The organism is Pseudomonas sp. 18.1.10 (assembly GCF_024655625.1).
GTDB lineage: Bacteria > Pseudomonadota > Gammaproteobacteria > Pseudomonadales > Pseudomonadaceae > Aquipseudomonas.
Genome location: NZ_JANLGL010000022.1, coordinates 1 through 48,892, shown reverse-complemented (window position 1 = coordinate 48,892; position 48,892 = coordinate 1). Strand labels below are relative to the sequence as shown.

At 61.9% G+C, this 48,892-nt stretch carries 41 protein-coding genes and 2 pseudogenes; 12 read left to right on the top strand and 31 right to left on the bottom strand.

The features are described 5' to 3' along the window. Positions 1–96 precede the first annotated feature (96 nt). The 12 genes from NUV89_RS06355 to NUV89_RS06300 form a co-directional block, all read right to left on the bottom strand. Positions 97–972 carry a DMT family transporter gene (locus NUV89_RS06355; RefSeq protein ID WP_257780663.1) on the bottom strand — a complete coding sequence of 292 codons (876 nt, stop codon included), beginning with the start codon at positions 970–972 and terminating at the stop codon, positions 97–99. Positions 973–1,088: 116 nt separating this feature from the next. Beyond that, entirely contained in the window at positions 1,089–2,585 is a 1,497-nt protein-coding gene (locus NUV89_RS06350; protein WP_257780662.1) for an aldehyde dehydrogenase, read from the bottom strand. Next, positions 2,585–3,487 carry a dihydrodipicolinate synthase family protein gene (locus tag NUV89_RS06345; RefSeq protein WP_257780661.1) on the bottom strand — a complete coding sequence of 301 codons (903 nt, stop codon included), beginning with the start codon at positions 3,485–3,487 and terminating at the stop codon, positions 2,585–2,587. Before NUV89_RS06345 ends, NUV89_RS06350 begins: the two co-directional genes overlap by 1 nt. A gap of 38 nt (positions 3,488–3,525) precedes the next feature. Then, positions 3,526–4,857: an MFS transporter gene (locus tag NUV89_RS06340; RefSeq protein WP_257780660.1), complete on the bottom strand. Its 1,332-nt coding sequence runs from the start codon at positions 4,855–4,857 to the stop codon at positions 3,526–3,528. Positions 4,858–5,019: 162 nt separating this feature from the next. After that, positions 5,020–6,339, bottom strand: a complete 1,320-nt coding sequence (locus NUV89_RS06335) for an FAD-binding oxidoreductase (protein WP_257780659.1) — start codon at positions 6,337–6,339, stop codon at positions 5,020–5,022. Between the two features lie 83 nt (positions 6,340–6,422). Beyond that, positions 6,423–7,145: a GntR family transcriptional regulator gene (locus tag NUV89_RS06330; RefSeq protein WP_017737452.1), complete on the bottom strand. Its 723-nt coding sequence runs from the start codon at positions 7,143–7,145 to the stop codon at positions 6,423–6,425. Between the two features lie 139 nt (positions 7,146–7,284). Then, positions 7,285–8,298 carry a GlxA family transcriptional regulator gene (locus NUV89_RS06325; protein ID WP_257780658.1) on the bottom strand — a complete coding sequence of 338 codons (1,014 nt, stop codon included), beginning with the start codon at positions 8,296–8,298 and terminating at the stop codon, positions 7,285–7,287. Between the two features lies 1 nt (position 8,299). After that, on the bottom strand, positions 8,300–9,145 hold the full coding sequence (locus NUV89_RS06320; protein ID WP_257780657.1) for a proline/glycine betaine ABC transporter permease: 846 nt from the start codon (positions 9,143–9,145) through the stop codon (positions 8,300–8,302). Further along, the gene (locus NUV89_RS06315) at positions 9,142–9,990 is read right to left on the bottom strand and encodes a proline/glycine betaine ABC transporter permease (RefSeq protein WP_257780656.1); all 849 of its coding nucleotides are present in this window, start codon (positions 9,988–9,990) and stop codon (positions 9,142–9,144) included. The genes NUV89_RS06320 and NUV89_RS06315 overlap by 4 nt, the downstream gene beginning before the upstream one ends. Beyond that, positions 9,987–11,099 (bottom strand): glycine betaine/L-proline ABC transporter ATP-binding protein, encoded by a 1,113-nt coding sequence (locus NUV89_RS06310; RefSeq protein ID WP_257780655.1) that lies wholly within the window; start codon positions 11,097–11,099, stop codon positions 9,987–9,989. The genes NUV89_RS06315 and NUV89_RS06310 overlap by 4 nt, the downstream gene beginning before the upstream one ends. Positions 11,100–11,188: 89 nt before the next feature. Next, positions 11,189–12,037, bottom strand: a complete 849-nt coding sequence (locus NUV89_RS06305) for a glycine betaine ABC transporter substrate-binding protein (protein ID WP_257780654.1) — start codon at positions 12,035–12,037, stop codon at positions 11,189–11,191. Between the two features lie 414 nt (positions 12,038–12,451). Continuing rightward, on the bottom strand, positions 12,452–13,390 hold the full coding sequence (locus NUV89_RS06300; protein ID WP_257780653.1) for an AraC family transcriptional regulator: 939 nt from the start codon (positions 13,388–13,390) through the stop codon (positions 12,452–12,454). Between the two features lie 182 nt (positions 13,391–13,572). On the opposite strand from NUV89_RS06300, the gene NUV89_RS06295 reads away from it, so the two are divergent. Next, entirely contained in the window at positions 13,573–15,609 is a 2,037-nt protein-coding gene (locus NUV89_RS06295) for a TonB-dependent receptor (RefSeq protein ID WP_257780652.1), read from the top strand. Positions 15,610–15,645: 36 nt separating this feature from the next. Here the strand turns inward: NUV89_RS06295 and NUV89_RS06290 are convergent, their stop codons facing one another. Genes NUV89_RS06290 through NUV89_RS06280 form a run of 3 tightly spaced genes read right to left on the bottom strand, consistent with a single transcriptional unit; the run spans position 15,646 to position 21,769 of the window. Further along, positions 15,646–17,787 carry a TonB-dependent receptor gene (locus NUV89_RS06290; protein ID WP_374684459.1) on the bottom strand — a complete coding sequence of 714 codons (2,142 nt, stop codon included), beginning with the start codon at positions 17,785–17,787 and terminating at the stop codon, positions 15,646–15,648. A gap of 32 nt (positions 17,788–17,819) precedes the next feature. Beyond that, positions 17,820–20,888 carry an ABC transporter permease gene (locus NUV89_RS06285; RefSeq protein WP_257780650.1) on the bottom strand — a complete coding sequence of 1,023 codons (3,069 nt, stop codon included), beginning with the start codon at positions 20,886–20,888 and terminating at the stop codon, positions 17,820–17,822. After that, positions 20,885–21,769, bottom strand: a complete 885-nt coding sequence (locus tag NUV89_RS06280; protein ID WP_257780649.1) for an ABC transporter ATP-binding protein — start codon at positions 21,767–21,769, stop codon at positions 20,885–20,887. Before NUV89_RS06280 ends, NUV89_RS06285 begins: the two co-directional genes overlap by 4 nt. Before the next feature lie 233 nt (positions 21,770–22,002). Between NUV89_RS06280 and NUV89_RS06275 the strand changes: the two genes are divergently transcribed. After that, positions 22,003–23,730: an ABC transporter ATP-binding protein gene (locus tag NUV89_RS06275; protein ID WP_257780648.1), complete on the top strand. Its 1,728-nt coding sequence runs from the start codon at positions 22,003–22,005 to the stop codon at positions 23,728–23,730. Beyond that, complete coding sequence (locus NUV89_RS06270) at positions 23,727–25,481, top strand: ABC transporter ATP-binding protein (protein WP_257780647.1); 1,755 nt, start codon at positions 23,727–23,729, stop codon at positions 25,479–25,481. The genes NUV89_RS06275 and NUV89_RS06270 overlap by 4 nt, the downstream gene beginning before the upstream one ends. 5 nt (positions 25,482–25,486) lie before the next feature. Here the strand turns inward: NUV89_RS06270 and NUV89_RS06265 are convergent. Further along, a pseudogene (locus NUV89_RS06265) lies at positions 25,487–25,597 on the bottom strand (SDR family oxidoreductase); the annotation flags it as partial. A 283-nt stretch (positions 25,598–25,880) separates the two neighbouring features. On the opposite strand from NUV89_RS06265, the gene NUV89_RS06260 reads away from it, so the two are divergent. Further along, on the top strand, positions 25,881–26,555 hold the full coding sequence (locus NUV89_RS06260; protein ID WP_257780646.1) for an HAD family phosphatase: 675 nt from the start codon (positions 25,881–25,883) through the stop codon (positions 26,553–26,555). 56 nt (positions 26,556–26,611) lie between these two features. Here the strand turns inward: NUV89_RS06260 and NUV89_RS06255 are convergent, their stop codons facing one another. Continuing rightward, the gene (locus tag NUV89_RS06255; protein WP_257780645.1) at positions 26,612–27,322 is read right to left on the bottom strand and encodes a glycosyltransferase family 2 protein; all 711 of its coding nucleotides are present in this window, start codon (positions 27,320–27,322) and stop codon (positions 26,612–26,614) included. A 319-nt stretch (positions 27,323–27,641) separates the two neighbouring features. On the opposite strand from NUV89_RS06255, the pseudogene NUV89_RS06250 reads away from it, so the two are divergent. Together NUV89_RS06250 and NUV89_RS06245 are read left to right on the top strand one after the other, a co-directional pair. Then, a pseudogene (locus NUV89_RS06250) lies at positions 27,642–28,265 on the top strand (DNA polymerase ligase N-terminal domain-containing protein); the annotation flags it as partial. A gap of 85 nt (positions 28,266–28,350) precedes the next feature. Continuing rightward, complete coding sequence (locus NUV89_RS06245) at positions 28,351–29,043, top strand: DUF421 domain-containing protein (RefSeq protein WP_257780644.1); 693 nt, start codon at positions 28,351–28,353, stop codon at positions 29,041–29,043. 73 nt (positions 29,044–29,116) lie between these two features. Here NUV89_RS06245 and NUV89_RS06240 read toward each other — a convergent pair whose 3' ends face one another. The 9 genes from NUV89_RS06240 to NUV89_RS06200 all read right to left on the bottom strand — a co-directional run bounded on the left by NUV89_RS06240 (position 29,117) and on the right by NUV89_RS06200 (position 37,744). Then, on the bottom strand, positions 29,117–29,821 hold the full coding sequence (locus NUV89_RS06240; RefSeq protein WP_257780643.1) for a GntR family transcriptional regulator: 705 nt from the start codon (positions 29,819–29,821) through the stop codon (positions 29,117–29,119). A gap of 67 nt (positions 29,822–29,888) precedes the next feature. Next, the gene (locus NUV89_RS06235; protein ID WP_257780642.1) at positions 29,889–30,911 is read right to left on the bottom strand and encodes a proline racemase family protein; all 1,023 of its coding nucleotides are present in this window, start codon (positions 30,909–30,911) and stop codon (positions 29,889–29,891) included. A gap of 11 nt (positions 30,912–30,922) precedes the next feature. Continuing rightward, complete coding sequence (locus NUV89_RS06230; protein ID WP_257780641.1) at positions 30,923–32,404, bottom strand: aldehyde dehydrogenase family protein; 1,482 nt, start codon at positions 32,402–32,404, stop codon at positions 30,923–30,925. Positions 32,405–32,412: 8 nt separating this feature from the next. Further along, a complete protein-coding gene (locus tag NUV89_RS06225) occupies positions 32,413–33,687 on the bottom strand; it encodes an FAD-binding oxidoreductase (RefSeq protein WP_257780640.1) in 1,275 nt (424 codons plus the stop codon). A 72-nt stretch (positions 33,688–33,759) separates the two neighbouring features. Then, entirely contained in the window at positions 33,760–34,641 is an 882-nt protein-coding gene (gene dapA, locus NUV89_RS06220) for a 4-hydroxy-tetrahydrodipicolinate synthase (RefSeq protein WP_257780639.1), read from the bottom strand. Between the two features lie 22 nt (positions 34,642–34,663). Continuing rightward, the gene (locus tag NUV89_RS06215) at positions 34,664–35,329 is read right to left on the bottom strand and encodes an amino acid ABC transporter permease (protein WP_257780638.1); all 666 of its coding nucleotides are present in this window, start codon (positions 35,327–35,329) and stop codon (positions 34,664–34,666) included. Between the two features lie 10 nt (positions 35,330–35,339). Next, a complete protein-coding gene (locus tag NUV89_RS06210; RefSeq protein WP_257780637.1) occupies positions 35,340–36,011 on the bottom strand; it encodes an amino acid ABC transporter permease in 672 nt (223 codons plus the stop codon). 11 nt (positions 36,012–36,022) lie between these two features. Then, positions 36,023–36,844 (bottom strand): amino acid ABC transporter ATP-binding protein, encoded by an 822-nt coding sequence (locus tag NUV89_RS06205; RefSeq protein ID WP_257780636.1) that lies wholly within the window; start codon positions 36,842–36,844, stop codon positions 36,023–36,025. A 54-nt stretch (positions 36,845–36,898) separates the two neighbouring features. Continuing rightward, complete coding sequence (locus tag NUV89_RS06200) at positions 36,899–37,744, bottom strand: transporter substrate-binding domain-containing protein (protein ID WP_257780635.1); 846 nt, start codon at positions 37,742–37,744, stop codon at positions 36,899–36,901. A 234-nt stretch (positions 37,745–37,978) separates the two neighbouring features. On the opposite strand from NUV89_RS06200, the gene NUV89_RS06195 reads away from it, so the two are divergent. The 5 genes from NUV89_RS06195 to NUV89_RS06175 all read left to right on the top strand — a co-directional run bounded on the left by NUV89_RS06195 (position 37,979) and on the right by NUV89_RS06175 (position 42,887). Then, the gene (locus NUV89_RS06195) at positions 37,979–38,905 is read left to right on the top strand and encodes a LysR family transcriptional regulator (RefSeq protein ID WP_057432512.1); all 927 of its coding nucleotides are present in this window, start codon (positions 37,979–37,981) and stop codon (positions 38,903–38,905) included. A gap of 124 nt (positions 38,906–39,029) precedes the next feature. After that, the gene (locus NUV89_RS06190; protein WP_257780634.1) at positions 39,030–40,319 is read left to right on the top strand and encodes an NAD(P)/FAD-dependent oxidoreductase; all 1,290 of its coding nucleotides are present in this window, start codon (positions 39,030–39,032) and stop codon (positions 40,317–40,319) included. A gap of 14 nt (positions 40,320–40,333) precedes the next feature. Next, positions 40,334–41,047: an SDR family NAD(P)-dependent oxidoreductase gene (locus NUV89_RS06185; protein ID WP_087694423.1), complete on the top strand. Its 714-nt coding sequence runs from the start codon at positions 40,334–40,336 to the stop codon at positions 41,045–41,047. A gap of 89 nt (positions 41,048–41,136) precedes the next feature. Further along, complete coding sequence (locus tag NUV89_RS06180; protein ID WP_257780633.1) at positions 41,137–42,486, top strand: MFS transporter; 1,350 nt, start codon at positions 41,137–41,139, stop codon at positions 42,484–42,486. Between the two features lie 8 nt (positions 42,487–42,494). Then, positions 42,495–42,887, top strand: coding sequence for a Rid family hydrolase (locus tag NUV89_RS06175; RefSeq protein ID WP_057432519.1), 393 nt, complete (start codon positions 42,495–42,497; stop codon positions 42,885–42,887). A gap of 45 nt (positions 42,888–42,932) precedes the next feature. Here NUV89_RS06175 and NUV89_RS06170 read toward each other — a convergent pair whose 3' ends face one another. From NUV89_RS06170 to NUV89_RS06160, 3 genes are all read right to left on the bottom strand, one after another. After that, positions 42,933–43,814, bottom strand: coding sequence for a helix-turn-helix domain-containing protein (locus tag NUV89_RS06170; RefSeq protein ID WP_257780632.1), 882 nt, complete (start codon positions 43,812–43,814; stop codon positions 42,933–42,935). Continuing rightward, positions 43,811–44,599, bottom strand: coding sequence for an aspartate/glutamate racemase family protein (locus NUV89_RS06165; protein ID WP_257780631.1), 789 nt, complete (start codon positions 44,597–44,599; stop codon positions 43,811–43,813). The genes NUV89_RS06170 and NUV89_RS06165 overlap by 4 nt, the downstream gene beginning before the upstream one ends. A 64-nt stretch (positions 44,600–44,663) precedes the next feature. Continuing rightward, positions 44,664–46,022 (bottom strand): MFS transporter, encoded by a 1,359-nt coding sequence (locus NUV89_RS06160; RefSeq protein ID WP_257780630.1) that lies wholly within the window; start codon positions 46,020–46,022, stop codon positions 44,664–44,666. Between the two features lie 427 nt (positions 46,023–46,449). Between NUV89_RS06160 and NUV89_RS06155 the strand changes: the two genes are divergently transcribed. Further along, positions 46,450–47,277, top strand: a complete 828-nt coding sequence (locus NUV89_RS06155) for an SDR family NAD(P)-dependent oxidoreductase (protein WP_257780629.1) — start codon at positions 46,450–46,452, stop codon at positions 47,275–47,277. Between the two features lie 45 nt (positions 47,278–47,322). Here NUV89_RS06155 and NUV89_RS06150 read toward each other — a convergent pair whose 3' ends face one another. Both NUV89_RS06150 and NUV89_RS06145 read right to left on the bottom strand, forming a co-directional pair. Further along, entirely contained in the window at positions 47,323–48,759 is a 1,437-nt protein-coding gene (locus tag NUV89_RS06150; protein ID WP_257780628.1) for an NAD(P)(+) transhydrogenase (Re/Si-specific) subunit beta, read from the bottom strand. After that, the coding region (locus tag NUV89_RS06145) for an NAD(P) transhydrogenase subunit alpha (protein WP_257780664.1) at positions 48,759–48,892 on the bottom strand (134 nt) is incomplete at its 5' end. The genes NUV89_RS06145 and NUV89_RS06150, both read right to left, overlap by 1 nt.

Below are 48,892 nucleotides of genomic sequence, written 5' to 3'. Positions count from 1 at the left end.
GCGGTGGATCAGTCAGCCTATTTGTGACTGACAGACCGCATTCGCGAGCAAGCCCGCTCCCACATTTTGATCACCTACCCACCTACCACCGGCGCATCACTCGGTCACCGCAACGCGTTTGCCCTCCCCCTGCGCCGACATCAAAATCGCCAGCACAATCAGCGCCGCACCCGCGAGCATCCGCCACGAGGGCGCTTCGTGGAACAACCACCAGGCGCAGGCGATGGCGTACACCGGCTCCAGCGAGATAATCATGCCGGCGCTGCGGGCGTTGAGGCCCTTGAGGCTTTTGACGAACAGGGCCTGAGACACGGCGGTGCACAGCACGCCGAGGATAGCCAGGTTGACCCAGTCGCCAGCGCCGAGGTCCACCAGGTCAAACACCGCAAGCGGGGCCATGATTACCGCCACCGTAGCGTTCTGCCAGAACACCACTTGCACGCCATTGCGCCCGTCAGTGGCGCGGCGGTTGGTCATGGCCAGCAAGGCGAACGACAGCCCCGAGGCCAGGCCCCACAGCAAGCCGACGGTGCCCTGGTTGGCGAGTTCGAACGACGGCGTCACCAACACCAGGCCCAGGGTCACCAGCAGCAGCAACAGCGCCTCGGCCAGGTGCGGCCGGTCACGGAAGACCGCCATGTCGAGCAGGGTGATAAAGGCCGGGAAACTGGCAAAGCCGAGGGTGGCAACCGCTACGCCACCGACCTTGATCGCGATAAAGAACGTGACCCAGTGCGCGGCAAGCATCAGCCCCGAGAGGGCATAAATCGACAGTTTCCTGAGGTTCAGGCCGCGCAGCAACGCACGGTCTTGCAGGTGGGCGAACACCGCCAGGGCCAGCAGCGCAAACGCTGCGCGGCCAAAGGTGATGACACTGGCGCTGGCGTGGATCAGCGCACCAAAAATACCGGTCAAGCCAAACAGCAGTGCAGTGATATGGGCAGAAGTAAGGGCAGTACGATAGGCAGTCATGAAAAGAGCTTCGCGAAAACGAGCTGGGCCGTGGACTTCTTATTGTTGACCCGGTGGAAAGAGAGGCGCCTCAATCGCCGCTTGCGTGGAGCTTTGTAGAGAGGCGCCCGGTTTTTTTAGCCTTCGGACGTGTCGATCCAGATGGTCTTGATTTCGGTGTACTGGTCGTGGGCCCAGATCGACTTGTCACGCCCGCCGAAGCCGGACTGCTTGTAGCCGCCGAACGGCGTTGAAGCATCGCCCTCGCCGAAGCAGTTGACGGTGACGATACCGGCGCGGATCTCGCGGGACAGCTTGATCGCATGGCGCAGGTTGTCGGTGTACACCGACGCGGCCAGGCCGTAGATGGTGTCGTTGGCCAGGGCGATGGCTTCGTCCAGGGTGGTGAACGTGGTCACGGTCAGCACCGGGCCGAAGATTTCTTCCTTGAACAGCAGGCTATCGGCACTGACGCCGTCGACCACGGTGGGCTGCACGTAGATACCGTCTCTGGTCTTGCCACCGAAGACCACGCGCAGGTTTTCGTGGTCGGCCTGCACCAGGTACGAGCTGACTTTGTCGAAGTGCGCCTGGCTGACCATCGAGCCCAGGCGGTTGTCCGGGTCCAGCGGGCTGCCCATCTTCCAGGCCTGCAATTGCACGCCGATGCGCTTGAGCAGCTCATCCTTGACGTCGGCGTGGACGATCAACCGCGACGAGGCCGAACAGTTCTCGCCCATGTTCCAGAACGAACCGTTGACGATATGCCCCGCCACCAAATCGAGGTCGGCAACGTCGTTCATCACCACGGCGGGGTTCTTGCCGCCCAGTTCCAGGACGATGCGCTTGAGGTTGGACTCGGCCGCATAGTGCAGGAACAGGCGACCGGTGTCGGTGGAGCCGGTGAAGCTGACCATGGTCACGTCCATGTGCCGCCCCAACGGCTCGCCCACTTCGCGACCGCCACCGGAGACCACGTTGAACACGCCGTCCGGCACGCCCGCCTGGGAGGCCAGTTCGGCCACGCGCAGGGCGGTCAAGGTGGTTTCCTTGGCCGGCTTGACGATGATCGAGCAACCGGCCGCCAGGGACGGGGCGATTTTCCAGGCCAGCATCAGCAGCGGGAAGTTCCACGGCAGCACCAGACCGACCACGCCGATGGCTTCGCGCACCACCAGGGTCAGGGCGTCGTGGCCCACCGGCGCGGTGTTGTCGTAGATCTTGTCGATCAGCTCGGCGTGCCAGCGGATCATGTGGATGGTTTCCGGCACGTCGGTCAGTTGGCACTCGCGCACCGGCTTGCCGCTGTCCAGGCTTTCGAGCACGGACAGTTCGTGGGAGTGTTGCTCCAGCAGGTCGGCAAAACGCAGCAGGACTTTCTTGCGCGTGCCGGGGCTGAGCTTGTGCCAGCGGCCATCGTCGAAGGCCTGCTTGGCCGAGGCCACGGCGACGTCCACGTCGGTGCTGTTGCACGCGGTGATTTGCGCCAGAACTTCACCGGTGGCCGGGTTGGTGGTGGTGAAGGTGTTGCCCGACACCGAGGTGTAGGGCGCGCCGTTGATAAAGGACGTGGTGGGGAACTGGATGTCCTGGGCGATGGCCGCGTATTCGGCGGCGCTGAGCAGATGGGTCATCATGCACCTCCGACGATTTGTGCGACGTCACGCTTGAGGTTTTGGATGACGGTTTCCAGTGCCTGCTTCTCGTCTTCGAACAGCGGTTGCAGCGGTGCACGCACGCTGCCGGTGCGCAGGCCGTTGAAGGCGCAACCGGCCTTGATCGCCTGGACGAATTTGCCGCCTTCGAGGAAGTCCATCAGCGGCATGAAGGCGCTCATAATCTTGCGGCCTTTATCGAAGTCTTTTTCGATCACGCAGGCTTCGTACAGGGCGATGTGTTCGCGCGGCACGAAGTTGGAACCGGCACACACCCAGCTGCGCGCACCCCAGGCGAAGAATTCCAAGGCCTGGTCATCCCAGCCGCAGGACAGCGCGATGTGCGGGTACTGAGTTGCAAGGCGGTGGACCTGGGCCATATCGCCCGAGCTTTCCTTGATCGCCACGACGTTTTTCGAGGCGCTGACGGCCTTGAAGTAGTCATCGCCCATGCTCACGCTCATGCGGCCCGGGTAGTTGTAAAGCATGATCGGCAGGCCGGCGGCCTGGTCCACGGCCAGGGCGTGGATGGCGTTTTCCTGTTCGGTGGGCAGCGCGTACGGCGGCGAACCAACGAGGATCGCGTCGGCCTTGATGGCGCGGGCAGCCTTGGCGTATTCCACCGAATCTTCGGTACGAATGGCGCCAGTACCGACGATCAGCGCGACACGGTTGCCGATGACTTCCTTGGCGTGGGCCGCCAGGTCGATGCGCTCTTGCGCGGTGTGCGCGTAGTACTCGCCGGTAGAGCCGCCGATGATGATGCCGTGCACCTTGGATTCGATCAGGTATTCGAGCACGTCAGCGAAGGCTGCGTTGTCGATCTGGCCGGTGGCGGTCAATGGGGTGATTGCCGGGGTGTAGATGCCTTCAAATTTCATGGGTGTTTCTCCAACAGTGAAAGGGCTGTGTTTTTTGCTCAGCTGCTCAAGGCCGCTGCGTCCCGCAAGTTCAACGAGCGTGTTTCCGGGGCCATGGCCCAGGCGGCGGCCAGGCCGATAAAGGTCACGCCGGCGGCGACGTACATGGTGTTGCCGATGCCAATCGAGGTCAGCGACAACGGCACCAGGTAGGTGCCCACGGCGGCGCCAACCCGCGACAACGAGGTGCCGATGCCGACGGCAAAGGCGCGGATTTCGGTGGGGAACAATTCATTCGGGTACACCAGTTGCAGCACCTGGGCGCCGCCGATAAACACGGCGTAGGCGCCGAACAGGCACAACACCAGCAGTTCATGGCTGTTGGAGAACGCTGCCAGCAGCAACAGCGCCAGGCCCGACCAGAGGAAGCTGTGGATCAACATGCTGCGCCGGCCGATGGTGTTGATAAGCCGGGTGGCGAGGATGCAGCCGACCACAAACAGCAGCGTGATGAACATCGAGCCGTAGGAGGCCCACTCGCCTTTCAGGTTGAGGGCTTGCAAGACTTTGGGGGCAAAGGCGTAGACGGCGAACACGGGGATGATCGAGCACGACCAGAACACCGAGACAAAGAACAGGCGCTGGCCGTAACCCGAGCGCAGCAGGTCGCGGAAGGTCATCTTGCGTTCGTCCGGCTGCTCCGGCAGGTCGCGCAGCGAATAGTGCGGGCCGTAGACACGCTTGATGACCTGTTCGGCCTCGGCGTCGCGGCCTTTGCTGAGCAACCAGCGCGCCGATTCCGGGGTGCCCAGGCGCAGCACGAACAGCACCAGGCCGATCACCGCCGCACTGGCCAGCGCATAGCGCCAGGCATCGTCGGCGCCGGTGTTGAGGATGGCGTTGCCGACCACATAGGCAAACGCGGCACCGGCAAACCACAGGATGGTCAGCGCGGCGAGCCGTGGCCCGCGTTGTTTCTTCGGCAGGAACTCCACCAACAAGGAAGTGGCCACCGGGTATTCAATGCCCACGGCCAGGCCGATGATGAAACGCAGGGCAAACAAGAGCCACGCCGATTCAACCCAGAACTGCGCCAGGGAACACACAATAAATAACGATGGGCCAATGAAATAGACTTTCTTGCGCCCCAGCTTATCGGTCAACCAACCGCCGATAAAACCGCCAAAGAACACGCCAATCAAGGCCGATGCGGCAATCAAACCCTGCCAGAACTCGGTCAGTTGCAAGGCATCGGTGATCTGCAACATGGCAATGCCGATAATGCTTAAAACATAACCATCAACAAATGAACCCCCACCCGAACGGGCCGTAAGTACACGGTGAAAGTTATTAAGAGGTACATCCTCAACTGAGGCATTCGGACTTGTCATTATTATCTCCTACTTCGCTTCGTTCATTCGCCGGGGTACAACGCACACTTGAAATCCAGGCGAATGAAAGCCGTCTCAATCAGAAACCGCAGTCGCTAAAAACGCCTGCTGTTGTCCAATCAATAGATTAAGTTCGGTATTACGTGTTGATGATGGTGCGAATCAGCTTTCCTGGCCGGCGCGGCTTTGTCCCCATAACAAGTTCATGTTTACACCCGCTGATAACAGCGGCTCCGGTGGGTTTCTGCTGGGGCCCGGGGACGTCAACAGGAAGTCCACCAGGTGATTGCTTTTGCCCGCCAGCCACTCGGCCAGCAAGGTGCCGGTGACGGTGCCGCGAGTCACGCCCAGGCCGTTGCAGCACAGGGCGCCGTAGACGTTTTTGGCCAGCTCGCCGAAGTGCGCCATGTGGTTGCGCGACAGGCTGAGGGAGCCGCCCCAGGTGTAGTCGAAGGTGACGTCGCGGTGCAGCGGGAAGCGCCGGTCGAAGGATTCTTTGTGGCGTTTCACAAAGCGTTGCAGGTATTTGGGGTTGCTGCGCCCGTCGGCGTTGTAGCTGAAGCTGTTGCGCACCAGCAGACGATTGTCGACGGTGCGGCGCAGGGTGGTGCCGAACGGGTCGGCGGGGATCACGCCCCAGAACGGGTCGCCGCCCAGGCGCGCCTGTTCTTCTTCGCTCAGTGGCCGGGTCAGGCTGGCGTAGGTGAAGATCGGCAGCATGCGGCTTTTGAGGAAGCCGAAGCTCATGGCGAAGGCGTTGTTGGTGAGCAGCAGTTTGTCGGCGATGATACGGCCGTGTTTGTGGATCAGTACGGTTTTTTCGCCGTACTCGACGGCGGTGATCGGGGTGTTTTCGTAGAGGGTGACGTTGGCGGGCAAGGTGTCTGCCAGGCCTTTGACCAGCGCCGCCGGTTGCACCAGCGCGGTGCCCGGGGTGAACAGTGCCTTGCGATAGAAATCGGTGCCGATACGGCTGGGCAAGTCAGCGGCGTCGATCACCTGGTAGGCCTGGCCGAGCTTGTCGAGGCCACGGCGGTAGGCGTCCAGCACGGCAATGCCACGGTCTTCGATGGCGGCCTGGTACTTGCCGCAATCGCGCCACTGGCAGTCGATGCTGTGCTGCTCGACCAGCGCGCGCAGCATGGATTGCCCGGCGAGGTTGAGTTCCATGCTGATCCTGGCGGTGGCGATGTCGCCGATATAGTCTTCGGCGCCGATGTCGTGGGGCAAGTCGATGGCAAAGCCTGCGTTGCGCCCGGAGGCGCCGTAGCCGACTTCCTGGGCTTCGATCAACACGATCTCGTCATCCGGGAAATTCAGCGCCAGTTGGCGCGCCGCCGCAAGGCCGGTGAACCCCGCGCCAACCACGGCCCAGCGCGCGGCGCTGATACCGCTATGACGCGGCCGCGCCACGCGCGGCGGGCTCAGGTGGAACCAGCCACAGGTTGAATCGTCTGCCGGGGTGTTTCTGATGAGTGCCATTATTCGCGACCTGGGTTCTTTTATAGTTGTTAGAGCTAACAGCTACCCGTCTGCATCGCGTCACTTCGGCCTGCATCACAAGGTCAAAGCGTAAGCGCTACATCCAGGCCTTCGGGCGCCGCGTACTCGGACATCCGCCGACGGGACAGTTCGAGGTGGGCCTTCACGATTTCCCCGGCCAAGACCGGATCGTGGTGTTCGATTGCGCGGATCATGTCGTCATGCTGCTGGGCGGCCACTTCCAGGTCTTCCTGCATGTCCACCGTGGTCGGGTGGCGGTAGAAGATCTTGCCCAGACGGGCGTGGTCGATCAGCAAGCGCTGCAAGCTCGGCATCAGGTAGGCGTTGTGGGCCATCTTGCCGATCTGCAGGTGGAACTCGTCGTTGTACAACACCCGGTTCTCCACATCCTTTTCCTCGATGGCGGTGCGGAACAGCGCCTGGATGCGCTTCAACTCCACCACTTCGGCCGGGGTTGCGTGGGAACAGGCCAGTTGCGTCGTCGCGATGTAAATCAGCGGCGCCGCGAGGAAAAAACTGCGCAGCGACTGGTAACTCATCGCCGATACCCGCGCGGCGCGGTTAGCTTCCAGGTCGATGTACCCTTCCGCCGCCATTTGCCGCATCAGTTCCCGCACCGGTGGGCGCGACAAACCGAACTCATCACACAGCGCCAACTCGTCCACCACGGCACCCGGTGCCAGTTCCATGCTGAGGATGCGGCGGCGCAGCGCCTCACCCAATACCGCCTTGCGGTCAATGCTGGGCTCGACCGGAGCCGGCGTAGTGAGTTCTTTGGTAGCCATGGTGAAACCTTCCTAAGTAGTAAGTGCACACGGTCTACTACCTGTATTCGCACTATAAAACAACAATATTCTAATTGTCTACAATTAATATACACAGCAAAAACATCGTCGATAGCCCTGTGCCTGTGGGCTTTACCGGCTATTTGACGAGGCGAATTTCCTTGGACGGACGATGCCCGAAATAAGCGCTGTAGCACTTGCTGAAATGGCTGGGCGAGACAAACCCACAGGCCACCGAGACCTCGACGATGGTCAGCGAGGTGTGCTGCAACAAACGTCGCGCCTCTGTAATCCGCAGATCCATGTAATAGCGCTGCGGCGAGGTGCCCAGTTGCTCCTTGAACAGCCGCTCGATCTGCCGTCGCGAGCGGCCGGCATACAGGCACAGGTCTTCCATTTGCAGCGGCTCTTCGAGGTTCACGTCCATCAGGTTGATGACCTCACGCAACGGTCCGCTGACCGAGACGCTCAACAGCGGCTTGACCCGCCGAAAACGCGAGGCTTCGAACGCGAGGATGTCCTCGATGCCATCGGTGAGGGTCTTGCCGTGCAGGCTGCGGATCCACTCCAGCGCCATATAAAAGGCGCCAGTCGGACTCGACGCCGTGAGGCGATTGCGATCCACCACATAGGCTTCACTGGTGACATGACTGAGCCGCGCAATCTCCGCCAGCGCCGGGCGGTGCTCGGGGTGAATCGCGCAGCGATAGCCCTCCAGCACCCCGGCCCGGCCGAGAAACCAGGCACCGTTCCAGATGCCCGCCAAGGCAACGCCCTGCTCCGCCGCTGCGCCCAACAACAGGCTCAGCTCATCGTTGTAGCGCAGCGGCGTGCGGTAACCACCGCAGATCACCAGCACGTCAAGTTGCAGCACCGCATCCAGGTTCAGGCGCGCATCGGGCCGGATCACCAGGCCCAGGTCGCTGACCACTTCATCAAACGCCAGGCCAAAGGTTTGCGTGGCAAACGACTCGGGCCGGATCAGGTTGGCGGTGACGATCGTGTCCAGCGCCTGGGTAAAGGCCGGCAGCGAAAAATGCTCCAGCAGCAAAAACCCGGCGCGCGCCCGGCGCACCTCCTGGCCGGGGTGATCGTTGAGATAACGCAGGTTCTTGCACTGCATGACATCGCTGAATTGGCGTCGCGCTACCACGTCACGTCCGCCGTGCCTGGCGCTGCAAGGCGCCGCGTGACAAGCGATCGAGCAACAGCGCCACCGCGACAATCGCCAGCCCGGCACGCAGGCCCAGGCCCATTTCCATGCGGGTCAGGCCGCGCGTCACTTCGGCGCCCAGGCCACCGGCGCCGACCAAGCCCGCCAGCACCACCATCGCCAGCGACAGCAGGATGCATTGGTTCAGCCCCACCAGCAGCGTCGGAGCGGCCGTAGGCAATTCGATCTTGAACAGGATGTGCCGCGGTGAAGCGCCCATGGCCTGGCCCAACTCCAGCAAGTCCTTGGGCAGTTGCTTGAACGCCAGGGTGGTCAGGCGCAGCATCGGCGGGATGCCATAAACAATGGTGGCGATAATCGCCGGCACGCGGCCCAGGCTGAACAGCATCACCGCCGGGATCAGGTACACCCACGGCGGCACGGTTTGCATGATGTTGAGGATCGGCAACAGCGTCGCATCCACGCGCTTGACCCGCGCCGCCAGGATGCCCAGCGGGAACGCCACGCTGACCGAGATCAACACCGCCACCGAGACCAGTGCGATGGTCTGCATCGACGCCACCCACAGCCCGGCAAACAAGCAGAACGCCAACATCAGCCCGGCAAACACCGCGACGCGCCAGTTGGCCAGTACCCACGCCAACAGCACCACGATGGCAATCAGCACATAGGCGTGGGGCGCGAGCAGCGTGGTCTCGATAGCGCCGAGGGTGGCTTCGATGATCTTGCTAATCAACACGAACACACCGTGCAGGTTGGCATTCAGCCAATCAATGGCCGGCGCCAGGAAGGCACCGGGGGAGAAACGAAAGTCCGTCAGGTTCATTGGCTGGCTCCGGTGCGCGATTCAGCGGCGCTTTGGGCAAGGCGGTCGAGGATCATCGTGAGGATGACGATGGCCAGCGCGGCGTTGATCGACTTGGCAATGTCCAGGGTGCGCACCGCGCCGTAGATGGCTTCACCCAGCCCGCCGGAACCGACGATCCCGGCGATCACCACCATGCCGAACGCCATCATCAGGCTTTGGTTCACCCCCGCCATAATGCTCGGCATGGCGAACGGCAAGCGGATCTTGAAGAACATCTGCAGGCCGGTGACGCCGCTGGCATCGCCCAGTTCGACGAACTCCTTGGGCGTCATGCGGATGCCCAGCGAGGTAAGGCGCAACGCCGGTGGCACGGCGACAATAAAGGTCGCCAGCAACGCCGTCGCCGGGCCGTAGCCGAGCAAGGCGATGGCCGGCAGCAGGTAGATGTACGGCGGCAGGGTTTGCACCAGGTCCAGGCAAGGGTCGACCACGCGGTCGAACGCCGGCGCCAGCCCGGCCAACACGCCCAACGGCACCGCCACCAGCAGGGCCAGCAACGTCGCTGTGAGCACCAGCGCGAGGGTGCTGACGGTCTCGGGCCACAGGCCGATAAAGCTGCACACCAGCAATGCCAGCGCCGCCAACACGGCAAACCGCAGCCCCACCATGCGCCAGCCCAACAGGCCGATCACCAGGGCGATCACATAGAACGGCGGCGCGGCGAGGCACCACAGCACGCCCTTGAACACGCCGTTCAGCGCGGTGTTGACGGCGTCAAAGAAGAACTCGCCGTTGTCCTGCAACCACATCAGGCCCGCGTCCACGGCAGCGTCGAACTGGGCGGAAAAATCCGGGGTCGTCATGGCGTGGTCTCCAGCACCGGCGCCACGGCGTGGGCGTCGTTGGGAATGCCTTGCACGCCACGCAGCAGATCCTTGGCCGTGATAATGCCGACCACCACGCCGTGCTCGACCACCGCCAGCGGTTCCAGGTCGGCGCCGATGGTCAGGCCGATCAAGGCGTCGATATCGGTGTCGGGCGAGGTCTGCGGCAACCGCGAAAAATCACACCGTGGGAAGGCCTGGCGATACGCCGCGATGGGCGTCATCACCGAGTGGGCCTTGACCAGATGCAAGCGCGAGATGCCCGCGACGAATTCGGCGACATAGTCGTCGGCCGGGTTCAGCACGATGTCTTCGGCGGTGCCGACCTGGATAATCACCCCGTCCTTCATGATGGCGATGCGATCACCGATGCGGATCGCCTCTTCCAGGTCGTGGGTGATAAACACGGCGGACTTGCCCAGCTCTTTGGTGAGCTGGCGGAATTCGTCTTGCAACTGGCGACGGATCAACGGGTCGAGCGCGCTGAACGGCTCGTCCATCAGGATAATCTCCGGGTCGGCGGTCAACGCCCGCGCCAGGCCGACACGCTGTTGCATACCGCCCGAGAGTTCGCTGGGGTAGCGCGCGGCCCAGTCGGTCAGCCCGACCTTGGCCAGCGCCCGTTCCGCCACCTTGTAGCGCTCGGCCTTGCCGACGCCCTGCACTTCCAGGCCGAACGCGGTGTTTTCCAGCACGGTACGGTTGGGCAGCAGCGCCACGCTCTGGAACACCATGCCGATGTTCTTGGCGCGCACGTCGCGCAGTTGCGCGGGCGACAACGCGGACAAGTCCTGGCCCTTGACCAGCACCTTGCCGGCGCTGGGGGTGATCAATTTGTTGAGCAAGCGGATCAGGGTCGATTTGCCGCTGCCGGACAACCCCATGATGCAAAAAATCTCACCACGGCGAACCTGCAGGCTCACATCCGCCACCCCGACCACGCAGCTGAAATCCTGCAAGACCTGGGTTTTGCCAAGACCCTTGTGGACGACCGCGTCCATCGCCGCCTTGGCATTCTGACCAAAGATTTTCCAGACCGACTGGCAATCCACAAGCACTTCGTTGGTGTCTATTTTGACCGTTGTCATTGCTAAGCCTATTGAACCAGTCGGGCTGGTTTTTCTAATGGATCAGAACGCGTTGTCCGTACCTGGCAGTGGCAAACATGCAGCGAAGGTTATTGTTTGATATTGGCCCAGCGCTTCATCAGGTCGGCGTGGTTGTCGGCCCAGGCGGTGACGGCCTGGTCCATGGTCTGGCCATCCTTGACCGCACCGTTGATCGCGGTGATGTCGGCCAGGGGCACGTACACGCTGGCGATGACTTCACGGGCATGGGGGTTTTCGGCGGCGAAGCCTTTGTGGCCGATCCAGTAGTAGGCTTGTGGCGGGGCGAAGGAGCCCTTTGGATCCTTGAGGAACTTGAGGTCGAACTTCTGCGCCATCCACGACGGTTCCCAGATGGTCACGGCGACCCACTCTTTACGGTCAACGGCGGACTTGAGGGCAGCGGTCATCGCGGCGGTACTGCCTTCGAGCAGTTGCAGCTTGAAGCCGTAGTCCTTCACCGCTTTGTTGGCATCGCTCATCAAGCCCGAACCCGGCTCGATGCCGATGATCTTGCCGCTGAACTTGTCGGCGTTGTCGTTGAGTTGTTCCAGCGAGTCGATATCGACGTACTTCGGCACGGCGATGGCCTGGTACAGGCCGTAGGAAACCGGCGAGAGTTTTTCCAGGCGATTCTTGTTCTTGTTCCAGTAATCCTGGGTGGCGTAGTCGGTCTGCGACGCCAGGACTTGCACATCGCCCTTGGTCAACGCCGCGTACGCAATGCCGACCTCGGAGAACTCGACCACCTTGACGGTGTAGCCGGCGTTTTCCAGGACCTTCCTGGTAATGCCGGTAATGGGCGTCAGGTCTTCCCAGGACATGGTGCCGACAGTGATGGTTTTTTCTTCGGCCTGCACCGGAAGTGTCACCAGCCCCACTAACGCAACCGCACAAACGGTTTTCCAAAATGTCTTCATGGCATGCCTCGATCTACGTTGTAGTTATAGTTTCAAACCTCCAGGGATGGAGGTCGATGTGATGGGACAACAAGGAAATTCGGCACCGCAAAGGCGGCTGGGTGAAGCCAGACTGGCATGGGCAAAAGGGTCGGTCAATAGGATGTATTTTCTCTGTATACATATAGAATTCAGACAAAACACAATTGATATTATATTTTTTCTTTTAAATTCAAATGCTTAACCATAGGCGTTAAAAAACCGACAGGTCGCTCCCAGGAAAGTCGTGGGTCGTTTTTGGGATGCTGTCTTGCCGGTAAAAGTGGCTGAAAACGCCGCGCCGGTTAACTGATCGTTCCCACGCTCCGCGTGGGAACGATCATCCCAGGCAAAAAAAAGCCACTCGTACGAGTGGCGGTTTTTGCAGCTGACAGGTCAATCGTGACCCGCACCGGCCTTGAAACTCGACGGGTTGATCCCGAACTGCTTGCGAAACGCCGTCGCAAAATGGCTGGCATTCGCATAGCCAAGGTCCGACGCCACCCGCATCACCGACGCCTCACCTTCCATCAAGCGACTGCGCGCCTGGGTCATACGCGCTTGCTGGAACACGCCATAGACGCTGTTGGCAAACAGCTGGCGAAAGCCCCGCGTCAACTTCGGCTGGCTCATCCCGGCCTCACGCGCCAACGCTGGCAGGCTGGGCGCCTTGCCCAGGTCCGCGAGCAAATACTCGCGGGCGCGCAGCAGGCGTTGGCGGTCGAGGGGGCTGAGGCGGCAGGTGCAGGAGAGGTTGCGCCGGGCTTGCAGGAACAGGCTCACCAACGTGACGCTCTGGCCGTACAGCCACAGGCTGCTGCGCGGCTGGGACAGGTCCATGGCGTTGCACAGCAGGTGCGCGGTGGCGCTCATTTCGCCGCTGCGGTAGCCGTCGAGGAAGCAATGGTCACAGGCCAGCGCACTGCCCAGGGTCGGATCGATCTCCACGTCCCATTGGGCCAGCAACTGCGGGTTTATCATCACCGTGATGTTGTCGATCTCACCCTGCTGGTGATACAGGCCCTCGCGGCTGCGACCGAAGCTGATGCTGCCGGCGCCTTCGTTGATCGCATGGCGTGTGTGCCGGCGGCCGTCGTGAAAGCTGCAATGGGCCTTGCCCTTGAGACGGTGGGTGAAGCTGAAGTGGATGCGTTCGCTGTCGTCCTGCAACGGCAGCTCCACCGCCTGGGCAAACGTGCTTTGCCAGCGCACGAGGTCCAGCCCGCCGTGCAAAGTCACGCGGCTGACACGGCAGTGGTTGCCGGGGCCGAATTCGCCGCGATAGCCGTTGGCAATGATCTGCGAGACCGGCGTGGGCGCCTGAACAGCTGACATCGTTGAATCTCCCTGCTGACCGGATACGGCTCGAATCAGACCACATCGGGGTAGAGTCGCGCAATTGATAATCACTAGCATCTTGGCCGTTATCGCGACCCTCAAAATCCCTCAGCCAAGGCCCCATCATGTCGACTCGCCGACTCACGCAAAGTAGTTACACTATAACAATAGCCATCAGTTTGGCACTCTGTCATTACGCCTACGCCGATGCGCTGCAACTACCCGCCTCTACCGTCACCGCCCGCATGACCCAGGAAGACCCCAAGGAAGTGCCCATCAGCCTCAGCGTGGTCAGCGGCGAACAGTTGCGCGTGCAACGCCTGGACACCCTGGAAAGCGCCCTGCGCAACACTTCCGGGGTCAGCGTCAACTCGTCCGGTGGGCCGAATGACTTCAACGTGCTGATCCGTGGCGTGGGTTCGCTGTACCAGATGTCGATGGATGACAGCTCCGTCGCGTTCAACATCGATGGCGTGCCGGTGTCGTCGCGCAGCCTGGGGTTCGAGACGCTGGATGTGGAGCGCATCGAAGTGCTCAAGGGCCCGCAAGGCACGCTGTCCGGGGCCATCGGCCAGGCCGGAGCGGTGAACATCACCACCCGCCAGCCGACCCGCGAACTGCAAGGTTATGTGCGCGGCGAAGTCGGCCAGCAAGGCCAGTTCCTCAGCGAAGGCGCCATCGGCGGCCCGATCAGTGACCAACTCAGCGGGCGCCTGGCCGTGCGCAGCGCGGGCTACGACAGCTGGATCGACAACGACCAGAACAACCACCCCCTGACCAAGCCGCGTAACGAAGCCTTCCGTGGCAGCCTGCTGTGGGACGTCAGCGACGATACCCACGTGCTGTTCAGCGCCGAGCGACAAAAGACCAAACGCGCGACCAACTCCCTGGTGCTGCGCCCCTACGGCGGCGACCCGAGCCTGGACCTCAGCCCCGGCCTGTTCGATGACAACGACAAGACCACCGAGCGTTATGCGATCAAGCTCGATCACGATTTCGCCAACAGTCGCCTGACCTCCACCACCGCCACCAGCACCGCCGATTTCGAAGGCCTGATCGCCTACGATAGCAAGCTGATGGGCGCTCTCTACGGCACCCCGAGCGAGTTCTGGGTAGTGGATAAATCCTTCGAGCGCAGCTGGAGCCAGGACGTACACCTCAGCGCCCTGCCCGACGCCAACGTGTTCTGGGTCACCGGCCTCGCCGCCACGCGCAACGAACGCAGCTACGACACCCCGCGCAATACCTACGGCACCTCCGGGGCGAAGTTTCGCGATTTCACCACGACCACCTATGCGGGCTACGGCGAAGCCACCTTCCCGCTGACCGAGCGCCTGAAATTGACCACCGGCTACCGCCATTCCTGGGACCGCAAGACCTATGACGGGCAGTATTTCGCCGGCAGCGATGCGGTCAACGATTCGCGCAGACTCACCGACCACTACGGCACCGGCCGTGCCGCCCTGAGCTACGCCATCAGCCCGCAGACCAATGTCTATGTGCAGTTGGCGCGGGGCTATAAGTCCGGTGGTTTCAATGACTACGCCTCGCAGGTCAGTGACAGCGCACCCTACAAGGCCGCCGTCAGCAAAACCGCCGAGCTGGGCTTCAAGAGCGAGACCGCCGACCGCCGTGGCAGCCTCAATGGTGCGCTGTTCTTCACCCGCGTCCACGACGACCACCTGCTCGGCTACGACGCCGCCACCTTTGCCACCAACGCGTTCAACGCCGACACGCGCACCCGCGGCGCCGAACTCGAAGGCAGTTGGCACTTCGACCACGGCCTGACCCTGGCCGCCAGCGCCACCTACCTCGACGCCAAGATCACCAGCGCGGTGCTGGGCATCCAGGCCGGCGACGTCAACGCCGGCAACCGCACCCCCGACGTGCCGCGCTGGAGCGGTAACGTCAATGCCAGTTGGAAACACCCGTTGGGTAGCGTCGCCAGCCTGGGCGACACCACCCTGAACACCAGCCTCAACTACCACCTGGTGGGCGAACGCGCGGCCGATCCGCAGAACCATTTCAACCTGGACAACTACGAGAAACTCGACCTGCGCGCCGGCCTCGAAAGCCGCTTCGGCGAGGTGTATGCCTTCGCCGACAACCTGCTGAACCAGACCTACGACACCTACGGTTTCTACAGCGACCCGGTGGCCTATGGCGCCCCGGCACAACGCCGCACCCTGGGCGTCGGCTACACCTATCAGTTCTGAACAAACCGGGGAGCCGGCGCGCCGACTCCCCTCGCCTCAAAACGCGTAACTGTAACCCACCCCCGCCGAACGCCCGCGTGCCGGCATCCCCGTCAGCACCGCGTCGGTCGAGTAGGCGCCGTACAGGTCATACCGCGCATCCAGCAGGTTGTCGCCCCACAGGTAGACTTCCGAGCCGCCGCTTTCCAGCCCCAGGTGCAAATCCAGCTTGGCGTAGCCCTTGAGGTCATAGTGATTTTGCGCGTCGGCCGGGCGGTTTTTCTGCACGCGGTAGTTGAGCAAGGTGTTCAGGCGTGGCGCGGGCAGGCCCAGCAGGTTCGGCAAGTCGCGCGTCCAGGCCAGGCTGAAATTGCCACTCCACAGCGGCACATCCGGGACACGGCTGCCCGCGGCCACATCACCACCGGAGACGCCCGGCGCATCCGAAGTCACCACCGCGTTGGTGTAGCTCACCGCACTGCCCAGGGTCAGCTCATCGTTCACATGCCAGGTCGTGGACAGCTCGGCGCCCTTGCTGCGGGTGTCGGCATTCACTGCGCTGACGGCCAGGCTGGTGAAGTCGTAACCGAGCAAATGGTCATCGGCGACACGGGTGATAAACAACGCGCCTTCCACGCTCAGCGCACCGCCGGCACTTTCATGCTTGAAGCCCAGTTCGGCGGCATTCACTTTGGCTGCTTTGTACGGTTCGCTGTCCTTGACCGAGGTGGCGTAATCGTTGAACCCCGCCGACTTGTAGCCGCGCGACAACACGGCATACAGGTTGGTCTGCGTGGTCAGCGCATAGGCCAAGGCCACGCGACCGGTGCTGTAGTGGTCCTGCAGCTGGCGGCTGTCGCCGGTCACCGCGCCGCCACTGGCGTAACTGGCGCCATAGGTCTTGCGGTCCCAACTGTGGCGCAGGCCGGTGGTGAGCTTCCAGCGCTCGGCAAGCGGCACGGTGATTTCGCCGTAAGCCGCGTAGCTGTTGGTAGTGAAATCGCGCTGTTGCCAGGAGCCGTTGGTGAAGTTGTCCGAATCGAAACTGCGCTCGGAGCGCGCCAGGTTCACCCCGCCGACCCAGAACACCTCGGCGTCCGGCAGTGAGCCCAGGCGCAGGTCCTGGCTCCACACCTGCTCGCGGGCCGTGTCTTCGATCAGGTACTCGAACGGCGCACCGTAAAGGGCGCGGGTGATGTTGCGGTCGTAGCCTTTAACCGCATTGAAATCGGTGCGGGTATAGGCGCTGATCGAGGTGAGTCGCGCCTGCGCCAGGTCGTGGTTGAGTTCGAAGGAGTAGCGCGCGTTGGTCTTCTGGTTGCCATCAAATACGCCGGGGGTGTAGTCCAGGCTCGGGCGGTGGCCGAACGGGCGCAGCATTTCCAGCCCGGCGTAATGCTCGGCGCGTTGACGCTCGGCCACCAGCAGGCCGGTGGTGCCGCTGTCGTTGTCCCACAACAGGCTGCCGCGCAGGGCCAGGTCGCGGGGCCGGGTCAACGGGGCGCCGTCTTGCTGGTCATCGACCCAATTGTCAAAGCCCGAGCGGCGCACGGCAATGCGCCCGGCCAAGGCGTCGGTCAATGGCCCGCCCAGCGCGCCCTCGGTCATGAATTGGCCTTGCTGGCCGACTTCGCCGCGCACATAGCCTTGCCCGTCACGGCTCGGCTTGCGCGTGGTGACGTTGATCGCGCCGGCTTCGCTGTTGCGCCCCAGCAACGTGCCCTGGGGGCCCTTGAGCACTTCCACTTGCTGCACATCCAGGGTGGCCATGGCCGCATTGCGCACCGACATCGGCACGCCGTCCACATTCAGCTGCACCGAGCCGTCATCCATGCTCATCTGGTTCAGCGAACCGACGCCACGGATGCGCACGTTGGCATCGTTGGCGCCGCCCCACGAATTAACGTCCACCCCGGTCGTGGCGCGCAACGCGTCTTCGAGGGTGCGCAGGCGCCGGGTTTCCAGGGCCTGGCCGTCGAGCACCGACAGGCCGAACGGGATGTCCTTGGCGCTCTCCTGATGCAGCCGCGCGCTGACCGTCAGCGGCGCCAGTTCGAGGGTCTCGGGGCTGGGCCGGTAGTCGGCGGCAAACGCGCTGCACATCTGGCTGGACAGGGCCAGGGCCAAGGCCTGGGTGAGTACGTTGGCGCGCCAGCCTGGCGGTCGGCGCAGGGGTTTGAGGGTCACTTGGGCAGGCATGTAGAACTCCAGGGATAAGGGTTTCAGGGCATTCATTCCGGTGTTCCCCAGCGCTGACGCGCCTGGGTCACCACTTGATCCGAAGGCGCGCCGAGCAGGCCCTGGATCGAAACGGGCCATCCCTGGCCGGTGCGCACGGCGGCAGTCATTGCCAGCAGTTGATCGGGGCTTTGGCGGGCGACCCAGTCGAGGCTGACCAACGGCGCATAGAACGCGGCCCAGCCCTGCGCACGGGCGCTGGCCAGGGTGCCGACGGGCTCGCCGTCGCTGCCCAAGGCGCGGGTCAAGTCATCGGCCATCAGCGCGACCAAGGCGGCGCGGGCCTGTGGACCGTCCACCTCGCCCACACAGAGCAAGCCCAAGGCCCCGGCCACGCCCTGGCTGAGCCACACATGCCCCGGTTGCTCGCGCAGGTCGCTGGCACTGAGCAGTTGCTGGCGGGCCAACAGTTCAGCGATGTGCGCGCGCCGCGCCCAGCGCCCGACCCCGCTGGGTGCCACGTCCCAGTCAGGTGCCTGGGCCAGCAGCAGGTGCGCGTTGCTCAGGCGACTGGCGCCCATGCCGCTGGGCCATTGGCTCAGTTCGCTGACGACTGGGCTTGCGCCCAGGCGCCGGGCCACGCACGCGCTCATCGCCGTAAGGTCGTCGCGCACTTCGCGGGCGGTGTGCTGGCGGCTGGCATCGGCGAGCACCTGCACGCCGTCGAGGTGTTGGACCGAGGCCAGTGGCGTCAGGCGGTAAGCGAAGTCCAGGGGCTGCTGGCTGTGGCCGCTGAACGAGTGCCCATCAAGGCTGATCGTCCATTGCCAATCCCCCGCCGGAGCTACGGCTTGCGCCGCCACTGCTGCGCCCATCGGCAGCACCGGCAGCGTCGCGGGTAACCCAGCCTCAATGCGTTGCACTGGCGCGCGCAAGGCGCGCTCCGGGTCCAGGCCCAGGCGCGGCAGCACGCGGCGCGCCTCCAGCCACGTGGCCTGGGGGGTCAGCCACAGGCCGTCACCATCGGCGGGCCAACCGCTGGCGCTAACGGTCCATTGCAACGTCACGCTGCACCCTGCCACCGCACACGTACCCAAGGGGATGCGCAGGTGGTCGCTGGCCTGCTCGACGGCGACCGCTTGGCCCATGACGCTGGCGCCGGTCACGTGCAAACCCGCTGGCAGTTCGGCGTCCAGATGGCCGTTGGCGGCGATCACCCGGTCCAGGCGCCACTTCCCTTCCACCTCGCGACGCCCGCTGTCGATCTGCATCTGCACCTGCCCACCGGCAACCTGCCACGCGCCGGCAGCGGCCAGCCAACGTTGTTCCCAGGCGGCACGTTCGGCCAGTTCATCGGCGCTGGAGCGGTAATCGCCCTGCTCCACCAGGTGGCGATGCAACAACACACCGCTGCCGAGCATGGCCAGCACACCCAGCGCCAGCAGCGCCGCAGGCAAACGCCCCCATCCACGGGGCGCGAGCAACGCCGCCAGCGCGACCATCACCGCACACCCGGCCAGTTTCCAGCCCGCCAACGTCGCCAGGTACGGCCACCACGGCGCCCAGCCGGTCAACGCCGACAACGCCACATGGGCCGGGATCGCCATTTCATAGGGCGGGTAACTCACCAACCCCAGCTCATGGTTGAGCACCAGGAAAAACGTCAGCAGCATCGACGTCGCATAAGCCAGGCCGGCGCGGCGGATCAGCGTGTGCACCAGCAGCGTCAGCAGGGCCAATTCCAGCAACGGTGGTGCGAACACCAGCAGTTGATAGGTCAGCACAAAGCCCGGGGCCAGGCTTTGCGGTGCGACCAGCGCAGTCATCAACAGGCTGGCGGCCCCCGGCACCAGTGCCAGCAGCAACGTCGCCACCGCCACGCACAGCACCCGCCCGAAGAGGCGCACCCACGCCGGGGCCGGCGTGGCATGCAGCATCGCGCCCAGGCCTTCAACATCATCGCGTCGGCACACCAATCCCACCAACGCCGCCAATACAAACGCGAGCACCAGGAACAGCGCGCTGGACAGCAACGGCAAGCTCAAGTCCGCCCTCGGCACCATCGGCCCACGGGCGTGCCACACCCCATGGACAAAACCGCTGAGCACGCCCATCACCATCAGCAGCGCCAGGGCCAGCCACCACACCTTGCGGGCGAAGATTTGGCGTGACTGCCAACGGGCTTCGTACCACAACGCCCGAGGCCAATGGCTGCGCAACACGGGGCCGGGCGCACCGACACTCTCGGTCAATCGCATCGGCGGCTCTGCCAGTACTGCACCGGAACGTCGGCCCATCAGGCCCTCGCGCGTGGTGCGGGCCAATACCCAGGCCAACAGCACCAATGGCAGCGCACACCACAGGCTGCGGTTGAGCCAGAAGCCTGGGGTCAGGGCCAGCAGGGCCTGGGATTTCTGCGCCGCCGTCCAGGTTTCCACCTGGGCCTGGGCAAAGGTAAACAACGACGGATCGAGGCTGGCCGCCAACAACGGGTTGATCTGCCCGCCCTTGAGCACCACCACCGCAAACATCCACAGCAGCATCAGCACACTGGCCAACGCAAACGGCGCCGCCAACCCGCGACTGCGCAACGCCAGCAGGAAATACAGCGCGCCAATGCCGGTGCTTACCGGCAACAGCAAGGCCACCCAGGCGAACCCCAGCGCCGACCATGCGGGCGCGCCGATGCTCGCCGCTGGCACCCAACCCAGCCAGGCAAGGATCGGGCTCAGTAAAAAGCCCACCACCAGGGAGCTGGCAAGCAACCCGCCGACCATTGCCGCGCCGATAAAGCGTCCCCACAACAGCGCCGGCAGCGACACCGGCAACGCCAGCAGCACCTCTTCCAACTGCGCCTTGCGGTCGCGCAGGGCCGGCTGGGCAAACACCCAGGCCCAGGCAAAAAACAGGAAGAACATGCAGCCGCAGGACATCAGGTAGATCAGGCTCGGGGCGTTGCGCGGGATGTCGCTGGCGCCCATTTTCTGCACATAGTCGGCGTTGGTCAGGGACATCAGCAAGTAACCGGCCAAGCCGAGGAACACCAGCAAGGGAATCCCGCCGCGCAGCCCGGCACGCAGTTCTACCCAGGCTTCTCGGCGGATCAAGGCGAAGTGGTTCATGCGTCGGGCGCCTCGCCGGCCTGGGCCAAGGCCAGGTAATAGATATCTTCCAGGCGCGGTGCGTGGGGCGTAAAACGCGGGTCAAGGGGCCGTTCGCCGTGCACGATCACCCGACTGCCTTGCGGGCTGGCCGCCACATGCAACGCGGCCGGCAAGGGTTCGCCACGGCCAAACGGTGCTTGCCACAGGCGCCCCTGCTCGGCCGCCAGCAGGTCCGCGGGGCGCCCTTCGACGATGATCCGCCCAGCGGCCAGGACGGCCAGGCGACTGCACAGGTTCTCGACGTCTTCGACGATATGGGTCGACAGCAGCACAATCGACTCGGCGGCGACGTCCGCCAGCACTCGGTGAAAACGGTTGCGTTCCGCCGGGTCGAGGCCCGCCGTCGGCTCATCGACGATCAACAAACGCGGCGCGCCCACCAGTGCCATGGCAATGCCGAAGCGGCGCAGCATGCCGCCCGAATACGTAGCCAGCGCACGGTGTGCGGCGTCTTGCAGGTTGACCTTGCCCAGCAAGCCTTCAATTTCCTCGCGGCGTTGCCGGGCATCGGTGCGCCCCTTGAGCCAGGCGAAGCGGTCGAGCAGGTCACGCGCGCTCACGCCGGGATAAGCGCCCAGTTGCTGCGGCAGATAACCGAGGCGCTGGCGCAGGTGATCGGCGTCAGCCAGTACGTCCACGCCATCCAGATGAATACTGCCGGCGTCCGCCGGTTGCAGCGTCGCCAAGGTGCGCATCAGGCTGCTTTTGCCGGCGCCATTGGGGCCCAGCAAGCCATACATGCCGGGGCCCACGCTCAGGTCCACGCCGCGCAGCGCTTGGACGCCGTTGTTGTAGCGCTTGCGCAGGCCGCGCACTTGCAAACCTGAATCGACTGACATCTGCAACTCCAAAGGCACCGGTTAGGGGAAATACCTGCCCGCGAAACAGGCAGCCTGGAACGGTAGCCAGGGCCACCGGTGGGCCTCTACCCGATTCAAGTCATTTTCCAACCGTATCGCGCCGCTGGTGGGGTTGGGATGTCGAATGCGGGGCGAATTGGACTCGATGCGGGTAGCCGTCAAATCTGCAGTGACTAGCATCGTTTGCCCCGCAGAAGACCTACGGAACACCGATGACAACTGCCCTGGACACCTTGAAACGCCCGGTCAACCCGCTGATTCGCCTGGGTGTGCTGTTTGCCGCCATTGGTGCGCTGGTCAACCTGGTGCCCTTCATCGGCCTGACCGAATTGGCCCGGCTGCTCCTGGCCGGCAACGCCGCGCGTCACACCTTGTGGTCATGGGCCGCGCTGGTGGTGATCGCCCTGAGCCTGGGCTGGATGGCCAACGGCGCGGCGCTGTGGCTCACCCACGTGGCCGACCATCGCCTGCAAGCCGGCTTGCGCGACGCCATGGTGCGCAAACTCGGGCGCGTGCCCCTCGGCTGGTACAGCGACACCACGTCCGGCGCGGTGCGCAAAGTAGTGCAGGATGACCTCGAAGACCTGCACCACCTCGTCGCCCATCACGCCGTGGAACTCACCGCCGCAGTCGTCACGCCCCTCGCCGGGCTGGCGTGGCTGGCCAGCCTCAACGGCAACCTGGTGGTGCTGGCGGTGCTGACCCTGCCGGTCTATGCGCTGGCCTACGCCCTGATGATGCGCGGCTTCGGCAGCAAGATGCAGCTGCTGGACCAGAGCATGACCCGGGTCAGCGCGGCGATTGTCGAGTTCGTCCACGGGATTGCGGTGGTCAAGGCCTTCGGGCGCGGCGGCCAAGCCCATCGCAGTTATCAGCAGGCAGTCAACCAGTTCAGCCAGCAGTACGCCGGTTGGGTGCGCCCGTTGCTGCGCCTTGAGGCGTTGTCGTCGATGGCCCTGAGCGTGCCGCTGATTCTGCTGGCCAGCCTGGGCGTAGGCAGCCTGCTGTTGGCGCGGGGCTGGGTCACGCCGCTGGAGTTGTTCGCCGAAACCCTGGTGGCGGTGGTGATCCCGCAATCGTTGTTGGTAATCAACCAGAGCCTGACCGCGCAACGCACCGCCCTGGCGGCTGCGGCACGCATCGAAGCCCTGTTGAACATCGACGAACTGCCAAGCCCAACGGCCTGCCAATCGCCCGAGGACGGCGCCATTACCTTCGACAACGTGCAGTTTGGTTATGACCCCGCCCACTTGATCCTCGACGGCATCACGCTGCATTGCCCGGCGGGCACGGTCACCGCGCTGGTGGGGGCGTCGGGCGCAGGCAAGTCGACCCTGGCCAAGTTGGTGCCGCGCTTTCACGACGTCAACGCTGGCCGCGTATTGGTCGGGGGTGTCGATGTGCGTGAGATCGACCCGCACCAGCTGTATCGGCACGTCGGCTTTGTGCTGCAAGACGCGCAACTGGTGCACGGCAGCGTGGCCGACAACCTGCGCCTGGGCCGCCCGCAGGCCAGTGACGAGGATGTGCAGGCAGCCGCACGCGCGGCGCAGATCCACGGGCGTATCGAGGCGCTGCCCCGTGGCTATCAGTCGGTGATTGGCGAGGACGCGATATTCTCCGGCGGCGAAGCCCAGCGACTGTCCATCGCCCGCACGCTGCTGGCCGATACGCCGGTGCTGATCCTCGACGAAGCCACCTCCCACGCCGATCCAGCCTCCGAAGCGCTGATCCAGGACGCGCTGTCGGCGCTGGCCAGAGGGCGCACGGTGCTGGTGATCGCCCATCGCCTGGCAAGTATTCGTGGGGTCGATCAAATCGTCGTCCTCGATCACGGCCGCGTGGTGGAGTGCGGCCGTCACCTTGACCTGCTGCACGCCGATGGCGCCTACGCCCGCTTGTGGCGCGCCACCCACCCCGACCTGGAGATGTCCTTGTGATCCGCAGCCTGCTCACCCTGTTGGGCCCGGCCCATGCCGCGCGCCTCTACCGTTACCTCGCCTGGCTGGTGGCCAGCGCCGTGCTGCAAGGCCTGGCTGTCGCGTTGTTGGTGCCGATCCTGCGCGCGCTGTTCGCCGGCGACCTGGCGACGGCACTCGCCTGGCTGTGTGCCCTGGCGGCCATGGTGGTGCTGACGTGCATCGCCCACTACCAGCAGGCGATGCGCGGTTTTGCCCTGGCACTGCTGGTGCTGACGACCCTGCATAAGCGCCTGGGCCAACACCTGATGCGCCTGCCCCTGGGCTGGTTCAACGCGGAAAAGGTCGGGCGCCTGTCGCGCAGCGCCACCAGCGGTACGTTGATGGTCACCGGGTTGTTTGCCCATTACCTGGGGCCGGTGGTGTGCGGCGTGGTGGTGCCGGCCACGGTTGCCCTGACGCTGTTTGTGTTCGACTGGCGCCTGGGCCTGACCGCCGTGCTCTGTGCACCGCTGATCTATGCTACCCATCACGGGTCGGCCAACGCCATTGCGGCCAATGACCAGCGCGTCGAAGCCGCCGCAACACTGGCCGGCAACCGCGTGGTCGAGTTCGCCCGCTACCAGCCGGTGCTGCGCGCCTTTGGCCAGGCGCGGGACGGCTATGCACCGTTGCACGCGGCCAACCTGGCGCAAAAAAACGCTGGCGGCTCGATGCTGGCGCAGACCTTTCCCAAATTGCTCGCCGGTGGCCTGACGGTGCAACTGGCCTTCGCCCTGCTGGTCGGCGTCGGCATCGCCCTGGCGGCAACCGATGCAATCGACGCCATCCAACTGGTCGCACTGCTGGCCCTGGCCGCGCGCTTCGTCGGCCCCCTGGCCGAAGCTGCCGCACGCAGTGGCCTGCTGCGCATGGCCGGCAACGACCTCGATCAACTGGTGAGTATCCTGCGCGAACCCGGCCTGCCGGAACCGGCAAGCAGCCAGCCCCTGACGGCGCCCGGCAGCCTCGCGTTTGAACGCGTGAGCTTTGCCTATCCCAGTGGCCCCTCGGTGCTCAAGGACCTGAGTTTCAACGTTCCGGCCCATTCCATGACTGCCATCGTCGGCGCCTCGGGTTCGGGTAAAACCACCATCACCCGCCTGCTGATGCGCTTCTTCGATGCCAGCCAGGGCCAGGTCAAGGTGGGTGGCGTGGATGTGCGTGCACTCACCAACTCGCAGCTGATGGCGCAGTTGTCGCTGGTGATGCAGGACGTGTACCTGTTCGACGACAGTCTGGAAGCCAACATCCGCGTCGGCAACCCCGACGCCAACGCGCAGCAGGTAGCCGAAGCGGCGCGCCTGGCCGGGGTCGATGAAATCATCGCGCGCCTGCCCCAAGGCTGGCACACCCCCGTGGGCGAAGGCGGCGCCAGCCTCTCCGGCGGCGAGCGCCAGCGCGTGTCCCTGGCCAGGGCCCTGCTCAAGCGTGCGCCTATCCTGTTGCTGGACGAAGCCACCGCAGCCCTCGACCCGCAAAACGACGCTTACGTGCAAGCTGCTCTGCGCACGCTGATGCACAGCGCCACGGTGCTGGTGATTGCCCATCGCCTGCCGACCATCATGGCGGCCGACCAGATTCTGGTGCTGGACGAAGGGAGTTTGGTGGAGTGCGGCACCCATGCGCAGTTGCTGGGGCAGAACGGACGGTATGCGGGGTTCTGGAAGGAGCGTCAGCGAGCGGGGGGATGGCGGCTGGAACGAGCGGCGCAAGGCGCTGACCGTGGGTAAACCGCTCAACGCATGGTCAAACCACCGTCCACCGCAAATTGGCTGCCAGTCACGTATGACGCATCATCGGACAGCAAAAACAACGCAACTGCCGCAGCTTCGGCCGCAGTACCGACGCGTCGAAGGGGTAATTAGGTGTTCCCGGCTATATCACACCTGCAAGAGCGGACGCAGAGCGTCAAGGGATGCATTCCCACGCAGAGCGAGGGAACGATCAAGACAGTTGCTCCCACATGTCCAACATTTCCCACCGTTTGATGACTTACCGGCACATCAGTTGCCCACCGCAACGCGTTTGCCCTCCCCCCACAATCGCCTAGAAATAGTGAACGTACAGCCCGCTCAAGCCTCAGAACTGTACCCAGTGCGCTCACTCAATTCATCAACGTGGAGAGCTCCATGCGACCAAAAACATCTTTTATCTTTGACCTGGATGGAACACTGACTGACAGCGTGTACCAGAACGTGGCGGCATGGAAAGAAGCGCTCGATTCCGAACATATTCCATTGGCCATGTGGCGCATTCATAGAAAGATCGGCATGAGCGGAGGGTTGATGTTGAAAACCTTATCGCGCGAGACGGGCGTGACGATTACTGAAGAGCAAGGAAAGACGCTAAGTAAAAAGCATGCCGCTGCCTATGAAGCGCTCAAAGGGCAGATACGTGCACTGCCAGGTTCAGTCGAGCTACTCAAGACGCTTACCCACGAAAATATACAGTGGTGTATCGCAACCAGTGGGGGCCTCCCCACCGCCACGATTAATCTGGAGGCGCTTGGCTTAAATATAAATGACATTAATATTGTCACGCGTGACGACGTTAAATATGGCAAACCCGACCCGGATCTGTTCCTTGCCGCAGCGCAAAAGCTCGATGTCCCCATTGAGGACTGCGTCGTCGTTGGCGATGCTATATGGGACATGCTTGCAGCCAGGCGCTGCAAAGCGACAGGCGTGGGCTTGCTCTCTGGTGGCTACGATATCAGCGAGCTAGAAAGGGCGGGCGCTCTGAGGGTGTATGAGGACCCGCAAGACCTATTACTGCATTTGGAGGAAATAGCCTCCCGACCTTGATTTCCGACAGTCACGACCATGGCGGGCCACTTTACTCAATCAATCAAATCCAAAAGTTACCCGACTCCGACACTGGAGCCAGGACCCATGGGCGACTCGACTTCGATGTTCGCATTAGGAAGCACAAGGGAAGCCAGGTACTCGCCAAACCCGCCATGACATTTGTAGTCCCGGCGTGCACTGGTGATCACAGGGTTGGTGGCTGTCCAGATAATGCGTGCGCCAATCCTTTCGAGGTCTGCCACCAGTTGCACATCTTCATGTGCGACTAAATGCTGGAATCCACCGGCATTCAGATAAGCCTGCGCACTCAGCCCAAGATTGGCCCCATGGATATGGCGATGGTTCTCGATGAACTGGTACAGCGCGAGGTACCTGCTACGAGCTACCCCGCCATATCCACTCCAGCTGTCGACCTCAACCGTGCCGCACACTGCGTCGGCGCCAAACTCAATCTGGCGCGCGAGCCAGTCAGGCGGCACAACGGTATCCGCATCAGTGAATGCGAGCCATCGTGCACCTGCCTCAAGTAATTGCTCAGCCCCCACGGCTCTTGCTTTACCCACGTTTCGAAAGCAGACATCTACCGGAACAACGCCCTTTGCTGACACCACCGCGCCCGTATTGTCCGAGCAGTGATCCAACACGACCCGTATCTCGACCGTTTCATCTTTGAGAGAAGGATGCTCAGCGGCGACCAGCACGGAGTCCAGGCATTCGCCGATAAGCCTTTCTTCGTTATGGGCAGGTATCACGACCCCTATCATTGGCGTTCCCTCAACATGGCAGATGTGTCTTCAGCAATCGACACTGCGCACATGCAGAAGGTTTAAAGTATCGGAAATCAGCAATCAATTGAGAGGAGCCGGCTGAGGTAAAACTGCTGACACGCGCCATTTTTCTTCAACTTCGTTTCCCGTTAGCAGATAGATGGAACTCCAGGCGCCCGCGATGGCCGACATCTAGGAGGCGACACGTTGATTGCCTAGGCACAAGGTGGCTCAGATGCCCGATTTGAATGGCAAAGTTCATTACGCAGTGGCAATGATTGCGCGCGATGGCGAACCTCTTCTGATTCATAAAGGCCTGCCTGGGGCCAACGACGACACTCAGTCTCGATACCTCGAAGCGGCTGATCGATACAACCGCAAGCGGCATTTCGCTGCGACCTCAGTGCCGGCGGATAACGCAACAAAGCGCAAGCCCGTCAGGAACAAAACCGTTGAACCGGCTGCGCTGCAGTTTTGCATACAAAAACATGACGCAACTCGCCTGCATTACGACTTCCGACTTGAGCTTGATGGCACCCTCAAAAGCTGGGCAGTGCCCAAGGGGCCGTCGCTCGACCCCAAATCCAAACGCCTGGCCGTGCATGTCGAAGACCACCCTCTCGACTATGCAACATTTGAAGGGACGATACCGGAGGGTCATTACGGCGCCGGCGACGTCATTGTGTGGGATCGTGGTATCTGGAAACCCCTATCTGATCCCGCCGAGGCCTACGCTCAAGGTCGCCTGACATTCGAGTTGCAGGGCGAGAAACTGGGCGGCCTATGGAGCTTGGTCAAGACGCATATTCCTGGAAAGCAGGAGCAGTGGCTTCTGATCAAGCATCAGGATGAGTTCGCTCGATCAGAAAGCGATTACGACGTGGTGAAAGCACAATCTCACAGCGTACTGAGCGAGCGCACTATCGTGAAAAAGAAGCGCTGAGGAAAAATGACTGTGCCACGAGCTGAATCGCTACAGTAGTGCTACATCACTGGCCACTTAAAATAATAATTCAGGGGTAATCATGTCACCTTTTGATATGCAACGAATGCTGCTGGATGAATTCCCACTCTCATTTTTGCTGGAAGTTGGCTTTCGAGCCACCTTTGCTTTTTTAGCGGTTTTTCTTTTTCTGAAATCCAGTGGCAGACGAGGCATTCGACAACTGTCGCTGTTTGAACTTGTTGTGATTCTAACGCTGGGTTCAGCTGCGGGAGACGTAACGTTCTATCATGACGTACCGCTTTTACCGGTCACGGTCGTCTTTCTGACTCTTTTGCTGATTTACCGCCTGATTGTCATGGCGACGACAAAGAGCAGGAAATTTGAAGCCTGGATCGACGGTTTGCCGGTTACCGTTATCAGCCATGGCATGTTCGAAATGAAGGCATTCGATACGTTCAATATGTCAAATAGCGAATTGTTAATGGAACTTAGGCAGCAAGGTGTTGAACACCTGGGACAAGTGAGATTAGGTATCGTCGAAACTGATGGAGATCTCAGTCTTTACTTTCATGACGAGAAAGATCTCTGCCCTGGGCTATCGGTCCTTCCTAAAGAGCATCGGCCTGAATTTCAGAAAGTTCCCGCCTCTGCACTCTACTGCTGCGTGAAGTGCGGTTTCGCGCAATCTATCGATAAGGAGCAGGAAGCCCGCTGTTTACGCTGCAGTCATAACATCTGGTCAACGCCGTTGAGCAATCACCGCTCCAGGTAAGGTTTTCACATGAGAAGCGCACATGACGGGCGGTGCTCGCCCCCTCGCCCAAAGGGAAACTACCTAATAACCGTTATTTCACCGAAACCGCTTTTGTCAGATTCTGCTGCATATAAGCGAGAAAACGACGTTGAAACAGCATCGTATGCTCATGCGCTGCCTGCTCCGCCTCGTCGGCGTTACGCGCTGCGATCGCTTCCACGATGACATCGTGGTCGCGCCCCAGTCGCGTGGTGGTGCTGGCCGTGCTGACAATGTAGTCAAAATGCAGGTGCAGGAGCCGCTGGCCTTCGCCCAACAGTTTCTCGTAGTAACTGATGAAATACGGATTCTTGCCCGCCTCGGCGATGGCGATGTGGAACGCCTTGTTCGTCTCGGACATGGCCTGGAAGTCGCCCGAGGTCACGGCTTCGAGGTAGGCCGCGTCCGCCGCACGTATGCGCTTGAGGTCTTCTTCGTCGTGCTGCGTCGCCGCCAGACGGGTCACGGCGCGCTGGATCAGGTCAAGCGCCGAGACGTAGTTTGGGAAATCCTCGATCTCAAACGGCGTAACCAGCGTGGTTCGGTTGGGCAGGATCGTCACCAAACCCTCGCTGATCAGCCGAGCCAATGCATCCCTGACCGGCGAGCGGGACAGTCCGAATTGCGCGGCGAGCGACACCTCGTCCAGCGGCGACCCTGGTTTGAGCTTGAGCGTGAGGATCTGTTTGCGCAGTTCCTCGTAGATATATCGGCCACCATGGCGCTTGGTACTGGTCTCAGGGGTGTCGTTGCTCATTGGGTCACTCTCAGGGTTCTTACCGGTCGTTTGACCGCACGCAAGATTAACACCGGCGCAGGTTCAGTTAAAAACCTTCGCCCCAGGTGTCGCTCAACATAAACCCGGCCGCCAGTGGATCATCCGGATCGACACCGATCTGGTGCATGCCGTACACCCAGGCCCGCCCGGTGATGCGCGGCAAAACGGCGACGCGATCGCCGACTTCGGTCAACCCCAGTAGCTCCACCTGGAACTCGCCACCAATGGTCGAACGGGAGATCAATTGATCGCCCGGAGCGACTTGCCCACGGGCACTCAACGTCGCCAGGTTGGCCGAGCTGCCGGTGCCGCAGGGCGAGCGGTCGACACGGCCGGGGGGCAAGGTGGTGCAGGTCTGCCAAGTGGAAGCGTCGATCCGGTTGCGAAACATCACATACGCCACCTCGTTCAGGCTCTCGATCAGCGGATGCTGCACGCTGACCTGATCGTTGATAATCGTCCGCAGACGCACACCTGCATCCGCCAGCGCACGGGCATTGCCGGGCGCGATGCTCAAGCCGACTTGCTCCACATCGATCAGGGCGTAGTAGACCCCGCCAAAAGCAATGTCCACATGGATGGCGCCGAAATCCTCGGTCTGTATGCGCACGTCCAGATGCTCGACAAACGCCGGCACCATATCCAGCGAAACGCTCACGCAGCGCCCATCCGCACACTGCGCACGGGCGGTGACCAAGCCCGCCGGCGTATCAAGCACGACCGTGGTGACCGGCTCCTCCATCGCCAGGGTGCCAAGCTCCAGCAGCGCCGTGACCACGCAGATGCAATTACTGCCCGACATCGGATGCGCCTTGTCGGCCTGCAACACGATGAAGCCCGCCTGGGCCTCTGGCCGCGTAGGCGGCAGCAACAGATTGACCGACATCTGCAGGCAGCCACGGGGTTCGAGTACCACCAGCCGACGCAGGCTATCGTCGACCTCGTTGATGTAGTTCATCTTGTCGAGCATGGTCTTGCCGGGGATGTCGAGGACGCCCCCGGTGATGACTTTGCCGACTTCGCCTTCGCAATGCACATCGACCATTTGCAGCGTTTTCTTCCAGCGCATGGCGCTCTCCCTTACTTGATATACCAGCCCCACGGCTGGTCGCTGTCGTAGCGGGTGATCTGTTTGGTTTCAAGGTAGTTATTCAGGCCCCACTCCCCCAACTCCCGGCCGATACCGCTTTGTTTGTAGCCGCCCCACGGCGCTTCGGTAAAGGTTGGTTGGGAGCAATTGACCCAGACGATGCCGGCGCGCAGACGACGTGCCACGCGTTCCGCTCGCACCACATCCTTGGACATCACTGCCGCCGCCAGGCCAAAGCGCGAATCGTTGGCGCTCTTCAGCGCTTCGGCTTCATCGTCGAATGGGCGCACGCAGACCACCGGGCCAAAGATCTCTTCCTTCCAGATCCAGCTGTTGACCGGCACATCGGCGAAAATCGCCGGGGTCAGGAAATAACCGGTATTGCAATCCGTAGGCCGCGTGCCACCGTACAGCAGTGTGGCGCCCTCCTCCTGGCCACGCGCGACGGCTTGCAGAATCTTGTCGTATTGCGTGCGGTTGACCAGAGGCCCGAGTAACACACCCGCCTTCATGCCGTGGCCGATGCTGAGTTTGCGCATCTCTTCTACCAGGCGTTTCAACAGCGGCTCATACAGCCCGCGCTGGACCAGCACGCGTGAGGTGGCGGAGCACACCTCGCCCTGGTTCCAGAAGATCCCGAACATGATCCACTCGACAGCGGCTTCGATGTCGCTGTCGTCGAAAATGATGAAGGGGGATTTGCCGCCTAATTCCAGGCTGATGTTTTTGATGTCGCGGGCGGCCGCCTGCATGATTTTCGCGCCGGTCGGCACGCTGCCGGTGAACGCCAGTTTATCGATGCCCGGATGCTCGCTCAGCGGCGCACCCGCATCAGGTCCCAACCCCGTAACCACGTTCAAAACCCCGGCAGGCAGGCCTGCTTCATGGGCAATATTCGCCAGTTCCAGTGCGGTCAACGGCGTCAGTTCAGACGGTTTAAGCACCATGCAGCAACCTGCGGCCAATGCCGGCGCCACCTTCCAGGCCGCCATCAGCATTGGGAAGTTCCAGGGAATGATCGCCCCGGCCACACCCATCGGCTCCTTGCGTGCGATGCAACTGAAGCGCTCATCGGCAAGCGGTACGGTCTGCTCTTGCCGGGTATCAAGCTGTTCGGCAAGGTCGGCGTAAAAATCAAAGCAGCCAGCCGTGTCGCCGATATCCCATTGGGCTTCGGGGAAGGGCTTGCCGTTGTCCTGCACTTCGAGCGCCGCCAGTGCATCCAGACGCGCGCGGATACCGGCGGCGATGCGACGCAATACAACCGCCCGTTGCGCGCCAGTGGTCTGTGGCCACGGTCCTTCGTCAAAGGCTTTGCGTGCCGCTTTTACGGCCAGGTCGATATCGGCGGCGGTGGCGGCAGCAACGTGCGCCAGCACCGTTTCATTACTCGGGTCGATGGTCGGGAACGTGCCGCCCAACACAGGCTTTACCCAGTGACCGTCGATGTACAGATGCTCGTAGGACTTCATAAAAAACCTCAGGTAAACGCAAAGCGTCGGGCGCTGAATGGCGTCAGGTCTTGTGCAGGTGGGCGTTCGGCGACCAGGTCGGCAATCAGGCGCCCGGTGGTGGCGCCCAGTGTCAGGCCGAGCTGACCGTGGCCAAAGGCGAGGAAGACATTGCTCAGCCGCGCGCTGCGGTCGATCACCGGCTTGGTGTCGGGCAGAAAGGGCCGGTAACCGATGCCGTATTCAACGTCGTCGAGTTGCAATTGCGGAAGAATCTTGCGGGCCTTTTCCAGAATGATGTCGGCCCGCTTGAAATTCGGCTCGGCATCCGGCCCGGAAAACTCGATGGTGCCGCCGATCTGCAAGCCACGGGTCATCGGTGCAAAACAGAAGCCGCCATCGGCATAGATCACCGAGTGACGCACCTCTACCCCCGAATGGGGCAACAGCACCTGGTAGCCGGCGATGCCCGCCAGCGGTACTGAGCCGCCGATCTGCGAAAAAAACTGGCGTGAGCCGGTGCCCGCCGCGATCACCACGTGGTCAGCCGGGTAACGCTCACCGCTGACCAGGGTCACGCCACTGGCGCGGTCAGCATTTTCGTCGATTGCCCGGACCTGCCCACGCACACGCACGCCGCCCTGGTCGATAAAGCTCTGCGTGAGTGCAGCGATAAACCCTTGGGTATCGCTGACCGCACGCCAATCCGGAAACAGCAGGCCGTGGCTGAATTTTCCCGCCAGCGCCGGCTCCAGGTCCGCAATCGCCGCACGGTCCAGCACTTCGGACTTGAAACCCAGGGAGCGCCGCAGCTCCCTATGCGGGCCTTCCTGGGCCAAACCTTGCGGCGTATCAAACACCTCAATAATCGGCCGCTCGCCCATCAGGGTTTTATCAGCGCAACGCTCCAGCAGTGGCGCGTAATCTTCATAGACGTGGTGCGTCAGGGTCGCCATTTCATTGGCGATGTCGACAATGCGCGAATGCCGGGCACAGGCCACAAAGCGCAAAAACCACGGCAGTATCCCGGGCAGCGCGCTGGGACGCAGCGCCAACGGGCCCTTCTGATCCAGCAGCCAGCCCGGGATCTTTTTCAGAATGCCCGGCTTGGACAACGGAATGACCTCACTGACCGCCATCTGCCCGCAGCTCCATTTGGCGGTGCTGTCACCCGGCGCTTGTGGGTCGATCAGCGTTACCCGGTGGCCTTCGCGTTGCAGATACAAGGCACAGCACACCCCGACGATACCGCCGCCGATTACGACAGCCGTTTGGCCGCTGGTGGGCGATTGCGTGTTGATCATAAAGCCCCTCGATTCGCGCAGAACCTGCGTGTATGAATCCGCATCGGCACTGGGCACCGATGCGGGTCGATATCAGCCCTGGAGCTTCTCGAATTCGCGACGGAATTCGGACTTTTCCTCAGGGGTCAGCGGCAGCAACGGCATGCGTGCCACGCCCACATTGAAGCCGGCCAGCTCACAACCATACTTGACCTTCTGGATGAACTTGCCACTTTCCAGGTTATTCATCAGCGGGAACAGCGAGCGTACGATCTGTTGGGCCCCTGCGAGTTGGCCACTGACGTAGTGTTCATAGAACGCCACGATTTGCGGCGCGAGGAAGTTCGCCGGCGCGCAGATCCAGCTGGTCGCGCCCCACAGGAAAAAGTCCAGGGCCTGGTCATCCGAACCGCACGAGAGCTGGATCTTGCCCTTGTAGCGCTCATCAATCTCGATGGCCCGCAGCAGGTTGCCTGCGCTCTCCTTGATGGCGATGACGCGTTCGTGGTCCTTGAGCGCATCCATGACGCTGTAGCCCACCTCCACGTTGGTGCGGATCGGGTAGTTGTACAGCACGATGTTCACATCGGGCACCGCATCGAGAATAGCGTTGTAGTGACCAATCAATTCATCCTGGGTCGGGATGGCGTAGTACGGTGGCGCGATCAGCAAATTGCTGTAGCCGGTGTCCCGCGCCTGTTTGACTTGTTCGATCACTTCGCGGGTACACGAACCATTGGCGCCGGCGATCAGCATGACGCGGCCATTGGCGACTTCGCGCACGGTGGCCATGACCTGGCGGCGCTCTTCATTGGTCAGCGCGTAGTACTCGCCGGTTGAGCCCAGCGGGACCAGGCCGCCAACACCCTGCTTGATCTGGTACTCGACCAGGGAGGCCAGCACGTCGTAGTCGACCGCGCCGTTTTTATCGAATGGGGTAACCAGGGCCGGCATGATGCCGTTGAGTGGTTGCATGAGTGCGTCTCCAGTGTGTGGGTCAGTAGGCGTAGCGTTTGAGCATCCGGGTTTCGACGACCCCGACCAGCCGGGTCAGGGGGAACGCCACCAGGAAATAGATCACCGCCACCGCCGATAAAAACTCCACCGGGCGTGCGGTACTGTTGGAAATGTTTTGCCCGACGAACATCAGGTCAGCGATGCCCACGGATGAAATCAGCGCGCTCTCCTTGAACAGGCTGACGACATTGGAAAGCAGCGGCGGTATGGCCCGCAGCAGTGCCTGCGGGAAGATCACGTAGAGCACCTTGTTCCACTTGGCAACGCCGAGGGCGGTGCAGGCGTCGTGCTGTTCGCTGGGAATGGACTTGAGCGCACCCCGGAAGGTCTCGCTGGTAATGGCGGTCATGTAGAGGGTCAATGCCAGCAACACAGAGACGTAAGGCGGCACATCAAGGCCAAACACCACCGGCAGGCAGAAGAAAATCCAGAACAACTGGATCAACAACGGCGTGCCACGAAACAGCTCGACGTACAGCCCGGTCGGAATGCTGATAAAGCGGTTTTTCGACAGGCGCAGCAGGCTCAGCAAAAAGCCGAAGACACTCCCCAGCAGCGCACAGCTCACGGTGAATGCCAGCGTCAGCGCCAGCCCCTTGGCCAAGACCTGCCAGTAAGAAAACACCACCATAAAATCCAGATGCATGACGATCTCCTCAGCGCGCGAGCGCAGCGTCCTGACGGCGTTCGAGCCACTGCACGCACTGCGCAATGGGCAGGGACAATGCGAAGTAGATCAAGGCGATCAGCGAGTAGGTTTCCAGCGGCCGGTAAGCTTCGGTTGCGATGCTCTTGCCCACGTACATCAGGTCGCCGACAGCCACGATGGCGACCAGCGCACTCTGCTGCAGGATGGAAATGCCATTGGTCATCAGCACCGGCAAGGCCGTGCGCAACGCCTGGGGCAAGACCACGTAGAGCGTGCGCTGCCACGGCCGCAGGCCGAGTGCCACGCAGGCATCCAGATGCTCCCTCGGCACCGCCTGCACACCAGCCCGATACGCTTCGGCATTGAACGCGGTGAGGTTCAGGCCCAGGGCAAGTACCCCCATGGTGATGGGGTCGATAAATACGTTGAACAGCATCGGCACGCAGTAAAAAAACCACACGATCTGCAACAGCGCCGGGGTGCACCGGAAGAACTCGACAAACAGCTGCGCGGGCCAACGGATGAAAAACCAGCGGCTGAGCGTCAGCAGGCACAGGCCAAATCCCAGGACCAAACCGACCACGTTGGAGACCAAGGCCAGCTGCAAGGTGACCTTCAGGCCATCCCACAGCGCGCCCCAATTGCCGGTCAGAAAGTGAAAATCGAATTCATAATTCATGGCGGCGTGCCTCACTCCAGGTGCAGGACTTTTTCCAGGAACTCGCGGGTACGCGGCTCCCTGGGCTTGGTGAAGATCTGCTCCGGCGGGCCCTGCTCGACCACTTTGCCCTGGGCGCAGAACACCACGCGGGTGGCGATGCTGCGGGCAAAATGCATGTCGTGCGTCACGATAATCATGGCCATTTTTTCTTCGGCCAATTGCATCATCACACCTTGCACTTCGGTGACCATTTCCGGGTCGAGGGCCGAAGTCACCTCATCGAATAGCATCAGCTTGGGTTCCAGCATCAAGGCGCGAGCGATCGCCACGCGCTGCTTTTGCCCGCCGGACAGCTGGCTCGGGTACACATTGAGCTTGCTCTCCAGGCCCAGCCGCGCCAGAAACACCCGCGCCTTGTCTGTCGCCTGCGCCTTGGAAAGGCCATGCACTTTCATCGGCGCCAGAATCAGGTTGCCCAGTACCGACAGATGCGGGAACAAGGTGTAGTGCTGGAACACCATGCCCACCTGGGCTTGCAACGTCGCATCCAGCGGTTTGCCGGCGCCACGGCCGCAGCCATTGATGTAGGGCTGGCCCTGGAAGGCGATGGTGCCGCCCTGAATGCTTTCCAGGCCCATCATCACCCGCAGCAACGAACTCTTGCCGCTACCGCTCGGACCAATGATCACCAGCCGGTCATCCGAACGCATGTCGAGGTTCAGGTGGTCCATCACCACCAGGCCTTCACCGTAGGACTTGTAGACATCTCGCAACTGGATGAAATCGCCCTTGGCCGAATCAAGGGTGAGCGAATCCTGTGGCTGGGCAGCCACCAAATAAGGCGCGGTCATAGCACGGTCTCCAGGAGAGCGCTTGTGCCAGCCGCTCTCGGGAAAATCAAAACATCACTGAGGGGTTTTATCGCCGGCGTTGGCGAGCGCAGAAGCCTTGTCCACCAGTGAGGAAATCTCCCCGGTTTCTCGACGTTGCGTGAGGTAGATGTTCAAGACTTGCAGGTCTGAAGGTGCCGCATTGCGTGGCAGGCCGAAGGCGACGCCCTGTTTCGCCAGTGCCGGTACGGGGAGGATTTCCTTGGTCCAATCCGGGTTTGCGATGGCGAAGAGGTGGTTGGTGTCATTGGCGTCGACCAGTATATCGGCGCGCTTGGACATCACTGCCAGACGGGTTTCATCCATGCCCGGCAGGCGCATGATCGTGGCGTTTTTCACCACGCTGGAGATGGCTTTGTCGGCAGCCGTGCCCGACATTACGGCGATGGAAACACCGGGTTTGTCATAGTCGCTGATGGCATTGCCGGCACTGGCAAATTTGGGATTGTCTTTGTTGGTCAACAGCGAGATCTGGTAGTCGGTCGCGGGTACCGAAAAGGTCACCGCCATGGCGCGTTCCGGCGTTTGGTTGAGTGCCATGGCCAGGTCCCACTTACCGCCTTGCAGGCCTGCCACCAGGTTGTCCCAGTTGGTGTCGACGAACTCGACCTTGACCTTCAGCACCTTCTCGCCGAAGTCCCGGCACAGGTCGACAAAGTAGCCGCTGTACTCGCCCGAGCGCGCATCGCGCATCACATAGGGCGCCGCCACAGCCGCCCCGCAACGCAGGACACCGGCCTTCTGGATGCCTTGCCACAACGTGGGATCAGCGGCCTGTGCGGGCGCTTGAACCAGCAGCGCGCCGAGTACAGCGACGCCTGCGAGCAGCTTGCGCAGGGGGGAAGAATGGAGCTGTTTCATGTTGACCTCACCGATATTTAGTTTTTTTTGGGCAGAAAGGTACAAGCGTCGAAGCTGCATACGCTGTCATGTATGCAGCGCTGTATGCAGATTAGATCTGAGCGATTTGATGTGTCAATCGTTCGTAGGATTTTTTATTTTCAGGTGAAGGACGTTTCAGGGATTTGCCCGCGTGCCGCTTCGCGATCCGTCAGAACTGTGCCATTTTGTGCAAAATTGGTGATGGTCAGCCCTATGACACTGCAACAGCTCAACTACTTTCTCGCCGCCATCGAGCACGGCACGTTCTCCAAGGCCGCCGAGAGCCTGCATATTTCCCAGCCGTCGCTGTCGGAGCAGATCCTGCGGCTGGAGGAGCATTTGGGCACGCACGTGTTCATCCGCACCAACCGCCGGCTGATGCTGACCGAGGCCGGCAGGCGGCTGCAGCCGTTTGCGCAAGGCATGGTGACTTCGGCTCGCCAGGGGTATGAAGCCGTGCAGGCGGTGCGCGAACTGTCTGGTGGGGTCGCGAGTTTCGGAACCTTCGGCACCGCGCATCACTACTTCCTCACCGACTTGATCGAAGAGTTCCGCACCCTGCACCCGGATATGCGCATCAAGATCGTTGGCTACAACTCCTCGGAGATCGCCGAACTGGTCAGCCAGGGGGAGATTGAAGCGGGGCTGGTGATGCTGCCCATCAAGCAGCAAAACCTGACGGTGAGCGAGCCCGTGTGGTCAGCCCAAGTCGGGTATATCAGTGCTGACCCCGAACGCCTCAAGGGGCCGAAAACCATCAATGACCTGGCGGTGGCGCCGCTGATTCTTACCGAGGCGCGCTGGCGCTCAGCCGACCCGATCCGCCGCCTGCTGGCGCAACTGGCAGCCAAAGGTGGCGAAGTGTTGGACCCGATCATTGAGGTGGAACACCAGATCACCGGCTTCGAATTGGCTGCGCGCGGCTTGGGCGATGTGATCGCGACCCGGCCGATCCTGCACCACCTGGGCTTCAATGATCGCCTGGGCTGGGCGCCCATCACCCCAGCGATTTTCGAAGTATTTGGCTTCATCCATCGCCACGACACGCCCATCTCGCCGCCCACCCGCGTGCTGCTCAACCTGATGCGCACGCACTTGAGTCGCATCCAGAGCCGCTACGCGCACCTGGAGTCGTTTTAGCTATAGGCGATGCCTATAGGACGCACATGACTTGCCCCATTCATCCGCTTGGTCCTTGACCGGATACTCATTCCACGGACGCCAACAATAGGCGCTTCCAACGTTTGAGTAATGGGGAGTCATAATGTCCAATCAACCACGCTACTGCATTATCGGTGCCGGCGCCGCTGGCCTTGCGGCCTTGAAGACCATGACCGACGCCGGTTTCCAGGTGGACTGTTTCGAAAAGTCCGGGCACATCGGCGGCCACTGGAACACCGACTACGATGCGCTGCACCTGATCACGCCCAAGAGCAGTTCGTTTTTCGATGGGTTCCCCATGCCCGCCGATTACCCGGTGTACCCAAGCCGCGATCAGATCAAGACCTACATGAATGCGTACACCGACCAGTTCGGCCTGCGCGAAAAGATCACCTTCAACACCGCTGTCAGCAGCATCAAGCCGCTGGGCGACAACGGCGAAGCCGGCTGGGATGTGACCCTGGCCGATGGCACCAGCAAGCGCTATGCCGGGGTGCTGGTCGCGAACGGGCATTTGTGGGACTGCAAAGTGCCGGAAGTCGGCAAGCGCTTTACCGGTGTGTCGATCCACTCCGGTGAATACCGCAACGTGCAGCAGATCAAAGGCAAGGTGCTGGTGGTCGGCTTCGGCAACTCCGGGTGCGACCTGGCAGTGGATGCCGCCCAGGCGCGCCTGGACACCACCATCGCCATCCGCCGGGGCCAGTTGTTCCAGCCCAAGACTGTGTTCGGCCTGCCTCGCGGCGAGCTGCCGTTGCTCGGCCAACTGGCGCCGGAACAACAAAACATGATCATGAACATGCTGATCATGGCCAGTGTCGGCACCCACAAGAACTACCCCGGCCTGCCCGCACCGGAAACCTATGACCTGGACGCCCAGCCGCCGGTGGTCAACACCCTGCTGCTGTATTGGATTCAGCACGGCCGCATCAAGGTCGCGCCGGGCATCGAAACCATCGAAGGCAAGACCGTCACGTTCACCGATGGCAGCCAGGCCGATTACGACACCATCCTGTGGGCTACCGGCTTCAATACACGCCTGCCGTTCCTCGACGAAAGCCTGCTGCAATGGCGTGATGGCGCACCACTGCGCACCGCCGCCATGACCCTGCCGACCAACCTTGAAGGCCTGTTCTATATCGGCCTGGGCGCGCCGCGTGGCCCGCAATGGCCGGTGTACTGCGAACAGACCAAGCTGGTGATGCGCTTCCTCAAACTGCGCGCCGCCGGGATGAAAGGCCTCGCCGCCAAGTTCGCCCAGTTGCAAACCGCCGACTCGCGCATCGACATCGTCAAACGGGAATGGCTGGCCAACTACCAGGAAACCCAGAGCCAACTCGACGTCCTCGAACTGGCCCTGCCGACCCCTGCCCCACAACCTCAACTCGCCTGATCGGATACCCAATTATGAGCACTGCACCGAACGCCAGCGTCATCATCACAGGCACCTCTTCCGGCATGGGCCAGGCCGTCGCACAACGCTTTCAGGATGAAGGCTGGCATGTGGTCGCCGTCGATGTGACGCCAAGCAAGCAGCCTGCGAGCGCCCTGTTCTCGCCCGTGGTCGGCGACATCACCCGCGAAGACAGCCTGACCGACGCCATCGACGCGGCCCTCGACGGCAAGGCACCGCTCAAGGCGGTAATCAACGCGGCAGGGATCTTCCCCACCTCGTCCCTGGAAAGCTTCAGCGAAGCGCTGTACCGCAAGATTTTCGATATCAACGTGCTTGGCTCGCTGAACATTGCGCGGATCGGCAGCCGCCATCTCAAGGCCGCAGGCGGTGGCGCGATTGTATTCTTCGCCTCGGTGGATGCGTTTACCGTGTCCAAGAACCAGTTGCTGTACAGCGCTTCGAAGGCCGCCGTGGTGGCGATGACGCGCTCGCTGGCCATTGAGCTGGCGGATGACAACATCGTGGTCAACGCCCTCGCCCCAGGCTGGGTTGACACCGAAGGCACCCGCGCGGGTGGCCGCATTGAAGCGGCGGTGGCGTCGATTCCACTCAAGCGTGCGGCACGGGTTGAAGAGATCGCTGATTGGGTCTGGCAACTGAGCGCCAAACCGGGCTATGTCACCGGTGAATCGCTGTGCATCGCCGGTGGTGTGTTTATGCGCTGATCCGCTGTATCGCAGGCCCCACGCGTTAGACGTGGGCCTGACTCCCTATTGACTGCTGCCTCACTACAATTATTCCAGAGGGCAATATCATGGGCGAAGTTTACGCTTCCTCGATTTCACCTGATTATTCCGCCGAGCGTGCGCCGGCCCAACCTGCTCGCAAACGCCTGACCAAAGCGGTGGTCGGCGTGACGCTGGGCAACATGGTCGAATGGTTCGACTTTGCACTGTACTCCTCCCTTGCCGGGATCATTGGCAAGACGTTTTTCCATGACGATAACCCCACCACGCAATTGCTGGCGATTTACGCCACCTTCGCCGCCGGCTTTCTCATCCGCCCCCTGGGCAGCCTGGTATTCGGGCCGATTGGCGACAAATACGGGCGGCGCACCGCGTTGTCGTTAAGCATCAGCCTGATGGCCATCGCCACGTTCGCCATTGCACTGATCCCCAGCCATGCCAGCATCGGCGTGGCCGCGCCCATCTTGCTGATTCTGATGCGCCTGCTGCAAGGCCTCTCCACCGGTGGCGAATATGGCGGTTCCTGCACTTTTATCGCCGAACACTCGCCCGACAAACGCCGCAGTTTTTTCACCAGTTGGCTGGAGTTCGGCAATATCTCCGGGTTCTTGCTTGGCGGTGCGGTGGTCAGCCTGTTTACCCTCGGTTTGGGTGATGAAGTCATGCAGGACTGGGGCTGGCGCGTGCCCTTCGCAATCGGCGGATTGCTCGGTTTGATCGCGCTGTACCTGCGCCTGGGCCTGGAAGAAACCCCAGTGTTCAAGGAAATCCAGGCCAGCGAAAAACTGCACAAAGCCAACACCCCCAAACAGAGCCTGTTCAGCCTGTTGGTCAATGAGTGGCCAAAGATCCTGCAATGCATGGGCTTGGTGACGGTGTTCAATGTCACCTACTACATCATCCTCGGCTACATCCCCGGCTACCTGGAAAACGTGCTGGGCTACAGCAAATCGTTCGCCATGTCCCTGGGCATGACCGCCACCCTGTTCATGCTGGTGCTGATCCCCGTGTCCGGCCTGCTCGCCGACCGCTTGGGGCGTAATCGCATGATCATCAGTGGCTGCGTGCTGCTGATCGTGATGGCGTTCCCCTGCTTTATGTTGCTGCACACCGGCAACGCGGCGTTCCTGCTCGCGGCCCTGTTGATCCTGACGCTGTCCCAGCTGTTCTTCGAAGGCGCCATGCCGGCGACCATGACGTCGCTGTTCTCCGCCCGCGTACGCTTCAGCGCCCTGGCCCTGAGCTACAACATCGCCGTGTCGCTGTTCGGCGGCACCGCGCCCTTGATCAACACCTGGCTGATTTCTGCCACCGGCAACCAGATGATCCCGGCCTGGTACCTGATTGCCGGCGCCGTGATCGGCCTGGTGTCGATCCTGTTCGTCAAAGATTCCACCGGCCAACCCCTCCCAAAATGAGAACGACCATGACCAGCAAAACCGCACCTCGCCAAAACATCTCCTCCGGCGGCCAGTACGAATCCGTGTTCGGTTATTCCCGCGCCGTGCGCGTCGGCAACCACCTGCATATCTCCGGCACCTGCGCCTCGCCCGACTACGAGCACAGCAATGCCTACGAGCAGGCCCAGGCTATCCTGGTGACCGTGAACAAGGTGCTGGCCGAAGCCGGCATGAGCGCCGCAGACGTGGTTCGCACCGTGGTCTACCTGCGTGACATCAACGATGCAACGCCAGTGGCCAAGGCCCACAGCGAAGTGTTCGACGCCATTCGCCCGGCCAGCAGCCTGATCCAAGTGGATTCGATGCTGCGCCCGTGGCAGAAGGTTGAAATCGAAACCTACGCGATCGTCGCCGAGTAAACCGCTCGGTTAAGCCAAGGGGCCGCGCATCTGTCGCGGCCTTTTTTATGCGCCGCGTTTTTGGCGGAAAGCCTTCGGCGAGATCGCCGCATGGCGTTTGAAAAACCGGGTGAAATACGCCGGGTCGTCAAAGCCCAACTCATCAGCCACCTGGCTGATGGTCAAGGTGGTGTAGATCAGCAAGCGGCGGGCTTCGAGCATCAAGCGGTTATGCAGGATATGCAGCGCACTGCTGCCCGTCAGGCGTTGGCACACCTGATTCAGATAAGTACCGGTAATGCCCAACTCATTGGCCAGGACTTCGATGGCCACGTGTTGCTTAAAGCATTGCTCGACGCGTTTCTGGAAGCGCTGCAAGTGGTGCAGGCCTTTGCTGTCGACACGCGGCGGTGCTCCGCCGCTGCCCGCCAGGCGCCCGATCTGTACCGCCAGCACTTGCACCACGCCTTGCAGCGCAGCATCGCGGCCCATGGCGGAGCCGGTGTACTCGTTATGCAGCAAGCTGAACAAGGCATCGAGCACACCGACCTGGGGATGATCGGCAAGCCGATAGTGCTGGCCCCGGGCAAATGCCTCGCCGGGGGCGATGAGTTCATCGAGAAAGGCCTTCTGGATGGCGACCGAATAACCGTCCGCTCCGGGCTCCAAGTCAAAACCATGGATCGCCATCACCGGCACCACAATCAAGGCTGGCCCGCTCAAGGCATGCCGGGCGGCCTCCAGTTGCACCACCAAAGCACCGCTGCGCAGGTACACAAAGTGCACCAGGTCGGCGTGACGATGATTGGGAATATGCCAGTCCAGACGGCCGCTGCGATCACAGATCAATTCACTGTGCAGCGGCTCTGGCGAGGCCCACGGCAGTATCTCACCGTAGAGTTTGAAGGTCGGCACCGTGCGCTGCAACGCATCGGGCAATGCCCTCATAGCAGGCCCAGGGCCCTGCGTGCCTGGGCGATGGAAACCGCATCGATGCCGGCGAACAGGTTCGCCGTACTCTTCACCACACCGGTGCACTGGGCAATGCCCACCATGGCTTCCAGGTACTTGAGGGCCACGGTGGACGAGTCCACCACCGGCACTTGTGTGCCCGTGACCTGGCGGTAGCCGATGCGCCGCAGCAACGGCCCGTAATAGGCACAGCCCACCAGGATCACGTCCGCACCCTCGGCAATGCACTGCTGCGCCACGGCTTCCAGGCGTGGGATAAAGCTTGTCTGCGGCGAGTGAGTCGCTTCCAGCAATAACTCCAGGTTGGAGAATGGTTTTATCGAACGAACCGGCTGGCGAATACAGCGCTCATTCAGGCCGTACCCGACGATGTCGCGCTCGATGGCCACGGCGGTTTTATCCGACACGGTGATCACCGCAAAGCGCTGGCCCATGGCGAGCGCCGCCAACATCGATTGTTCGCCCACCGAAGCCACCGGAATGTCGAGCATTTCCCGCGCCTCCCATAACGGGTCGTTCCAGCAACCGAGAAACACACCGTCGTAGCCATCGGTCTGGGCCTGGATGGCCGCTTCCACCATCAGCACCGAATTCAGGTGTTCGGCGTAGAGCGAACGGGTGAAGCCGCCGCTGTTATCGAGGAAACGGAAGTCCAGTTGCACACCCGGCGCCACGGCCGCGCCCACACTCTGGTGAATGGTGTTCCACAACGATTCAAGGGCCGCATTGCGGCCCGTGGGGTGTATCCAGCAGAGTTTCATCGCGCGTCTTCCTGTAGACAAAAAAAACCGGCAGCCCTGGCCGCCGGTCAATGAGGAAACAGCTTCAAGGCATCGGTTTACCGGTGCGGTCTTCGGTCTTCAGAATCGCGATCAGCCCCACCACAGCGGCGCCGATCAGGTAGTAAGCCGGGATCATGGTGTTGCCGGTCTGGCCGATCAGCCAGGTATTGACCAACGGCGCAGTGCCGCCGAACAACGACACCGACAGGTTGTAGCTCAGGGCCAAGGCACTGAAACGCACCGGTGCCTTGAACAGCGACACCAGCGTGGCGCCCATCGCGCCTTCAAACAGTAATTGCGCAACCAGCAGACCGAGCACCGCGACATACACCAGCACCACGTTGTGGGTTTGCAACATCGTGAAGGCAGGGATCGAAAATACGATCAGCAGGATGCAACCCAGCGCGATCAAGCGCTTGCGCCCTACCCGATCAGCCAGCAAACCGGAGAACGGCACCAACAACAGCATGCTCAAGGTGCCGACCATCCCCAGCACGCTGCCGAAGCTGGCGGAGTAGCCCAGTTCGTTCGTCAGGTAGCCGGGGATGTAGCCCAACACTACGTAGTAACAAACGTTGTAGATCGCCACCAGGCCCATGCTCTTGACCAGGTTGGGCCACTCATCCACCAGCATCGACAGCAGGCTGCGTTTGTTGGCCACCTGTTTGCGTTCGTTCTCTTGCAGCTCTTTGAAGATCGGGGTTTCTTCAAGGTTCAGGCGCAGGTACAGGGCGATCATGCCGAGCAGGCCACCGATCACAAACGGCACGCGCCAGCCCCAGGCACGCATGGTTTCTTCACCAAGGGCGAGCATCAGGGCGCTGACCACCACGCCGCCGAGCAGGAAGCCGGAAAGGATGCCGACCTCCAGCCAACTGGTGAGGAAACTGCGACTTTTATCCGGCGCGTGTTCGGCGATGAAAATCACCGAACCGCCGTACTCGCCCCCGGTCGACAAGCCCTGGAGCATGCGCATCGCCACCAACAGAATGGGGGCCGCTATACCGATGCTTTCGTAAGAAGGAATCAACGCAATGCAGAAGGTTGCCACCGCCATCAGCGCGATGCTCAGCGTGAGCGCCGTACGGCGCCCATAGCGGTCGCCAATAGGCCCGAAGACCAGGCTGCCCAACGGCCGCATCAGGAACCCGGCGGCGAAGGTCGCGTAGATGGCGATCAGTTGTGTCGTACGGCTTTCGCTGTGAAAGAAGATGTCGCCGATCAACACCGCCATCGACGAATACAGCGCGAAGTCAAACCACTCCACCATATTGCCCAGCGTCACGCCGAGCACGGCTTTACTCAAGGGTTTGCGGGTGGACTTGGCTGTCTGTTGCGCATGGGGGTCATTACCCGCCTGCCCGTCGATCAGGCCGGGGGCTGCTGTCGATGTACCGTTCATGGTGCACGCCTCTGAAATTATTGTAGTTCGTGGCAGAGTGGTGGACGGGTCGATCACTCAGGGTTGGACACGGCAGGATCGAGTCTTGGCTGCAATCTTCTGCGAGGTGTCCGGCCCATGGGTACGCAGTGATCAGGAGCCCGTGGCGCATTGTTGCGCCCTTTTTGCGAGCGGATGAACAGGGCGAATCCAGTGGACCCTATAGGGAACCCCTATACCTGACGGTGCAGTCAGCCTGCCCGTCTTTGGGCGCGAAAACCGTCTATCTCGTGGCAGTTCATCGATACAGGGAGGGTGCGGGTTTTTCAGGGGCAGTTAGAAAAAGTGCAATTTTGCGCCGCTTTTTGCCCTTATTTTCACCGGGTGACTCATGAAAACTACAGGCGTCGTTGCGTCCTTTGCGCGATGAATCTCTGGAGATACAACAATGACAACGCCCTCCCCCCTTCATACTGATTGGCTCGGCATCGCTGGCAAGGTCTGTGTCGTCAACGGCGCCGCCAGCGGCATTGGTGCCTCGATTGTCAGCGCGTTGGCCGAAAGCGGCGCCCATGTGGTGCTTCTGGATCGCAACCTGCAGGGGTGTGAACAGTTGCAGCAGTCTTTGAACGACTACCCCGGCCGCAGCTTGAGTATCGCCTGTGATATCGCCGACGAGTTGCAGGTCAAGGCCGCCGCCGAACGTGTCGCCCAGGAGCTTGGCGGCTGTGATGCATTGGTTAACGCCGCTGGCATTCTGCGTGCAGCCAACCTGGCCGAGATCGAACTGGCCGACTGGAATGCCCTGCTGTCGGTCAACCTCAATGGCTACCTGCTCTGCGCCCGTGAGTTCGGGCGCCTGATGCGTGAGTCGGGTGCAGGCAGCATCGTGCACATCAGCTCGATTTCTGCGCAAAACCCACAGCCTTACAGCGGTGCCTATTCGCCGAGCAAGGCTGCTGTGGAGGCCTTGTCCAAGCAACTGGCGGTGGAATGGGGACCGTTTGGCATTCGGAGCAATTGCGTAGCGCCGGGGATGATTCGCACGGCACTGACGGCCGCCTATTACGACCATCCAGGCATCACGCAAGCGCGCGAAGCCTTTACCGCAACGCAGCGTATCGGCACGCCCGAAGACATCGCCAACGCCGTGCTGTTTCTGCTCAGTGAGCGCTCGTCTTATATCAGCGGCACCGAGGTGGATGTGAATGGTGGGCTGTCCTGCATGTTGATGGGCAAGATCCCACGCCCGGGGTTTGCGGCAACCGCAAAGTAACCCCGGTTCATGGATAAAACACCGGCCTGGTATAGGCCGGTTTTTTTACTCCACGGCTTTGACCATGTCTTCAATGACCTTCTTCGCATCACCAAAGACCATCATGGTCTTATCCAGGTAGAACAGCTCGTTATCCAAACCGGCATAACCGCTGGCCATCGAGCGCTTGTTGACGATGATGGTCTTGGCCTTGAACGCTTCGAGGATCGGCATGCCGGCAATTGGCGAGTTCGGATCATTCTTGGCCGCTGGGTTGACCACGTCGTTGGCGCCTAGCACCAGCACCACGTCGGCCTGGCCGAACTCGGAGTTGATGTCTTCCATCTCGAACACCTGGTCGTAAGGCACTTCGGCTTCGGCGAGCAGGACGTTCATGTGGCCGGGCATGCGGCCCGCTACTGGGTGAATCGCGTATTTCACGGTGACGCCGCGGTGCACCAGCTTCTCCGTCAGTTCCTTGAGCGCGTGTTGCGCCCGCGCGACTGCCAGGCCGTAGCCCGGAACGATGATTACGGTGTCGGCGTTGGTCAGCAGGAAGGTCGCATCGTCGGCCGAGCCGGATTTGACCGGGCGGGCTTCTTTGGAACCGGCTGCGGCACCCGCATCCGGCGCATTGCCGAAACCGCCCAGCAGTACATTAAAGAAGGAACGGTTCATCGCCTTGCACATGATGTACGACAGGATCGCGCCGCTGGAGCCCACCAGGGAGCCGGCGATAATCAGCATCGAGTTGTTCAGCGAGAAGCCAATACCCGCCGCTGCCCAGCCGGAGTAGCTGTTGAGCATCGACACCACCACCGGCATGTCGGCGCCGCCGATCGGGATGATGATGAGCACGCCGAGCACGAAGGCCAGGGCCAGCATCAGCGCGAAGGCGGTGAGGTTGCCGGTGAACATAAAGGCGAGGCCCAGGCCAAGCGTCAACAGGCCGAGCACCAGGTTCAATTTATGCTGGCCGCCAAACTGTACCGGTGCGCCCTGGAACAGGCGGAACTTGTACTTGCCCGACAGCTTGCCGAAAGCGATGACCGAACCGGAGAAGGTGATGGCACCGATGGCCGCGCCGAGGAACAGCTCCAGGCGGTTACCAGCCGGGATCGCATCACCGAGGTGTTTGACGATGCCCAGGGACTGCGGCTCGACCACTGCAGCAATCGCAATAAACACCGCTGCGAGACCGATCATGCTGTGCATGAACGCCACCAGCTCCGGCATCTTGGTCATTTCCACGCGCTTGGCCATGATCGAACCGGCGGTGCCGCCGATCAGCAGGCCAACAATTACGTAGCCGATACCCGCTGTGGCCAGCTCAGCCCCAAGCTTATAGATGAGGCCCACGGTGGTCAGCACTGCCAGCGCCATGCCGAGCATGCCGAACAGGTTGCCGCGTCGCGACGTGGTCGGGTGCGACAGGCCTTTAAGGGCCTGGATGAAGCAGATCGACGCGATCAGGTAGAGCGTCGTTACCAGATTCATGCTCATTACTTCTGCACCTCTTCTTTCACAGCTTTGGGTGCTTTCTTCTTGAACATCTCAAGCATCCTACGAGTCACCAGGAAACCGCCGAACACGTTGACTGCTGCCAAGGCCACGGCCAGGGTGCCCATGGTCTTGC

Bases quoted from the DNA above. Each gene is read 5' to 3' on its own strand.
- NUV89_RS06290 (WP_374684459.1), bottom strand. From the start codon at position 17,787: ATGCCTGCCCAAGTGACCCTCAAACCCCTGCGCCGACCGCCAGGCTGG.
- dapA (WP_257780639.1), bottom strand. From the start codon at position 34,641: ATGCAACCACTCAACGGCATCATGCCGGCCCTGGTTACCCCATTCGAT.
- NUV89_RS06155 (WP_257780629.1), top strand. From the start codon at position 46,450: ATGACAACGCCCTCCCCCCTTCATACTGATTGGCTCGGCATCGCTGGC.
- NUV89_RS06355 (WP_257780663.1), bottom strand. From the start codon at position 972: ATGACTGCCTATCGTACTGCCCTTACTTCTGCCCATATCACTGCACTG.
- NUV89_RS06210 (WP_257780637.1), bottom strand. From the start codon at position 36,011: ATGAATTATGAATTCGATTTTCACTTTCTGACCGGCAATTGGGGCGCG.
- NUV89_RS06280 (WP_257780649.1), bottom strand. From the start codon at position 21,769: ATGTCAGTCGATTCAGGTTTGCAAGTGCGCGGCCTGCGCAAGCGCTAC.
- NUV89_RS06275 (WP_257780648.1), top strand. From the start codon at position 22,003: ATGACAACTGCCCTGGACACCTTGAAACGCCCGGTCAACCCGCTGATT.
- NUV89_RS06165 (WP_257780631.1), bottom strand. From the start codon at position 44,599: ATGAAACTCTGCTGGATACACCCCACGGGCCGCAATGCGGCCCTTGAA.
- NUV89_RS06285 (WP_257780650.1), bottom strand. From the start codon at position 20,888: ATGAACCACTTCGCCTTGATCCGCCGAGAAGCCTGGGTAGAACTGCGT.
- NUV89_RS06345 (WP_257780661.1), bottom strand. From the start codon at position 3,487: ATGAAATTTGAAGGCATCTACACCCCGGCAATCACCCCATTGACCGCC.
- NUV89_RS06335 (WP_257780659.1), bottom strand. From the start codon at position 6,339: ATGGCACTCATCAGAAACACCCCGGCAGACGATTCAACCTGTGGCTGG.
- NUV89_RS06310 (WP_257780655.1), bottom strand. From the start codon at position 11,099: ATGACAACGGTCAAAATAGACACCAACGAAGTGCTTGTGGATTGCCAG.
- NUV89_RS06190 (WP_257780634.1), top strand. From the start codon at position 39,030: ATGTCCAATCAACCACGCTACTGCATTATCGGTGCCGGCGCCGCTGGC.
- NUV89_RS06340 (WP_257780660.1), bottom strand. From the start codon at position 4,857: ATGACAAGTCCGAATGCCTCAGTTGAGGATGTACCTCTTAATAACTTT.
- NUV89_RS06200 (WP_257780635.1), bottom strand. From the start codon at position 37,744: ATGAAACAGCTCCATTCTTCCCCCCTGCGCAAGCTGCTCGCAGGCGTC.
- NUV89_RS06260 (WP_257780646.1), top strand. From the start codon at position 25,881: ATGCGACCAAAAACATCTTTTATCTTTGACCTGGATGGAACACTGACT.
- NUV89_RS06225 (WP_257780640.1), bottom strand. From the start codon at position 33,687: ATGATCAACACGCAATCGCCCACCAGCGGCCAAACGGCTGTCGTAATC.
- NUV89_RS06170 (WP_257780632.1), bottom strand. From the start codon at position 43,814: ATGAGGGCATTGCCCGATGCGTTGCAGCGCACGGTGCCGACCTTCAAA.
- NUV89_RS06245 (WP_257780644.1), top strand. From the start codon at position 28,351: ATGTCACCTTTTGATATGCAACGAATGCTGCTGGATGAATTCCCACTC.
- NUV89_RS06235 (WP_257780642.1), bottom strand. From the start codon at position 30,911: ATGCGCTGGAAGAAAACGCTGCAAATGGTCGATGTGCATTGCGAAGGC.
- NUV89_RS06195 (WP_057432512.1), top strand. From the start codon at position 37,979: ATGACACTGCAACAGCTCAACTACTTTCTCGCCGCCATCGAGCACGGC.
- NUV89_RS06205 (WP_257780636.1), bottom strand. From the start codon at position 36,844: ATGACCGCGCCTTATTTGGTGGCTGCCCAGCCACAGGATTCGCTCACC.
- NUV89_RS06320 (WP_257780657.1), bottom strand. From the start codon at position 9,145: ATGAACCTGACGGACTTTCGTTTCTCCCCCGGTGCCTTCCTGGCGCCG.
- NUV89_RS06185 (WP_087694423.1), top strand. From the start codon at position 40,334: ATGAGCACTGCACCGAACGCCAGCGTCATCATCACAGGCACCTCTTCC.
- NUV89_RS06330 (WP_017737452.1), bottom strand. From the start codon at position 7,145: ATGGCTACCAAAGAACTCACTACGCCGGCTCCGGTCGAGCCCAGCATT.
- NUV89_RS06175 (WP_057432519.1), top strand. From the start codon at position 42,495: ATGACCAGCAAAACCGCACCTCGCCAAAACATCTCCTCCGGCGGCCAG.
- NUV89_RS06315 (WP_257780656.1), bottom strand. From the start codon at position 9,990: ATGACGACCCCGGATTTTTCCGCCCAGTTCGACGCTGCCGTGGACGCG.
- NUV89_RS06300 (WP_257780653.1), bottom strand. From the start codon at position 13,390: ATGTCAGCTGTTCAGGCGCCCACGCCGGTCTCGCAGATCATTGCCAAC.
- NUV89_RS06230 (WP_257780641.1), bottom strand. From the start codon at position 32,404: ATGAAGTCCTACGAGCATCTGTACATCGACGGTCACTGGGTAAAGCCT.
- NUV89_RS06350 (WP_257780662.1), bottom strand. From the start codon at position 2,585: ATGACCCATCTGCTCAGCGCCGCCGAATACGCGGCCATCGCCCAGGAC.
- NUV89_RS06215 (WP_257780638.1), bottom strand. From the start codon at position 35,329: ATGCATCTGGATTTTATGGTGGTGTTTTCTTACTGGCAGGTCTTGGCC.
- NUV89_RS06160 (WP_257780630.1), bottom strand. From the start codon at position 46,022: ATGAACGGTACATCGACAGCAGCCCCCGGCCTGATCGACGGGCAGGCG.
- NUV89_RS06305 (WP_257780654.1), bottom strand. From the start codon at position 12,037: ATGAAGACATTTTGGAAAACCGTTTGTGCGGTTGCGTTAGTGGGGCTG.
- NUV89_RS06150 (WP_257780628.1), bottom strand. From the start codon at position 48,759: ATGAGCATGAATCTGGTAACGACGCTCTACCTGATCGCGTCGATCTGC.
- NUV89_RS06255 (WP_257780645.1), bottom strand. From the start codon at position 27,322: ATGATAGGGGTCGTGATACCTGCCCATAACGAAGAAAGGCTTATCGGC.
- NUV89_RS06180 (WP_257780633.1), top strand. From the start codon at position 41,137: ATGGGCGAAGTTTACGCTTCCTCGATTTCACCTGATTATTCCGCCGAG.
- NUV89_RS06240 (WP_257780643.1), bottom strand. From the start codon at position 29,821: ATGAGCAACGACACCCCTGAGACCAGTACCAAGCGCCATGGTGGCCGA.